Genomic DNA, 57671 nt, shown 5'->3' with positions numbered 1-57671 from the left:
GCCCTTGGCCGAACCGCCGAGGCCGAGGCCGGAGCCCTTCGGCGCCTGCTGCGGAGCGGCAGCCGTCCCGGCGGCGATCGCCGCACGCTTGGCCGGGTTGCCCACCTTCGACTTCTTCTTGCCGCCCTGCTGCTGCTTCTTGCCGCCGTGCATGCCCGGGATCGGACCCATGCCCGGCATCTGCGGCACGCCACCACGGGCGACGGTCTTCATCATCTTCGCGGCCTGCTCGAACCGGTTGACGAGGGCGTTGACCTCGGTGACCGTGGAGCCGGCACCCTTGGCGATGCGGAGTCGGCGCGAGCCATTGAGGAGTTTCGGGAGTTCGCGCTCCTTCGGCGTCATCGACTGGATGATCGCCTCGGTGCGCACGATCTCGCGCTCGTCGAAGTTGTCGAGTGCCTCGCGCATGCCCTTGGCGCCCGGGAGCATGCCGAGCATGCCCTTGATCGAGCCGGCCTTGCGGAGCTGCTGCATCTGCTGCAGGAAGTCGTTCAGCGTGAACGAGTCGGACGCGATCTTCTCGGCGACCGCGCGGGCTTCGTCCTCGTCGAAGGCCGACTGGGCCTGCTCGATGAGCGACATGATGTCGCCGAGGTCGAGGATGCGGCTCGCCATGCGGTCCGGGTGGAACGGCTCGAAGTCGTCGAGGCCCTCACCCGTGGAGGCGAACATGATCGGGCGGCCGGTGACGCTGGCCACCGAGAGTGCCGCACCACCACGGGCGTCGCCGTCGAGCTTCGACAGCACGACTCCGGTGAAGTCGACGCCCTCTTGGAAGGCACGGGCGGTGACGACGGCGTCCTGACCGATCATCGCGTCGATGACGAACAGGACCTCGTCGGGGTCGACGGCCTTGCGGATGTTCGCGGCCTGCTTCATCAGCTCGGCGTCCACACCGAGGCGACCGGCGGTGTCCACGATGACGGTGTCGTACTGCTGGTCGACCGCGGCCTTGATGGCGTTCTTGGCGACCTTGACCGGGTCACCGACGCCGTTGCCGGGCTCCGGAGCGAAGACGTGGACGCCGGCCTGCTCGCCGACGACCTGCAGCTGCTGCACGGCGTTCGGACGCTGGAGGTCCGCCGCGACGAGCATCGGGGTGTGGCCGTCCTTCTTGAGCCACTTGCCGAGCTTGCCGGCGAGGGTGGTCTTACCGGCACCCTGCAGACCCGCGAGCATGATGACCGTCGGCGGCTTCTTCGCGAATTCGAGGCGACGCTGCTGCCCGCCCAGGATGCCGACGAGTTCCCCGTTGACGATCTGGACGACCTGCTGCGCCGGGTTCAGCGCGCGGTTGACCTCGTCGGAGAGGGCGCGCTCGCGCACTGCTGCGGTGAACGCCTTGACGACCTCGAGCGCGACGTCGGCGTCGAGGAGCGCCCGCCGGATCTCGCGGACGGTGCCGTCGACGTCGGACGGAGTCAGCCGACCCTTGCTCCGCAGATTGCGGAAGGTCTCGGTCAGCCGATCGGAGAGTGAACCGAATTGCGCCATGATCCGTCGATTCTACTGGTTCACGAGCAGGTTCCCTGATCCGGTGTCCGACGCTCGGTATCGTCGAGGCATGCGCGCCGTTCCCGAGGACCTCGACCCAGCGGTGGTCGCCGAGATCGACGGGCGGCTCGCGCGTCTGCAGTCCGACCTCGGTGTAACGATCCCGTGGGCGATCGAGAGCGGCAGTCGCGCCTGGGGCTTCCCGTCGCCCGACAGCGACTACGACTGCCGGTTCCTGTACGTGCGACGGCGCGACGACTACTTGTCGCTCTGGCCCAGCCGCGACGTCATCGAGACGCCGCTGGACAAGGTGTTCGACGTCAACGGGTGGGACCTCGCGAAGACGGTCCGCCTCGCCGTGAACGGGAACGCGACGGTCGGCGAGTGGCTTCGGTCACCGATCGTGTACGCAGGTGACGAGGCCTTCCGCGACCGGCTCCTGGCGTTCGTCGCGAGCGTGGCCGACCGGGGGCGCATCGGCCGGCACTACCTGCACGTCGCCGCGCGGCAGTACGAGCGCGAGATCACACTGAAGCGGTTCTTCTACGTGCTCCGGACCGCGGCCTCGCTCCGGTGGCTGCGGGACCACCCGGAGAGCGCCATGCCGCCGATGGACCTGCCGACGCTGCTCGCCGAGTCGACGGTCGAGCGTGCGGTGACGGAGGCGACGACGGAACTCATCGCGGTGAAGGCACGCACGCGCGAGCTCGGCACCGGTACCCCGCCCGAGGTCCTCGTCCGCTTCGTCGACGCGGAACTCGACCTGGCGCGGCCGTTCGACGACCTGCCGCCCGAGAACACCTCGGTCGAGGCGCACGCCCGAGCGGATGCGTACTTCCTCGGCGAACTCGACCGCCTGCGCTGACCACGACCGGACGGCGCGGAGCGGGGCGGTTGGCGCGGTGCGGCGCAGAACGGCTCAGCGGAGCACGACCCCCTCGGTGAGCTCGACCGGGGTGTCCAGCCCGACGTCGAGGACCACCGGCGCGGTCGACGGCAGGCGGTCAGCGGTCGGGAACCAGCGCCGCTCCGGCGACACCAGGATGACGAGACCGTCGACGTCGCCGACCGCGGCGAAGCCCTCGCCTGCTGGGTTGGCGTAGGGCTCGAGTCCGGCGCGGCGCAGTGTCCCGACGGCACCGAGGACGTCGGGCACGGCGATGCCGACCTCGCTGACGGACAGGAGCGGAACAGCGGGCGCGGGTGCGGCCGCGGCGAGGTCCCGCCGCTCGATCAGCTCGAGCAGCTGCTGGTCCGGACCGTCGAAGTACACCGATCGCGAGTTCCAGTTCGGCGGGCCCTCGAACTCGTCACGGCCGTCGGCGTCGACCAGCACCGTCGCGATGCCGGCGATCCACTCGGCAGCCGCGGCGAACGTGCCCGTCGGGATCGTGATCGCGAGGTGCAGCGCACCGGTCATCCCCGGCAGCTCCCGGAACAGGAGCCGCGTCGACCCCACCACGACTTCGACCACTCCGTCGACGCGGTCGACCGGGCAGCCGAGCCGTTCCCAGAACCGGGCGGTGTCGTCGAGCGAGCGGGTGGCGAGCTGTGCCTGGCGGATGTCCATGTCCGCCATCCGAAGCCCTCAACCACGGTTCAGGTCAAGGTCGTCCGCGTTGTTGTACTCCGTCCAGAAACCGTCGTAGGCTCGCTCGCATGCCGGAACTCGAGATCGTGCGGCCTGCCGGGCTGCTCGACTACGCCGACGGACTCGCGCTGCAGCGGGACCTCCACGCCGACGTCGTCGCCGGCCGCTCCCTCGGGGCCCTCGTGCTGTGCGAGCACCCGTCCGTGTACACCGCCGGCCGACGCACCGAGCCGTCCGACCTGCCGACGAACGGAGCCCCGGTGGTCGACGTGGACCGCGGCGGACGCATCACCTGGCACGGCCCCGGGCAGCTCGTCGCCTACCCGATCGTCCGGCTGGCCGTTCCGATCGACGTCGTCGCGTGGGTGCGCGACCTCGAACAGGTCATCGTCGACGCTGCGGCCTCCGTGGGGGTGCACGCCGAGCGGGTCGACGGCCGGAGCGGCGCCTGGGTCCGCGGAGCGGACGGCACTCCGCCCGCCAAGGTCGGCGCCATCGGGCTGCACGTCGCCGAGGGCGTGACGACCCACGGCATCGCGATCAACTGCGACAACGCACTCGACGCCTACGCCGCGATCGTGCCGTGCGGCATCGCCGACGCCGGCGTGACGACGCTGAGTGTCGCCGCCGGCCGGCCCGTCACCGTCGACGACCTCGCCGACACCGTGGTCGACCGCATCCGCGCCGCCGAGCACGGCATGCGGACCGGCCAGCGGATCGGCAGCGCCGCCCAGAGCACCACGACGGCCCCCATCACGACCGCCGACACCACGTCCCCCAGCACCGCGCCCGCACGACAGGAGACCCTCGTATGACCCTCGCCCCCGAAGGCCGCCGGATGCTCCGCGTCGAGGCCCGCAACGCCGAGACCCCGATCGAGACGAAGCCCGGGTGGATCAAGACCCGTGCCACCCAGGGCCCGGAGTTCCGCGAGCTGTCCGCCCTGGTCAAGGACAAGCAGCTGCACACCGTCTGCCAGGAGGCCGGCTGCCCGAACATCTTCGAGTGCTGGGAGGACCGCGAGGCCACGTTCCTGATCGGGGGCTCGCAGTGCACCCGCCGGTGCGACTTCTGCCAGATCGACACCGGCAAGCCCGAGCCGCTCGACCGCGACGAGCCCCGCCGGGTCGCCGACTCGGTCGTGTCGATGGGCCTGAAGTACGCCACGGTGACCGGCGTCGCCCGCGACGACCTGCCCGACGGCGGGTCCTGGCTCTACGCCGAGACCATCCGCCAGATCCACGAGCACTCCCCCGGCACCGGCGTCGAGATCCTGGTGCCGGACTTCAACGGCCGCCCGGACCAGCTCGGCCAGGTGTTCGACGCCCACCCCGAGGTCTTCGCCCACAACGTCGAGACCGTCCCCCGGATCTTCAAGCGCATCCGTCCGGCGTTCACGTTCGAGCGCTCCCTCGACGTCATCACGCAGGGCCGCGACGCCGGGCTCGTCACGAAGTCGAACCTGATCCTCGGCATGGGCGAGGAGCGCATCGAGATCGAGGACGCCCTGCAACGCCTGTTCGACGCCGGCACGGACATCATCACGTTGACGCAGTACCTCCGCCCGTCGCCGCGGCACCTGCCGGTGGCGCGCTGGGTCAAGCCGGAGGAGTTCGTCGCGCTGCGTGAGGTCGCCGAGGAGATGGGCTTCGCCGGGGTCCTCGCCGGCCCGCTCGTCCGGTCGTCGTACCGCGCCGGACGCCTGTGGGCACGCGCCACGGTCGCGCGCGGCGGCTCGGTTCCCGAGCACCTCTCGCACCTGCTCGACGCGGCGCCGGGTCGCCAGGCCGTCTGAGTCTCGCGCGGAGCTGCGCGAGTTTCGCGCTCAGCGACAGTTCTCGCGCTCCGGAGCGCGAGAAGTGTCGCCCAGGCCGAGACTCGGCGCGCGCGGCCCGAGACTCGGGCACGGACAGACGGGAGGCACGGTGCCAGCTGGCACCGTGCCTCCCGTTCGTCCATCCGCCCGTTCAGGGCGACGCGAGCGCTATGCGCGACCGCGGATGCTCCTGAGGAGCCAGCCGATGACGGCCAGGATGATGAGGACGATCCCGACCCACAGCAGGAACTTCAGCGCACCGACGAAGATGCCGCTGAAGAGCAGGACGAGGCCGACGATGATCGCGATGATCAGGAGTGCTGGCATTGAAAGGGCTCCTTCCGGTGTACCTGGACGATCCCTGTACTGCGGAGACAGTACCCGGAATCAGCCGACGAGGTTCTGCACGAACACGTGCGGGGTGAAACCGGTCAGGTCGTTGATGCCCTCGCCCTGCCCGATGAGCTTGATCGGGATGCCCGTCTTCTCCTGCACGCTGAGCACGAACCCGGCCTTCGCGGAGCCGTCGAGCTTGGTGATGACGAGGCCGGTGACCCCGGCGCCCTCGATGAACGCCTGCGCCTGGGCCAGGCCGTTCTGCCCGGTGGTGGCGTCGAGGACGAGCAGTACCTCGCTGATCTCGGTCTGCTTCTCGACGACGCGCTTGATCTTCGTGAGCTCGTCCATCAGGCCTGCCTTGGTGTGCAGGCGGCCGGCGGTGTCGATGACGACGATCTCGGTGTTGTCGCGGATCGCCTTCTCGACGGTCTGGTACGCCACCGAGGCCGGGTCCTGCCCGGGCTGCGAGGGGCGGACGACGTCGACGCCGGCGCGCTCGGCCCAGGTCGCGACCTGCTCGACCGCGGCAGCACGGAAGGTGTCGGCCGCACCGACGAGGACCGTGCGGTCGTAGGTCTTCAGGAACTTCGCGAACTTGCCGATCGTCGTGGTCTTGCCGACGCCGTTCACCCCGACGACGAGCACGACGGCGGGCCGCGCGCTGAGCTTGAGCGTGGTGTCGAGCTTCGACAGCCGTTCCTCGAGCACCTCGCGCAGCATGCGCTGCAGGTCGGCCGGGTCGGTCGTGCCGTAACGGTCGACGCGCGCGTGCAGGTCCTCGATGATCGCCTCGGAGATGTCCGGACCGAAGTCGGCGCCGATCAGCGCGGTCTCGAGGTCCTCCCACGTGGTCTCGTCGATCGTCTTGCGCTGGAAGAGGCCGCGCAGCCGTGAGGACAGTGACCAGGAACTCGCCATGCTCCCAGCTTAGAGCGCGGCGCATGTCCGCTGTGCCCGGTATGCTCGGTCTCACGAAGGGGAGTATTCCCTCTCGGTGACCCCGTCAGTACGGCCCGGAACGATCCGGACCCGGGGCGCCGGTCGTGGTCGGTTGCAGCAGATCGCGGCGGAAGAGACCTTCAGGCCTCGGCGTACCCACGTGTCGTCACACGACATGCACTCGTACGTCGCCTACCTGAAGGAAACCGTGGACGTCCCACTCTTCGTCTGGCTCCTCACCATCGCAGGCATCCTCGCCCTGCTGGTGTTCGACTTCTACTCGCACGTGCGTACCCCGCACGTGCCGCACATCCGCGAATCCGCGTTCTGGTCCGTGTTCTACATCGGACTCGCGATCCTGTTCGGCTTCGGCATCCTGGTCTTCGGCGGCGGACAAGCTGGCGGTGAGTACTTCGCCGGGTGGCTCACCGAGAAGGCGTTGTCGGTCGACAACCTGTTCGTCTTCCTCATCATCATGACGAGCTTCGCCGTGCCGAAGGAGTTCCAGCAGAAGGTCCTGCTGGTCGGCGTCGCGATCGCCCTCGTCGCCCGAGGCATCTTCATCGCCCTCGGCGTCACGATCATCGAGAACTTCTCGTGGGTGTTCTACCTGTTCGGTGCGCTGCTGTTCTGGCTCGCGTGGTCGCAGGCCCGCAGCGGCAACGACCACGGCGGCGACGAGGGCGACTCCCGCCTGATCCGCATCCTGAAGCGCATCATCCCGACCTCGGACCACTACGACGGCGACCGCCTGACCACCAAGGTCGACGGCAAGCGCCTGTTCACCCCGATGCTGCTCGTCATGGTCGCGATCGGTCTGACCGACGTGCTGTTCGCGCTCGACTCGATCCCCGCGATCTTCGGGCTGACCCAGGACGCCTTCATCGTGTTCACCGCGAACGCGTTCTCGCTGCTCGGCCTGCGGCAGCTGTACTTCCTGATCGCCGGACTGCTCGAGCGCCTGATCTACCTCGGCCAGGGCCTCGCGGTCATCCTCGGCTTCATCGGTGTGAAGCTCGTCTTCCACGCCATGCACGTCAACGAGCTGCCGTTCATCAACGGTGGCGAGCACATCGAGTGGGCGCCGGAGATCCCGATCTGGTTCTCGCTGGGCTTCATCCTGCTGACCATCGCGGTCGCGACGACCGCCTCGCTGGTCGTCTCGAAGAAGCGCCAGGAGCGCGGGCTCACCCCGACGGGCGAGCCGAAGGAGTCGGTCGCGGCCGACGCGGAGTAAGCGTCACGCCCTGCACGGGCGGCAACACGGACGGGAGGCACGGTGCCAGCTGGCACCGTGCCTCCCGTCTGTCCGTGGTCGCGACCAGAGCCGCGAAAGCGACAGATCTCGTCGCGGACCCACGATCCTCTCCGCGAAAGCGACAGATTGCCGCGAACTGTTGGCGGAGATCTGTCGCTTTCGCGGCGCGCGACCGCAGCCAGCCAGCCAGCCGGCTACGCGACCGCGTCGGCGGGCTCGCGCTTCTGCACCCGCTGCCCGACGACGGCGGACACGCCGTCCTGCCGCATCGACACCCCGTACAGGGCGTCGGCGATCTCCATCGTGCGCTTCTGGTGCGTGATGACGATGAGCTGCGACGACTCGCGGAGCCGCTCGAACACCGTCAGCAGGCGACCGAGGTTGGCGTCGTCGAGGGCGGCCTCGACCTCGTCCATGATGTAGAACGGCGACGGCCTGGCGGTGAAGATCGCGACGAGCAGCGCCACCGCAGCCAGGGACCGTTCGCCACCGGACAGCAGCGTCAGGCGGTCGATCTTCTTGCCCGCGGGCTTCACCTGCACGTCGATCCCGGTGCCGAGCAGGTCGGTCGGGTCGGTGAGATTGATCGAGCCGGAGCCGCCCGGGAACAGAATCGGGAAGATGACGTCGAAGGCGTCCTTGGTGTCGTTGAACGCGGACTCGAAGATCGTCTGCATCTTCGTGTCGAGCTCGTCGATGATCGTCATCAGGTCGGTGCGGGTCTTCTGCAGGTCCTCGAGCTGCTCGGCGAGGAACGCGTGCCGCTGCTCGAGCGCCTGGAACTCCTCGAGCGCGAGCGGGTTCACCTTGCCGAGCCGGCCGAGGTCGCGTTCGGCGGCCTGCAGGCGGCGCTCCTGCTCGGCGCGGACGTACGGCACGGTCTCGACGTCGTCGGGGTCGACCTCGTCGGTGACGTCGAACTCGGGCAGGGCGGGGCCGCCGGGCAGGGTCGATTCGGCGTCGACGAGCGCCACCGTGTCGTCGCCGGGGCTGGTGTCGAGGTCCGCAGTGCCGTCGTCGCCGGGGGCGATGTCGGTGTCTGTCGCGGCCTCGTTGACCGGCGCCGTGTCGCCGTCCGCCGGCTCGTCGAGGCCCGCCGCGGCAGCCGCCGCGCGCTCGGCGTCGCGGTGCTTCCGCGCCAGCACCCGCGGGTCCACCAGCACGTCGACCGGCACCGGCACGGTCGGCCCGTACTCGGTGACGAGCACGGCCTCGGTCAGCCCGAGGTCGCTCAGCGCCCGGTCGAGCACGCCCGACACGTGCAGCTTCTTCTCGTAGATCTCCATCTCGAGCGAGTGCACGCCGTCGGTGATGGTCTGCAGCCGGTCGCGGAGCTCGCGCTCCTCGTTCCGGATCGCCTGCAGTTCGGTGTTGCGCTTCGACCGTTCGGACTCCTCGGTCGCGAGCTGCACGCGTGCCTCGGCCAGCGACCGGTCGACGGCGCCCAGCACGCCCGGCAGGTCGGCGAGGACGGCTTCGGCGGTCTCGATCTGCCCGCGGCGGATCACCGCACGGCGCGCTGCTTCCTCTGCCGCCGCGCGCTCGGCCTCGAGCTGGCGTTCGAGCTGGTCGGCGCGGTGCCGTTCGGCGCGGACACGCTCGCGCACGGTCTGCACCTGGATGCGCTGCTCGACCTCGGCGGCGCGTGCGGCCTCGAGTGCGTCCTGCAGGCCCGGACGCTCGGAGGCGTCGACGACGGGCCGCTCCTGCTCGGTGAACGCGCGGTGCGCCGCCTCGGCCTCTGCCAGGGCGCCGTCGACGACCTCGACGGCGCCGTCGGTCTCGGCGAGGGCGGCACGCAGGCGCTCCACCTCGGCCGCTGCGTTCTCGGCCTTCGCCCGCGTCGAGGCGCTGGCCCGGTCGTACTCGGCCGTCGCCTTCGCGTGCGCGCGGGATGCCGCGTCGGCCTCGTCCGCACGGCGGCGTGCGTCCTCGACGGCGGTGCGTGCTGCCTGGAGGCCCGTGGCTGCGTCCTCGGCGTCCGCCCTGATGGCGTCGCGTCGCGTCACGGCGTCGTCGCGCTCCGCGACGAGCTCGATCCGCGAGGTCACGCGCTCCCCGCCGCCGGTGACGCGGACGGCGCGCACGAGGTCACCGGACCGGGTGACGACCGTCGCGTGCGGGGCGGCGGCGAGCACGGCCTCCAGGTCGAGCGTGTCCGCGTTCGCGCCTTGGTCGTCGGCAGTCTCCGCGATCAGGGTGTTCCGCAGGATCGCGGCGATCGCCGGCGGGCCCTGCACGAGATCGAGGGCACGGCGGACGCCGGCCGGCAGCGTGTCCGGCAGGTCCGTGGGGACGACCTCGGCGTCCGCGACGACGACGTCGATGCGACCGATGTCCGCGGAGCGGGCGTGGTCGACGGCGTCGAGCGCGACCGCGCGGTCGTCCGCGAGGACGGCGTCGGCGAGCCCGTCGAGCGCGACGGCGACGGCACCCTCGAACCCGGGCGTCACCGTGAGCGCGTCGGCCAGACGCCCGACGATGCCCGCACGTCCGGCGTCGATGAGCGCCTGCGAACCGTCGCGGACGTCGATCGACATGCCGAGCGCCGCGACCCGCGCGTCGAGGGCGTCCCGCTCCCGCTCGAGGGCGTGCAGCCGGTCGCGCTGCTCGTCGCGGGCGGCCTGGGCGGTCTCCAGCTGCGCACGAGCCGCCTGGAGCGTGGCGGCGAGGGCCTCGTCGTCGACGCCCTCGGACGGATCGGCACCGAGTTCGGCGAGGGCCGCGGTCGCACGCGCGGCGCGTTCGCCCGCCTCGGCGAGGGCCCGCTGGCGACGCTCACGGTCCGCCACCGTGGACCCGCGCTTCGACCGGGCCACGTCGACGGCGTTCGCCAGCCGCTGCGCCTCGAGGTCGTGCTGCGAGACGCGGGCGGCCTGCGCGGCGATGCGATCGTCGAGGGCGTCGAGCGCGTCACGGGCGGCCTGCACCGCACGGGCGGTCTCGGCGGAGCCGCCCTGCATCTCGTCGGCGCGGGCGGCGAGCCGATCGGCCTCGGCACGGACACCGGCCACCCGCTCCGGGGTGATCGAGGGGCCCTGCTGCGGGGCGTCGGCCTGCTGCGCCAGGAACATCAGCCGCTGGTTCGCCAGGCTGGACAGCCCGCGCAGGCGCTCCTGCACGCTCTCCAGGCGGTGCACCACGGTCCGGGCGCGATCGACGTCATCGCCGACCATGCTCTGCTCGACGTGCTGCTGGCGGACCCGGGTCTGGTCGAGTCGCTCGGTCAGGACGATGCGCTCGGACTTGCGGCCCGCCTCGACCTCCTGGTGGTCGTGCAGTTCGCGGCGCAGCCGGACGACGTCGTCGGCGAGGATGCGGGCCTTGGCGTCCCGCGCGACGGCGGCGACGGACTGGGCCTTGCGCGCGACCTCGGCCTGGCGGCCGAGCGGCTTCAGCTGGCGCCGGATCTCGCCCGCCAGGTCGGACAGGCGGGTCAGGTTCGTCTGCATCGCGTCGAGCTTGCGGAGGGTCTTCTCCTTGCGGCGACGGTGCTTCAGGATGCCCGCGGCTTCCTCGATGAAGCCGCGGCGGTCCTCCGGAGTGGCGTGCAGGACCTTGTCGAGCTGCCCCTGCCCGACGATGACGTGCATCTCCCGCCCGAGGCCGGTGTCGCTCAGGAGCTCCTGCACGTCGAGCAGCCGGCAGTTCTCGCCGTTGATGGCGTACTCGCTGCCGCCGTTGCGGAACAACGTGCGTGCGATCGTCACCTCGGAGTAGTCGATCGGCAGCAGCCCGTCGGTGTTGTCGATCGTCAGCAGCACCTGGGCACGGCCGAGCGGCCCGCGGGTCGAGGTGCCCGCGAAGATGACGTCCTCCATCTTGCCGCCGCGCAGGGTCTTCGCCCCCTGCTCCCCCATCACCCAGGCGAGGGCGTCGACGACGTTGGACTTGCCCGAGCCGTTCGGGCCGACGATGCACGTGACGCCCGGCTCGAACGCGAACGTCGTCGGCTGCGCGAAGGACTTGAACCCCTTGATGGTCAGGCTCTTCAAGTACATGCGGTCTCCGGGTGTGCTCACGCGTGCTGCGGCGGGGCCGCTGCTGGGCTGTGCTGCTGGGCGTCAGGCTAACGCGTGCGGGCGCGGGGACGCGGTTGGCACACGGGACAGATGTGGCTCGACCGGTTCATGAAGGCCTCGCGCACGATCGTCGTGCCGCAGCGGGGGCAGGGCTTCCCCTGCTGTCCGTACACGTTCAGCCGCTGCGAGAAGTACCCGGACTGCCCGTTGACGTTGACGTACTGGGCGTCGAAGCTCGTCCCGCCGTCCTCGAGCGCACGCCGGAGGACACTGCGCACCTCGTGCAGCAGGCGTGCGAGGTCAGCACGGGTCAGCCGCTCGGCCGGTCGATCGTAGTGCAGCTTCGCAGCCCAGAGGGACTCGTCGGCGTAGATGTTCCCGATGCCGCTCACGACGCCCTGGTCGAGCAGGATCCGCTTGATGCCGCTCGAACGCTTCCGGGCGACGGCGGTGAAGCGGTCGTCGTCGAACGCGGGGTCGAGCGGGTCGCGGGCGATGTGCGACACCTGCTGCGGCACGCTCCGGCGCCACACGGCGTCTGGGTCCGATGCGTCGACGTGCCCGGCGAACCCCGCGGGGGCGCCGTCCACCGTCGGCACCATCGCGTCGATCGCCATCGAGCCGAAGGTGCGCTGGTCGACGAACTCGAGCTCGACCGCGGGTTCGGCGGTGCCGTCGCGGTCGGTGCCGGCGGGTTGCACGCCGATGAGGATGCGGCGGTGCTTCGCCGCCGGTCGACCGCGGCCGAGCAGGATCTGGCCGCTCATGCCGAGGTGGGCGACGAGCGCTTCGGGCCGGTCGCCCTCGTGCTCGGGCTGCAACGGCATCCAGAGGAACTTGCCCCGACGGACCGCTGCGGCGATCGTGCGACCGGTCAGGCGGTCGGCGAAGTCCTCGGCCGGGCCGTCGTGCCGGGTGAGCGCCCGCTCGTCCACGACGTCGACGTGCAGCACCCGAGCGCCGCTGACCGCGGGTTCGAGGCCGGCGCGGACGACCTCGACCTCGGGGAGTTCGGGCACGCGGTCAGGCCGCTCGGCCGGACAGCCGGGTCCAGGCGTCGAGCGCCGCGGACATCTCGGCGGCCTTCTTGCTCGAGCCGGTGCCGACGGCGATGTCCTCGCCCTGCAGGACGACGGTCGCGCTGAAGGTCTTGTCGTGGTCCGGGCCGGTCTCGGTGACGCGGTAGGCCGGGTTGCCGAGCGACAGGCTCGCCGCGAGCTCCTGCAGGCTCGTCTTCGGGTCCATCGCAGCGCCGAAGCGGTCGGGGTCGATCATCAGCGGCTCGACCAGGCGGAGCACCAGGTCGGTCGCCGGGTCGGGGCCCGCGGACAGGTAGGTGGCACCGATGACGGCTTCGACGGTGTCGGCGAGGATCGACGACTTGTCGCGGCCGCCGGTCTGTTCCTCGCCCTTGCCGAGGCGCAGGTACTGGCCGAGCCCGATCATCCGGGCGATCTCGGCCAGCGCGACCGTCGACACCAGGCTGGCGCGACGCTTCGCGAGGTCACCCTCGTCGAGGTCGGGGAAGGACCGGTAGAGCTTCACGGTCACGGCCTGGCCGAGGATCGAGTCGCCGAGGAACTCGAGGCGCTCGTTGTGCTTGATGCCCCCGTGCTCGTAGGCGTAGGAGCGGTGTGTCAGGGCGAGCTGGAGCAGCTCGAGGTCGATGTCGACCCCGAGCTGGCCCTGCAGACGAACGACGTCCGGCCCAACGGGGCGGGACCCCGTGGCGCCGGACGTCGTCGTCATGCGTTCGGTCCGATCAGACGTCAGCGACCTTGCGGCCCTTGTACTCCATGTACAGGGGGGTGCCGGCCGAGTCCTCGACGACCTTCGCGCGGTGCGGGAGGCTGTAGGTGACCTGACCGTTCTCGATCGTCTTGACGAGCTGGATCGGCGTGGCCTTCCACTGCGAACGACGGGCGTGCGTGTTCGCACGGGACTGCTTGCGCTTGGGAACGGCCATGGTGAATCTCTTTCGGTTGGTCGGTGGTCGGTACGGGGGCTGGCGGTGTCGGGGCCTACTCGGCCTCGGCCCGCTCCTCGCCCTCGGTGGTCTTCGTGTCGGTGGTGTCGCCGTGGGCGGCACGCTCGGCTGCTTCGAGCTGGATGCCGGTCAGGGCTGCCCAGCGCGGGTCCAGGGTCTCGTGAACGGGCTGCTCATCGAGGTCGGCCAGTCGCTCGCCCGTCACCGGGTCGAGGCCTGGGCAGTCCGGTCGGCAGACCGGCTGGAACGGCAGCGCCAGCACCACCGCATCTCGAACGACCTGTTCGCAGTCCACGTGGTCATCGCGAACGAAGAAGTCGAAATCCTCCGAGGCATCATACGCGAACAGCTCGGCGAAATCGACCTCGACGGGTTCGCTGATGTCGATGAGGCAGCGCGAGCACTCCCCCGTCGCGTCGGCCGAGGCGTGACCGGACACGAGGACACCCTCGTGCAGGCCCTCGAGCCGCAGGTCGATGCGCAGCGGAGCACCTTCGCGCACCGCGATCACACCGGCTCCCAGCGCGTCCGGCACCACGATGTCGAGCGAGTGCTCGCGCATCTCGCCCGGACGGTGCGCCAGGTCGCGCACGCGCAGGGCGTAGGGGCTGTTCACGTGGGAAGACACGATCGTCAACCCTAGCGTGAACGCAGCCGAGAGTCGAGGCAGGCGGGGGTGTGTCCGCGCGTCGGCCGGCCGTGCCTCCGGCTCGGCGTGCGGCTCGGCGTGCGGCTCGGCGTGCGGCTCGGCGTGCGGCTCAGCGTGCGGCGAGGGCTGCCGCCACGGCCTTCGGCACGTAGGGGGTGACGTCGCCGCCGAGCGTCGACACCTGGCGGATGAGCGAGCTCGACACGTGGGAGCGCGAGGCGTCGGGCAGCAGGAACACGGTCTCGACGTCGGCGAGGTGCCGGTTCATGATCGCCATCGGGGTCTCGTACGCGACGTCCTCGCCCGATCGCACGCCCTTGACGAGCACCTTCGCCCCGACCTGCCGGCAGTAGTCGACGAGGAGCCCGGAGGTCCACTCCCCGACCCGGACCGTTCCCGGCGTGCCGACCTCGGCCAGGGACTCCTCGATGAGCCGGACGCGGTCGACCGCCTCGAACATCGCGGGCTTCTTGTCCGGGTTGTGCACCACGAGCACGTGCACCTCGTCGAACAGCCCGGCAGCTCGACCGATGACGTCGAGGTGCCCGAGCGTGACGGGGTCGAAGGAACCGGGGACCACCGCGATCTGCGCCATGGCAGCGACGATACCGGTCCGTGCCGGGGCGTCCGGCTCGGGGTCAGTTCTTGCCGAGGAACGCCGCGTCGGACTCGTCGAGGCGGCGTGCCAGTGCCTCGCGCAGGGCCGGGGACCCGTCGAGCTCGGGATCGGGTTCGAGGACCCGTTCGGCTTCGCCACGGGCGTCCACGATGAGGTCGGCGTGCTCGACCACGCGCAGCAGGTTGAGCGACGACCGGCCGCCCGACTGCCGCTCGCCGAGCACGTCGCCCTCGCGCCGGAGCTCGAGGTCGACCCGGGCGAGCTCGAAGCCGTCGTCCGAGGCGGACACCGCGTCGACGCGCTCGCGCGAGGTGGTCTCGAGCTCGGCGGTGGTGACGAGCAGGCAGACGCCCGCCCACTGCCCGCGGCCGATGCGGCCGCGCAGCTGGTGCAGCTGGGAGACGCCGAAGCGATCGGCGTCGAGCACGGCCATCATCGCGGCGTTCGGCACGTCGACACCGACCTCGATCACGGTCGTCGCGACGAGGACGTCCAGGTCGCCGGCGGCGAAGGACGTCATCACGCGGTCCTTCTCGTCCGCCGTCATCCGGCCGTGCAGCACCGCGATCCGCCGGCCGTCGAGCACGGGCATCGTGCGCATCCGCTCGGCGGTGGCGAGCACGGTCGCCGGCGCGCGCTTGGGGGCGTCGTCCTCGGACTCGGCGGGCGCGGGTTCGCCGTCGTCCTCGGCGTGGGCGTCGTCGATCGCGGGGCAGACCACGAAGGCCTGACGCCCCTTGTCGAGCTCCTCCGCCATCCGCGACCAGATGCGGGACTCCCACCCGGGGTGCTCCGCCAGCGGGACCGTGAAGGTCTCGACGCCGGCACGGCCGGAGGGCAGCCCGGTGATCGTCGAGACGTCGAGGTCGCCGAACACCGTCATCGCGACGGTGCGTGGGATCGGCGTGGCGGTGAGCACCAGGACGTGCGGCGGGGTGGCGCCCTTGGTCCGGAGCGCTTCACGTTGCTCGACTCCGAAGCGGTGCTGCTCGTCGACGACCACGAGCCCGAGCTCGGCGAAGTCGACGCGGTCGCCGAGCAGGGCGTGGGTGCCGACCACGAGCCGCGAGCTGCCCGACGCCGCGGCGAGCAGGGCCCGTCGGCGTTCGTCGGTGGACTGCGACCCGGTCAGGATCACCGGACGGAGCTCGGCCGCCAGGTCCGGTCCGAGGAACTTCACGATGGACCGCAGGTGCTGCGCGGCCAGCACCTCGGTCGGGGCGATGAGGGCGGACTGCCCACCGGACTCGGCCACCGTGAGCATGGCGCGGATGGCCACGAGGGTCTTGCCGGAACCGACCTCGCCCTGCACCAGCCGGTGCATCGGCCAGGTGCGGGCGATGTCGGTGTCGATCTCGGCACCGACGGCACGCTGGTCGTCGGTCAGGGTGAACGGCAGGGTGGCGTCGAAGCGCGCGAGGATGCCACCGGGAACCGCCACCCGCGGGGTCGCCGCGGTGCGTCGGGCGCGGATCCGGCGCTGCACCAGGGCGGTCTGCAGCACGAACGCCTCGCGGTAGCGCAGGGCGTCCTGCGCGCGCTTGAAGTCCGCGACCTTCTCGGGCCGGTGGAGCAGCTCGAGCGCCCGGCGGAACGGGACGAGGTCGAGCCGGCTGCGCGCCGAGGCCGGCACCGGGTCGGGCAGGTCCGGCAGGGTGTCGAGCACGATGCCCATCGACTTCGCGATCTGCCACGAGGTGAGGGAGGCCGTCGCCGGGTAGATCGGGATCGGCTGCCGCGACCACCGGATCGCTTCGTCCGAACCCGGGTCGGCCGTGGCGCGGGGGTCGTCGGGGTCGAAGAGCTCGTAGTCCGGGTGGGCGAGCTGGCGCGCACCGCGGTAGTCGCTGACCTTGCCGGAGAAGATGCCGCGGGCACCGGGCACCAGGTCCTTGGTGCGCCAGCCCTGGTTGAAGAACGTCAGGGTGAGCAGCCCCTTGCCGTCGCCGATCTTCGCTTCGAGGATCGATCCGCGACGGGCGCGCATCGTGCGCTCGCGGACGTCGACCACCTCGGCCACGATGGTGACCGGCTCACCGATCGCCAGGGAGTCGAGTGCCGTCAGGGCGCCGCGCTCGGCGTAGCGCCGGGGCGCGTGCTCGAGGAACTCACCCACCGTGCGGTGGCCGAACGCCTTCTGGATCGCGGACGCGGTCCGACCACCGAGCACGTTCGCGAGCCGCGCGTCGAGGGGCGCCGGACCGAGGTCGGGCGCGGCCGGCGCAGCGGGGGTTCCGGTGGTGACCACGGACACCACGGTACCGGGCACGACCGACGTGCCACGTGCCTCCCGTCCGGCCTGTGGACGACGCCGCCGGCCGATACGGTGGCTGCATGACCCGCATCATCGCCGGCGCCGCCGGCAACACGACGCTCCGTGTGCCGAAGTCCGGCACCCGGCCGACGAGCGACCGGGTGCGCGAGGCGCTGTTCTCGTCGCTCGAGGCCCGTGGACTCGTCGACGACACCTCCGTCGCGGACCTCTACGCCGGCACCGGTGCCCTCGGGCTCGAAGCGGCGTCGCGCGGTGCGGTCGAGGTCGTGCTGGTCGACCGCGCGTCGGCCGCGGCGCAGGCGTGCCGGGCGAACGCGAAGGCCGTGCAGCAGCGGATCCCCGGGGTGCGGATCGACGTGCAGCCGCAGCCGGTGCTCGGGTACCTGCGCGGGACGGTGCGCACGTTCGACCTGGTGTTCATCGACCCGCCCTACGACGTGACCGAGCACGAGATCGCCGAGGTGCTCGAGACGCTCGTGCCGCGGTTGACGGCCGGTGCCGTGGTGGTCGTCGAGCGGAGCAAGCGCTCCGCCGAACCGACGTGGCCCGCCGGGCTCGAGCCGTTCAGCAAGCGCAGCTACGGCGAGACCGTGGCGTGGGAGGCCGTGGCCGCCGCGGGCTGAGCCGCGCGGGTCTCGGGGCGTGGGCGCGTTTCGCGACGATCCACGAGTCGATCGACGCGTGCCGTGTCGCAAGGTGCGAATGCATCGGATGCGTGCGCATCTTCCGACAGGACGCCAGCTGATCGACGCGTGTTCCGTCGACAGATGCGCGCGCACTGACCGGGAGGCCCGGCTCGGCTCCGCCACGTCACCTCCGCCCGACGTCGGGCCGGGTGGGTCAGCCGGCGGCGCCGTCCCAGTCGGCGTAGGGGTCCCAGCCGGTCGTCGGCACCGGGGAGCCGGCGCGCAGCAGGTCCGCGTCGCCGCGGTCGCGCACGACTCCGATGCGGCGGAAGCCACCCGGCAGCGGGGCCTCGGCGGGGAAGGTCGCGAGCAGGCCGTGGTCCTCGCCACCGTGCAGCGCGAGCTCGTCGAGCGGGGCGTCGGCATCGAGGTCGAGCGTCACCCGGCTCGCACGGGCCAGCCGCCCGGCGTCGATCGCCAGGCCGTCGGACAGGTCGAGCATCGCCGTCGCCCCGGCCGCAGCAGCGAGGGGCCCGTCGCTGATCGGGGGCACGGGGCGGCGCTGGCGGTCGACGTCGGGATCGGCGTCCGCACCGCTCGCCACCGTCGCTGCACGGTCCGGCTCGCCCTGCGCGTCCACGCCGTCACGGAAGAGTCGTGCGAGCCCGCGGGCAGCACGGCCGAGTTCGCCGGAGACCGCCACGACGTCCCCCGCACGAGCCCCTGACCGGAGCACCGGGGCACGACCACCGAGGTCGCCGAACGCCGTCACCGCCACCGTGAAGGTCGCCGAGGTGGAGAGGTCGCCGCCGACCACACCGCATCCGGGCGCGAGGGCGTCGACAGCGAGGCGGAACCCGTCCGCGATGCCCTCGAGCACCGCTACGGGGGTGTCCTGCGGTGCGGCGAGGGCGATGACGAGGCCACTCGGCACCGCGCCCATCGCCGCGACGTCCGACAGGTTCGTCGCGGCGGCCTTCCAGCCGACGTCCTCGGGCGAGGACCACGCCCACCGGAAGTCCGGGCCGTGCACCATCATGTCCGTCGTCACGACGAACCGGCCGTCGGGGGCGGCGACCACGGCGCAGTCGTCCCCGGGCCCCACGAGCGGCGAGCCCGTCGGCAGCCGGTTCGTGATCCGGTCGAGGACGACCAGCTCACCGAGCTCCCCCACGGTCGGTCCGGCCCAGGCGTCGTACGTCGCGTCCACACGAGAACGGTAGCCTGGACCGCGATGGACACCGCGCGCCGCACCCCTCGCACCCTCGCGATCGCGGGGGTCGTGATCGCCCTCGCGGCAGGGCTGACCGGGTGCACCAACTCCGTCGGCATGAGCGCGGCACCCTCCGCGAACGCGGCGGCGTGCGCGGCCGCACAGGTGCGGTTGCCCGCGACCGTCGACTCGACGTACGACCTGCGGAACACCAACGCGCAGTCCACCGCGGCTTGGGGCGACCCGGAGGCCGCGCTCTACCACTGCGGCGTGGCCGTGCCCACCGTGTCCGACCTGCCGTGCTTCACGCTCGGGTCGGTCGACTGGATCCGCGACGACCGCGGCAAGCAGATCGTCTACACGACGTTCGGACGGTCCCCGGCGGTGCAGGTCGTCGTCGACACGTCGAAGACCGGCAGCGCGGTGCTGCAGGACATCGCGACGGCGGTGGCGACGCTGCCGGAGGACGGGCACAAGTGCCTGGACCCGTCCGACGTGCAGGGCTGACACACCCCGACCCCGCCGAGCGTCAGCGGACGGCGGCGCGCCCCAGCTCGATGAGCTCGGTGACCAGCTCGCCGTAGGACACACCCGACGCCGCCCAGCAGCGCGGGTACATCGACAGCGGGGTGAACCCGGGCATCGTGTTGACCTCGTTCACGACGAAGCCGTCGTCGGTCAGGAAGCAGTCGACCCGGGCGAGCCCGGAGCCACCGATGGCCTCGAACGCACGGGCACCGATCGACCGGATCTCGTCGGTCTGGTCGTCGGTGAGCGGCGCCGGGCACAGCAGTGACTCGTCGCCACCGAGGTACTTCGAGGCGAAGTCGTAGAAGCCGTCCTCGGCCACGACGATCTCGCCGGGCAGGCTCGTGCGCGGCGCACCGTCACGGCCCTCGAGCACGGCGACCTCGACCTCGCGGCCGACGACCCGCGGTTCGACGATCACCTTGGAGTCGTGCTCGAACGCCAGGTCCATCGCGGCGCCGAGCTCGTCGGGCCCGTCGACGCGCGAGACGCCCATGCTCGACCCCGCGCGTGCCGGCTTCACGAACAGCGGCCAGCCGTGCGCCGCGATCGTCTCGGCGACGTCGACCGGGTCGGACGCCCACTCGCGGCGGAGCACGGTCGTCCAGGGAGCGACCCGCAGACCGGCGTGCTCGAGGACGGCCTTCGCGACGTGCTTGTCCATCGCCAGGGCGCTGGCGAGCACGCCGTCACCGACGTACGGCAGACCGGCGATCTCGAGCAGGCCCTGGATCGTGCCGTCCTCGCCGAACGGACCGTGCAGGATCGGGAACACCACGTCGACGGCGACGGTCGTGACCGAGCCGTCCGGGTGCGAGACGACGAGTTCGTTCGTCGCCGGCGAGGTCGGGAACGCCACACGCGTGCCGTTGTCGGGCACGGTCGGCAGGGAGCCGTCGCGGATCGCCCACTGCGAGGGGTCGTCGGACTGCAGCGTGAACGCGCCGTCCTTCGTGATGCCGATCGGGACGATCTGGTACTCGGTGCGGTCGACGACGTCCATGATGCCGCCGGCGGTCACGCAGCTGATCTCGTGCTCGCTCGAGCGCCCGCCGAACAGGACGGCGACGGTGGTCGTGGGAACGTCGGTTCCCTCGGGGATCGTGGGCACGGGAGTCCCTTCGTGACTCGGTGCGGGACCGGTCACTCGCCCTGGGGCTCGTCGGTCTCGGTGAGGTGCGGCGCGATGTTGCGCGGATCGAGCCTACCGGCGAGGACCTCGCCGACCTGGCTGACGATGGGCATGTCGACGCCGTTCGCGGCGGCGAGCTCGAGGATCGGTGCGACGGACGCCAGGCCCTCGGCGGTCTGGTTCATCTGCCGCACGACCTCGTCGAACCGGTACCCCTGACCGAGCAGGCGCCCGGCGGTGTTGTTCCGGGACAACGGCGACTGGCAGGTCGCGATGAGGTCGCCGAGGCCCGCGAGGCCCGACAGGGTGGACGGCTGCGCGCCGAGCGACACCGCGAACTCGGTCATCTCGGCGAGGCCGCGGGTGATGATCGACGCCTTGGTGTTCTCGCCGTAGCCGACGCCGTCGACGATGCCGATCGCCACGGCGATGAGGTTCTTCAGCACGCCGCCGAACTCGGTGCCGATGACGTCGGTGTTGATGAACGACCGGAAGTACGGGTTCGTCGCGACGGCGGCGACAGCGGTCGCGGTCTCCACGCTCGACGACGACACCACGGCGGCGGTCGGCTGCCGACGGGCGATCTCGAGCGCCAGGTTCGGTCCGCTCGCGACGGCGATGCGGTCCTGGTCGATGCCGAGTCCCTGGAGCAGGACCTCGCTCATCCGCAGGCCGGTGCTCTTCTCGACGCCCTTCATCAGGCTGACGACGGGGACACCGGCGGGCAGGAGCTCGCAGATCGCGTCGAGGTTCGACCGCAGGGTCTGCGACGGCACCGACACGTACACCTGGGTGGCGCCGTCGAGCACCTGCTCGAGCGACGTCGACGCCGTGAGGGTGCGGGGCAGGTTGATGCCGGGCAGGTAGTCGGAGTTCCGCTTCGTCTCGGTGATCTCGCGGGCGACCTCGGGACGCCGGGCCCACACGACCGTGGAGGCACCGCCCTCGGCGAGCACCTTCGCGAACGTGGTGCCCCAGCTGCCGGCACCGATGACCGCCACGCGGGGCTTGTCGGTCGACTGCATCACCACCCGGATCGCGGCGGTGTCGAAGGCACCCGGCGCTGCTGCGACGGGGTCGGGACGATCGTCGTGCGGGCGGAGGTCACTCAAACCGGCCGGTCTCCTTCTGGTTGTTCGCCGCCGGGTCCCAGCGGGTCTTCGGGGCCTGCTCGCCACGGAGCTGCTCGAGCAGCTCCGTGATGCGCTGCATGAGCAGCTCGGTGGCCTCGGTCAGCATCTGCTGGTCGATCGGCCGGCCACGGTAGGCGGACAGGTCGACGGGGTCGCCGACGATGACGTCCACGCGCGACCGCGGGAACAGGCGGAGCTTGTTCGAGTAGCGCGCCATGATGCCCTGCGTGCCCCAGTGGGCCATCGGGATCAGCGGCACGTCGTTCTCGAGCGCGATGCGGACGGCCCCGGTCTTGCCGCGCATCGGCCACAGGTCGGGGTCGCGGGTGAGCGTGCCCTCGGGGTAGACGATGATCGCCCCACCCTGCTCGATGAGCGACCGCCCGCCGCCGAGTGGGTCGCTCAACCGGGTGCGGCCGGAGCGCTCGACCGGGATCTGCCCCATGCCGGACATGAGCTTGCCGAAGACGGGCACCTTGAACAGCGAGGCCTTGGCCAGGAACCGCGGGGCCCGCCGACTGATGTAGACGGCGGTGCCGACGACCAGCGGGTCGATGTTCGTGAAGTGGTTCGGCGCGAGCACGAAGGCACCGTCCGCCGGCAGGCGGTTCGGGCCGTACCAGTGGTAGTTCGACGAGAACCGGAACGTCGGGATGACGACCGACGCCACGATGCGGAACGCGGGGTTGAGCTCCCCACGCTTCCAACGCCGTCCACGCACCGGCAGGCCGGTCGCGACCTGCACGGCGGACGCACCACGGGCCTCCCGGCCATCGCCCTGGCGCGACGGGCCGTCACCAGGACGCGACGGACCGTCACCCGGCTGCGGAACCGACACCGCGACTAACCCGCGAAGTCGAAGTCGGCGCCCAGCTTCCGCAGCTTCGGGATGAAGTGCTCGTAGCCGCGGCTGATGATGCCGACGTTGGTGATGTGGGACTCGCCGTCGGCGGTCAGGGCCGCGATGAGGTGGCTGAAGCCACCGCGGAGGTCGGGGACCCGGACGTTCGCCGCGTGCAGCGTCGTCGGACCGGTGATGACCGCGGCCTGCTCGAACGGGCGACGGGCGACACGGCGGTCGTGCCCGGGCAGCCCCTCCTTGTGGACGACGATGTCGGCGCCCATCTCGTTCAGTGCGTCGGTGAAGCCGAAGCGGTTCTCGTACACGGTCTCGTGCACGATGCTCTGCCCCTCGGCCTGGGTCAGCGCCACGACGAGCGGCTGCTGCCAGTCGGTCATGAAGCCGGGGTGCACGTCGGTCTCGATGACGACGGGCTTGAGGGTGTCGCGCTCACGGTAGAAGCGGATGCCGTCCTCTTGCACGTCGAAACCGCCGCCGACCTTGCGGAAGACGTTGAGGAACGTCATGAGCTCCTGCTGGTTCGCGCCCTCGACGAAGATGTCGCCGTCGGTGGCGAGCGCGGCGGAGGCCCAGCTGGCGGCCTCGTTGCGGTCGTTGATCGCACGGTGCGTGTAGCCGCGCAGCGACTCGACGCCCTCGATGAAGATCACGCGGTTCGGCTCGACGGACACGATCGCGCCCATCTTCTGCAGGATCGCGATGAGGTCCATGATCTCGGGCTCGATCGCCGCGTTCCGCAGCTCCGTGACGCCGGTCGCCAGGACGGACGACAACAGGACCTGCTCGGTCGCGCCGACGCTCGGGTACGGCAGCTCGATGGACGCGCCCTTCAGCCCGTCCGGGGCCGTCAGGTGGATGCCGTTGACCTGCTTGTCGACGACCGCACCCATGGCGCGGAGCGCGTCGAGGTGGAAGTCGATCGGGCGGTCGCCGATGCGGCAGCCGCCGAGGTCGGGGATGAACGCCTCGCCGAGCTTGTGCAGCAGCGGGCCGCAGAACAGGATCGGGATGCGGCTCGAGCCAGCGTGGGCGTCGATCTCGGCGAAGTGCGCCGACTCGACGTTGGCCGGGTCGAGGATGAGCTCGCCTCGTGCAGGATCGGTGATGCGCACGCCGTGCACCTCGAGCAGCCCACGGACGACCTTGACGTCGGAGATGTCCGGGACGTCCTTGAGGATCGACGGGGTGTCACCGAGCAGCGACGCCACCATGGCCTTGGTCGCGAGGTTCTTCGCCCCGCGGACCTCGATGCGCCCCACGAGCGGCTTGCCCCCGCGGATGACGATCTCGTCCGACTTGAGGCCCACGCGCGCCCCTGCGGCCGCTGCGTCCTGTACGAGAGAGTTCACTACTTCACCGGCAATGTCTTCGGCCGCCAACTGGAGCGGCGGGATTCGAACTCCGTGATCGAGGTCTCGTCACGGAGGGTGAGCCCGATGTCGTCGAGCCCTTCCATCAACCGCCAACGAGTGTAAGCGTCGATCTCGAAGGGGACGTCCACATCCCCGAGCGACACGCGCTGCGCCACCAGGTCCACGGTCGCCGACACCCCCGGGTTCCGCTCGATCTCGGCCCAGAGCCGCTCGACTTCCGATTCGGTCACGATCGCGGTGACGAGGCCCTGCTTGCCCGCGTTGCCCTTGAAGATGTCGGCGAACCGGGGCGAGATGACGACCGCGAAGCCGAAGTCACGCAGTGCCCAGACCGCGTGCTCACGGGACGAGCCGGTGCCGAAGTCCGGGCCGGCCACCAGGACCTTCGCGCCCTGGTACTCGGGCTGGTTCAGCACGAAGTCGGGGTCCTGGCGCCAGCCGGAGAACAGGGCGTCCTCGAAGCCGGTCTTCGTGACGCGCTTGAGGTAGACCGCGGGGATGATCTGGTCGGTGTCGACGTTCGACCGCTTGAGCGGGGCGGCGATGCCGGTGACGGTGGTGATCTTGTCCATCAGACTGCCCCTTCCAGGACGGTGTTCGCTTCGGAGTTCTCCAGGTCCCACGGGCTGGACAGCGTGCCGCGGATCGCGGTGGCGGCGGCGACGAGCGGCGACACCAGGTGGGTGCGCCCGCCCTTGCCCTGGCGCCCCTCGAAGTTGCGGTTCGACGTGCTCGCGCAGCGCTCCCCCGGTGCGAGCTGGTCGGGGTTCATGCCGAGGCACATCGAGCACCCGGCGAACCGCCACTCGGCGCCGAACTCCTTGATCACGACGTCGAGCCCCTCGGCCTCGGCCTCGAGCCGCACCCGGGCGGACCCCGGCACGACCATGACCCGGACGCCGTCGGCCTTCTTGCGGCCCTGGATGATCGACGCGAAGGCCCGCAGGTCCTCGATGCGCGAGTTCGTGCACGAGCCCATGAAGACCGCGTCGACGGCGATGTCCTTCATCGGGGTGCCGGCGGCGATGTCCATGTAGTCGAGGGCCCGCTGCGCAGCGGCCTGGTCGTTCGGGTCTTCGAAGTCGAGAGGCGAAGGCACGTTCTCCGACAGCGAGACGCCCTGGCCGGGGTTGGTGCCCCAGGTGACGAAGGGCTCGAGGTCGTCGGCGTCGATGAAGACCTCGGCGTCGAACACTGCGTCGTCGTCGGTCGCCAGGGTGTCCCAGTACGCGACGGCGTCGTCCCAGTCGGAACCGGTCGGGGCGTGGTCGCGGCCCTGCACGTAGTCGTAGGTGATCTGGTCGGGGGCGACCATGCCGGCGCGGGCTCCGGCCTCGATCGACATGTTGCAGATCGTCATCCGGCCCTCCATCGAGAGCGCACGGATCGCGGAACCGCGGTACTCGAGCACGTAGCCCTGTCCGCCGCCGGTGCCGATCTTGGCGATGACCGCCAGGATGATGTCCTTCGCGGTCACGCCCGGACGCAACGTGCCCTCGACCGTGATCGCCATCGTCTTGAAGGGCTTCAGCGGCAGGGTCTGCGTCGCCAGCACGTGCTCGACCTCGGAGGTGCCGATGCCGAACGCCATGGCCCCGAACGCCCCGTGGGTGCTGGTGTGCGAGTCGCCGCAGACGACGGTGATGCCGGGCATCGTCAGGCCGAGCTGCGGGCCGACGACGTGCACGATCCCCTGCTCCTTGTCGCCGAGCGAGTGCAGGCGGACCCCGAACTCCTCGCAGTTGCGGCGCAGGGTCTCGATCTGGATCCGGCTCGTCGGGTCCGCGATGGGGCGGTCGATGGCGAGCGTCGGGGTGTTGTGGTCCTCGGTCGCGATCGTCAGGTCGAGCCGGCGCACCGGGCGCCCGGCCTGGCGCAGACCGTCGAACGCCTGCGGGCTCGTGACCTCGTGCACGAGGTGGAGGTCGATGTAGAGGAGGTCCGGGTTGCCGTCCTCACCCTTGACCACGACGTGGTCGTCCCACACCTTCTCGGCGAGCGTCCTACCCATGAGCTCGACTCCCTCGTTCTCGTCGTTGCGCCGCGACCGCGGCACGATCAGGCGACTCTACCATTGGTATACCAACGCGTCGTCGCGTTCTCCACGCGGTGCGGCGGTCGACCGGGAGGCCCGTGGCGACTCGACGACACCCGTCGCGGTGGGAAGATGGTCGGGACATGACGACACCTGCGCACTCGACCCGGACGATCAACCTCGAGGGCGCGGCACGCGCAGCGATCGCGGGCGGTGCACCACTGGCGCTGCTCATCACCCTCGGGATGCCGGGCTACGCCGCGTTCGCGATGTTCGCCGGCTTCACCGCGATCTTCGGGGCGACCGAGCCCTACCGGCAGCGCGCCGTCACCACCGGCGTCGCGGGTGCGCTGCAGACCCTGTGCATGTTCGCGGGCATCGGTGTCGCCCTGCTCGGCTCCCCGCTCTGGCTGCAGGCGACCGGGCTCGTCGTCGTGCTCGTCGTCGCGGTCTGCACCCTGTCGACCCTGCGGACGATCCCCGCGCAGCCGATCTTCCCCGTCTTCGCGTTCGTGGTCTCCGCCCTCGTGCCGCTCAGGCCCGCGGACGTCCCGCTCGTCGCGACGATCATCGTCTGCTCGGTCGTCTGGGCGTGGCTCGTCGCGATGTCCGGGTTCGTCATCCGGCACGTGTGGCACCCGCGCGCGCCGCACCGGTTCCGGCCGCTGGCGCCGCTCAAGGAGCGCGGCTTCGGCATCCTCCGCACGGCCGCGCTGTGGGAGACCGTGGCGCTCAACGTCGTGGGGTCGCTCGTCGCCGGCGCGGTGGCGTCGACCATCCCCTGGCTCGGGCACCCGTACTGGGCCGTCATCGCGGTGGTGTCGACCCTGCCCGCCCTCCGCCAGCGGCACACCGTGATCCGGGCGTTCCAGCGCTTCATCGGCACGATCGGCGGCACCGTGATCGCCGTCGGGATCCTGCTGCTCGAGCCGTCGGCGTGGTGGATCGTCGTCATCGCCGTCGTGGGGCAGTTCTTCGCGGAGATCTTCGTCGCCCGGAACTACGCCGTCTGCCTGCTGTTCCTGACGCCGCTCGCCCTCGCCGTGTCGTGGCTGAGCCTGCCCGAGGCCCCGGAGCTCCTCGCGCTCGACCGGGTCGCGCAGACCACCCTCGGTGCGCTCGTCAGCGTCGGGCTGTTGTTCGTGGGGCGCGCGATCGAGCGGCGGCGCGGCCGAGCCCTGGGTGCCACGAGCGCGATCCGTACCGTCTGAGTACCTGGAGACCCGTGCCGTACCTGGTCGTTCCGGGCGCACCTGGTCGTTTCTTCTGACCAGGTGTGCCCGATCCCACCGACCATCGCGCGCGTTCGGGGAAAGAACGGGCGCGTCAGTCGCGGGGCTGGATGTTCCAGGCGTCGATGACCGGGCGGCCGTGCTCGTACCCGAGGACGCTGACCGATGCGGTACCGAGCTTCAGTACGGCACCGTCCTGCGGCGCGAGCCGGATCCACGCGGCGCCGAGGGCACGCAGCACGTGGCCGTGCGCGACGAACACGGCGTCCTGGCCCTCGGCGAGCACCGGACGAGCGCGGTTCAGGATGCGCTCGACGCGGACCCGGACCTCGGCGGCGTTCTCTCCGGGGGTGTCACCGGCAGGTACTCCATCGGTCCAGAGGTCCCACGGCCCGTGGCGCAGCACCTTGATCTGCGGGGTGGTGAGCCCTTCGTACGCGCCGTAGTCCCACTCGTACAGGTCCTCGTCGAGCTCGGGGTCGACGCCGATCAGGTGCGCGGTGTCGCGGGCACGCTGGAGCGGACTCGACAGGGCCAACGCGAACGAGCGGTCGGCCAGGTACCGGCCGGCGCGCTTCGCCTGCTCGACACCGTTGTCCGTCAGCGGGATGTCGGTGCGGCCGGTGTGCTGCCCGCTCTTCGACCACTCCGTCTCTCCGTGACGGACGAGGACGAGTTCGCCGGGGCGTTCCGAGGTCATGAGTTCCTTCCGATCCAGAGGCCGAGCGCAGCTGCGCCGACCGAGACGACGAGCATCCCGAGGCCGTGCAGGACGGCGAGCCGGGGCTTGCCGGATCGGAGGAGCTGGACGGTCTCGACGCTCGCCGTCGAGAACGTCGTGTACCCACCCATCATGCCCGTCCCGAGCACCGCGACCGCCGGGAGCGGGATCGTCCCGGCCTGCCCGAGGCCGGTGAGCAGCCCGAGGACGAGCGATCCGGACACGTTGATCAGCACGGTCCCGAGCGGGAACCCGGCAGTCCGCGAGCGGGACGTGCGCGCCTTGACGAGTCCGTCGAGCAGGAACCGGAGCGCGGCTCCGAGTCCCCCGCCGACGGCGACGAGCAGCAGTTCGAGCGGGTTCACGACGCGCCTCCGTCCGGGCCGGTCGGACGCGGTCGGAGCCGCCCGGCGATCAACACCCCGAGCGCGACGGCGCCGAGGCCGAGGACCACGGACAGCAGTGCGTACCCGCTGCCCGCACCCCACCGGCCGACGTCGAGCAACTGCGCGGTGTCGTCGGCGAGCGTGCTGTACGTCGTGAAGCCGCCGAGCACGCCGGTGCCGACGAGCAGCCGCAGCGTGCGGCGGCCTCCGACGTCGGGACCACGCATCGCGAGTGCCTCGAGCAGGAGCCCGAGGCAGAAGGCCCCGACGACGTTGATCGCGAGGATCACCCAGCTGATGCCGTCGTGGCCGGGGAACGCCTCAGCGAGCAGTGCGCGGATCGCGGTCCCGATCGCGCCGCCGAGTGCGACGAGGGCGAGGAAGCGCCAGCGGAGGTGCGGCGGTCGCGCATCGGTCATCGGTACTCCTATCGCCGAGCACGCCGGATCGTCTCCGCGCGTGCGGTGTTCTCGGGATAGGGACCGTTGGCGCTTCGTGCGCGGTTGGGTCCGGCAGGCCCCACTGCCGGGTCTGACGACCCGTCCAGCGTACTGCTCAGTCGGCGACGGCGGCGATCGCCTCGACCTCGACGAGCTGGTCGTCGTAGCCGAGGACGGTCACGCCGAGCAGTGTGCTCGGAACGTCGTGGTCCCCCACGGCGGCGCGGACGACGTTCCAGGCGGCGACGAGGTCCTGCTGCTCGGTCGTCGCGACGAGCACCCGCGTCTGGACGAGGTCGTCGACCCCCGCGCCGGCGGCTGCGAGCGCCGTCCGCAGGTTCGCGACGCACTGTGCGGCCTGCCCGGCCACGTCACCGACGGCGACCGTCGCGCCGTGCTCGTCGAGCGGACACGCCCCCGCGAGGAACACGAGCCGTGTCCCGGCCGCCACGGTGGACGCGTAGGCGTACTCCGCGACGTCGCTGAGCGCTGTGGACCGGATGAGCTGGACGGCACTGGACACGGAAGCAGCCTGGCACACGACGATGAAACCCCCGGCGAGTCGGAGCTCGTCGGGGGTTTCGTGGTGCTGGTGACCCCAGCGGGATTCGAACCCGCGTTACCGCCGTGAGAGGGCAGCGTACTAGGCCGCTATACGATGGGGCCGCGGCTGTTGTCGGACTCGGAGCATGTCACCTGTGGTGACCCCAGCGGGATTCGAACCCGCGTTACCGCCGTGAGAGGGCAGCGTACTAGGCCGCTATACGATGGGGCCGTTCCGACAACTCGACAAGTATTGCACAAGCCGCGCATCGCGCCAAAACGAGGCGTGTCGCCCGGGTGTGCCGCCATGCCGCGCCCGGCATACGGCGCTCGCTGCGCGTGCAGATTCCGACAGAACACCGGTTGAACGACGCGCGTTCTGTCGCAACATGCACACGCATCCGTTGCGTGCGCATCGAGCGACGAAACACCGGTTGAACGACGCGCGTTCTGTCGCAACATGCACGCGCATCGGTCGCGCGGCCGTGGACGCGACCGCCCATCGGACGGGAGGCGCGGGGCGGGCCCGCCACGGGCCTCCCGTCCGACCGCGCGCACGTCCGGAGCCGCGCTTCGTGAGCAGGAATGGTCGCGTCGGTCGGTCCCACCCGACCATTTCTGCTCACGAAGCGACCACGGCGCGGTCCCGCGCGGTCAGATCGTGAGCGACTCCCCCGGCCGCAGGATCTCGAGCACGCCGTGCGGGGTGAGCGCCTCGCGCAGCCGACCGGTGTGCATGCCGTAGCCGATGTCGGAGAGTGTGGCCTCGTGGATCGGGTAGGCACGGGCCGGGGCGAGCGCGGCGACGTAGTCCATCATCTCGGCGACCTTGAGCCACGGGGCACCGACGGGTGCGGCGAGGACCTCGACGGGCACGCCCGGGTCGGTGTACGAGTCGCCGGGGTGGAAGAGCGTGCGGTTCACGAGCACGCCGGTGTTGTCGACGATCGGCACCGAGGAGTGGATGAGCTGGTGCCGCGTGCCGTGGAAGTCGAGCTCGAACGGGCCGACGGTGCGGTGGTCGCCGTCGGTGACTACCTCGACCGCGATGCCGGAGTCGGCGAGCGCCGCGCGGACGCCCTCGGGGCCGAACACCACGGCGTCGGGGTTGGCGGCGAGGATCCGTTGCAGCTGCTCGGGCGTGACGTGGTCGGGGTGTTCGTGGGTGACGACGACCGCGACGACCCCGGTCGCGTCGACGGGGCGGGTGAAGTCGCCCGGGTCGAGCACCAGGCGGGCATCGCCGTCCGACAGGATCTGGCAGGCGTGTTCGAGCTTCGTGACCTCCATGCGGGCGACGCTACCCGCGGCGGGCCGGGCGGGCTCGGGCGGGGGCCGACTCGGAACGACGTCTCCGTTGTCGTACGACATCGCGATCGTCGTTCCGAGTCGATCCCGCCCACACACCACCACACACGCCTCACCCCGGCGGCGGCCCCGTCGTCCCCCGCACCACCAGGTGCGCCGGCGCCGCGACGATCGCTCCGGCAGCGCCGCCGTCGACCTCGGCGAGCACTGCCCGCGCCGCTGCGCGCCCCTGCGCCTCCGGGTCCTGTGCCACGGTCGTCAGGCCCACGGTGGCGCCGTACTCGTGGCCGTCGATCCCGATCACGGAGACGTCCCCCGGCACCGACAGCCCGGCCTGCCCGGCGGCGAGGAGCACCCCGAGCGCCATCTCGTCCGAGGCGCACAACACGGCAGTCGGACGATCGGGCCCGGCGCCAGCACCGGCGCCGGCACCAGCGCGCCCGCCGAACAGCGCGTTCCCCGCCGCCAGCCCACCGGCGAACGAGAACCGTCCGTCGAGCAGCCACCGGTCCGGCACCGCGTGTCCGGCGGCCCGCATCGCGTCGACGAACCCGTCCCGCCGCAGGTGCGGCACCGCCACGTTCATGCCGGCCTCGTCCTGCCCGCCGACGTAGGCGACCCGTCGGTGTCCGAGTCCGCACAGGTGGTCGACCGCGATCCGGGTGACGGCTCGGTCGTCGACCCCGATGTTCCGCAGGCCCGGTGCGGGTCCGCCGATGACGATCATCGGGTGCCGGGTGAGTTCGAGCTCGGCACGTTCGGTCGCGTCGAGCACCAGGGACAGCAGGACGAGGGCGTCGACACGGTGCCGCAGCATCGAGCGTCGGAACGCCCGGTCGCGGTCGCCGCCCGGCCCGCCCAGGTTGTAGAGCACGAGGTCGTACCCGGCCCGCCGGAGTTCCGCGTCGACGCCGCCGAGTGCCTTGACGTAGAACCACCGGTCGATCACCGGGACGACGACGCCGACGGCGCGCTGCCGCCCGGTGGCGAGGCCGGCCGCCGCCGAGCTCGGGACGTACCCGAGCTCGTCGGCGACCCGTCGGACCTCGTCGATCGTGGTCTCCGCCACGTTCTCCATGCCGCGCAGCGCTCGCGACACCGTGGACTTCGACAGTCCCGTGACGGTCGCGATCTCCTGGATCCCCATCGATGCGACCCGGGAGGCCCGTCAGCCGTCCGTACCGTGTGTCACGCCCGCCGGACGGTCGGCTGCAGTGCCGGGGACGGCTTGCGCGACGGCCGCTGCGGTCCGGTGCGCTCGGTGCGGTGCACGACGACCCGCTGGTGCGAGCTCGTCCCACCCGCTGTGCTGGTGCACCCGCCCGTCCGCCGAGGGCCGTGGCTGACGACGGGTGTCGTCGCCGCGAGCGGTGCGGACGGGGGCGACGGCAGGAGCGGCACCGATGCCGTCGGTGGCCCCGTCGACGACCGCGTGGCGGCGGAGTACCCGCACCCGCCACCGGTCGAGCGCCACGACCCCGAGCACGCACACCAGCAGGGTGAGTGCCCAGCCGAGTGCCGGTCGACCGGTGACCTCGCAGAACACCGTGGCGCCGAGGAACAGGATGCCGAACATGCCGACGAAGCCGATCGCCTCTTCGATCCGGGCCGTGGGCCGGGTGGGTCCGCGCTGTGCCATGGTCGTCAACCCTTCACGCCACCGGCGGTGAGGCCGGCCACGATGCGTCGCTGGAAGATGAGGACCAGGATGACGAGCGGGATCGTGACGATCGTGCCCGCGGCCATGACCGCCGTGTACGGCTCCTGGTGCGGCTGCGACCCGGCGAACGAGGCGATCGCCACGGTCACCGGCTGCGTCGCGTCGCTCGAGAGCTGCGAGGAGATCAGGTACTCGTTCCAGCTGGAGATGAACGCCAGGATCGCCGTCGTGAACACCGCGGGGGCGGCGAGCGGCAGGATGATCCGCCGGAACGCCTGCACGCGGGTGCAGCCGTCGATGCGCGCTGCTTCCTCGAGGTCCCACGGCATCTCGCGGAAGAACGACGCGAGCGTGTAGACCGTCAGCGGCAGCACGAACGAGATGCTCGGCAGGATGAGCGCCTGGTAGGTCCCCATCCACCCGATGTCCGTGAAGAGCTGGAACAGCGGGGAGATGAGCGCGACCCCCGGGAACATCGACGCCGCCAGGATCGCGCCGGCGATGAGCGACTTGCCGCCGAACTCGAGGCGGGCGAGGGCGTACGCCGCCGTGGTGCCGACGAGCAGGGCGATGATCGTCACGACGCCGCCGATGAGCAGGCTGTTGGCGAGCGCCCGCCCGAGGTGGTTGCCGAGCGACGTGGAGAACGCCGTGGCGTAGTTGTCGAGCGTGACGTGCGTCGGCCACGGGGTGGCGTCGAACGTGAACCCGACGTCGCGGAAGCTCGTCACCACCATCCAGTAGAACGGCAGGAGGCACCACACGGCGATGACGATCGCCTGCACGGCCGTGCGGACGCGGGGGCCGGTGTCGCGGCGGACCCGGACTTCGGCGCGTGCGCTAGCACGTTCGCCGGGGACTGGCACTGACCGGGGTCGGTCTGCTGCGAGGGTCACTTGAGTTCACCCTTCTGCTGGGCGGCCTGCGGCTGCACGACGTTGGCGCCGAGGAACCGGACGAAGACGAACGCCACGATGAAGATCACCAGGAAGGTGATGGTCGACAGGGCCGACGCGGAGTTGAAGCCCTGCCGGATCTGTTCGACGACCAGGATCGACAGGGTCGTGGTGGCGTTGCCGGAACCACCGCCACCGCCGGTGAGGATCTGTGGCAGGTCGTACATGCGCAGCGCGTCGAGCACGCGGAACAGGATCGCGACCATCAGCGCGGGCTTGATGAGCGGCAGCGTGATGAGCACGAAGCGCTGGAACGTCGAGGCGCCGTCCATCTTGCCCGCCTCGTAGACCTCCTCCGGGATCAGCTGCAGCCCGGCCAGGATGAGCAGCGCCATGAACGGCGTGGTCTTCCAGGTGTCGGCGATGATGACCGCCCACCGGGACGCCCACTCGCCGCTCGTCCAGAGGATCTGCTGCCCGAGGACGTGGTTCAGGACGCCGTTCGCGTCGAAGATGAAGTACCAGAGCTTCGCGGTGACGGCCGTCGGGATCGCCCACGGCACCAGGATCGCGGCACGGACGAGCGCGCGGCCCTTGAAGTTGCGGTTCATGATGATCGCCATCCACACGCCGATGGCCGTCTCGAACGCCACGGTGACGACCGTGAAGAAGAACGTGTTGCCCATCGACACCCAGAACTGGGAGCCGAGGCTGCCGGGCGGGCACGTGACGTTGCCGCACTGCTGGCCGAGCCAGTGCGCGTAGTTCGTGATGCCGGCGAACCCGCCCTGCACGAACAGGCCGGTGGCCTTGTCGAGGCCCTGGTCGAGCTGGAACGACTGGATGATCGCGCTGATGACCGGGTAGCCGATGACGATCGCGAGGAGCAAGATCGTCGGGCCGATGAGGTACACGGCCCACCGGCCGTGCTCGGCGTTGAGTCCGCCCTTGCGCCGTTGGCGCTTCGGTTCCATGCCCGTCGGGTTGGGGATGGCTGCGGGGATCTCGGTTGCTGCTGACACGTGTCGGCCTCCTTGCCGGGGGTGTCGGAACGCAAGTAGGGGCGGACTGGAGGCACGTGCCGGGATGGCACCGTGCCTCCAGTCCGATGCGGCGTGAGCCGCGTGTCGCTAGCTGCTGGTCGCCGCCTTGAGGGCGTCCTGCATGTCCTTCATGGCTTCGTCGACCGACTTCGATCCCTTGAGCGCCGCGTAGGTGTTGTCCTGGATCGCCTTCGTCACCGCCGGGTAGAACGGCGTGACCGGCCGCGGCTCCGCCGACTCGATCGACTTGAGCAGGGTCGGCAGGTACGGCAGCTTCGCCGTCAGCTCGGAGTCGGTGTAGAGGTCACCGACGACCGGGGCGAGCGAACCCTGCGTTGCGAAGAACTTCTGCGTGTCGTTCGAGATGAGGAACTCGAGGAAGTCGTGCGCCGTCGCCTTGTGCTTCGAGTACACGCTGATCGCGGCGTTGTGGCCGCCGAGCGTCGAGGCGCCGGTGCCGTCTGCACCCGGGATGGGCGCGATGCCGAACGTGTCCTTGACCTTGCTCGACCCGTCGGTCTTCGCCAGGTTGTAGACGTACGGCCAGTTGCGCAGGAACAGCAGCTTGCCGGCTTCGAACGCCGTGCGGCCCTGCTCCTCCTGGTACGTGATCGCCTCGGCCGGGATGTTCCCGTCCTTGAACGCGTCGACCAGGTTCTGCAGGCCGGCCTTGGCGTCCGAGGTGTCGACGTCCGGGTCCCCGCTCTTGCTGAGCACCGAACCACCGGAGCCGTTGATCGCCTCGGAGGCGTTCACCGTCAGGCCCTCGTACTTCGCGAACTGCCCGGCGTAGCAGCCGATGCCCTTGTCCTTCGCGATCTGGCAGTCGGCCATCATCTCCTTCCACGTGGTCGGAGGCGTCTTGACGAGGTCCTTGCGGTAGTAGAGCAGTGCGCCGTCCGAGGTCTGCGGGGCGGCGTAGAGGGTGTCGTTGTAGGTCGCGGTCTTCACCGTGGCCGGCAGCAGCTTCGAGGTGTCGATCTTCATGTCACCGGTCAGCGGCGTCAGCCAGCTCTTCGCGGCGAACTCGGCGGTCCAGACGACGTCCACGTCGACGACGTCGTAGTTCGCGTCCTTGGCCTGGAAGTGCTGTACGAGGTCGTCGTGCTGCTGGTCGGCCTGGTCGGACTGCTCCTTGAAGGTGACCTTCTCGTCGGGGTGGGCCTTGTTCCACTTCGCGATCAGCGGGCGGACGACGTTCGAGTTGTCCTTGCCCTGCACGTACGTGATGGGCCCGCGGCTGTCCTGGCCGCTCTTGGCGTCGTCCGAGCCGGCGCCGGAGCTCCCGCTCGAGCAGCCGGTGAGCACGAGGCCGATGACGGCGACCCCGGCAACGGATGCGAACCGCACCCTGGAGCGTGTTGTCTTCACAGCGTTGTCTCCTCATTGAGATCACCAGGGGGCATCGATCGGGTTCGACGACACTGCCCTGGAGCAGGCGCCGCTGCCTGCTGGTGGAGGAAGCTACGCCCGCCGCAGGGGTTCCGCAACCGGTTGCATCGGTTCCGTGACCTGAGCGTGACCTTGGAAGTCCCGGAGACTTCCTGGGTGAGCGCTCACCCTCGTTCGAGGGACCCCTGCGCGCCACTGCGGAACTCCGCATGAACCCCGCCACTGGGGTCCCGCGCCGTTGTCCGCACCCACGGCCCCACGTAGCGTCCACGACATGGCCACCCTCCACCCCGCCGACACCGTGCCCGCACCGCGCCGTGTCATCGGCGTCGACCTCGACGCCCCGCTCCCCCGTCTCGTCGCCGACGAGACCGGCGAGTCCGCCATGGTGATCGGCTACCGCGGCGGCCACCCCACCGGCACCCTCGACGTGCTGCTCACAGACGACCCCGCCGACGCGGCCCGCGCCCTCGAGGCGCTGCAGGAGACCGTTCTGGCCGACGTCCCCGCGGTGTCCGACGACGACCTGCCGACCATCTCGGTCGTCGTGTCCACGATCGTCGACCGCGTCGAGGACCTCGGCAAGCTGCTCGACGTCCTCGAGCACCTCGACTACCCGCGGCACGAGGTCATCCTCGTCGACAACCGCGTCCGCGTCCCCGCAGGCGACGCGCTGCCCGCGATGCTCGCCGGGCGGAACGTCCGCCTCGTCGAGGAACGCCGCCCCGGTCTGTCCGCCGGACGGAACGCCGGTGTCGCCGCCGCAACCGGCGACGTCATCGCCTTCACCGACGACGACGTCCGCGTCGACCCGCAGTGGCTCCGCGCCATCGGGTCCCGGTTCGTCAGCGAGCCCGGCCTGGACGCCGTCACCGGCGTCATCCTGCCGAGCGAGCTCACCACTCCCGCCCAGATCTGGTACGAGGCGTACTACGGCGGGTTCAGCGCCGAGCGCACCTTCTCGCCCGTGACGATCGTCCCGGACGACGTGCAGGGCACCATGCGGCACGCCCGCGTCTCGGCGGTCACCCCGTCCGGCGAGGTCCTCAAGCACTTCGCCGTCTACGGCATCGGCGCGTACGGCGCCGGCGCGAACATGGCCTACCGTCGCACCCTGATCGAGGCCGTCGGAGGCTTCGACCACACCCTCGGCGCCGGCTCCCCCGCCCGTGGTGGCGAGGACCTGGCGATGTTCATCGAGACGCTGTGGCGCGGTGGGAAGATCGGCTTCGAGCCCCGCGCGGTCGTGCACCACCGGCACCGCCAGACCATCGAGGACCTGCACAAGCAGCTGCACGGCAACGGCGTCGGCTTCACCGCGCTGATGTTCGCGCTCGCCGCGAAGGACAAGCGGCACGTCGCCGTCCTCGCACGCCTGATGCCGCTCGCTGCGAAGGTCAAGTCGAAGCAGATGCTCTCCCGCCTGGCCGGACGCCGGGACGCCGCGACCGAGGTCACCAACGACGCCTCGACCACGCGCATCCCGAAGACCCTGGCGTACCACGAGCTGCGCGGGTTCCCCGCCGGCCCGGCCGCCTGGTTCCGCAGCCGACGCCGCTGGCGCGACGTCGAGGCCGGCCGCTTCCGGCCGTAGTCGCGCAGCGTGACGGACGGGAGGCCCGTGGCAGTGTCGCCACGGGCCTCCCGTCCGTTCGTTGTCGGGTCCGACCGACGCGGTACGACACTCGCGATGTCGCACGACATCGAGGATGTCGCCCCCACGCGCCTGCAACCGTTGCGCACGCAACAAGCGACAAGACACGTGTCGTACGACGACCGTCTTGTCGCAAACCGGGTGCAGCGACCCCGCCCACCGGTGCCGGCGTGCCGGCGCCCGGCGCCTCAGCGCGCGGTCAGCCGCCCGGCCAGGTACCGCCACGGCCCACCCAGCGCGGCCGTCAGCTCGGCGCGCTTGAGCCCGCGCGTCGCCTCGGTGAACTCGGCGTCGACGGGCCAGCCGCCGCTCGCGTCGACGGGGCGCTCGTCGGCACCCTGCCCGAGCGCACCGAGCCTGCGGAGCGCGCCGGCCGCACGCCGCAGCACCGCGAACGCCGTCGAGGGCCGCAGCACGAGCTTCGTCACCCAGGCGCCGAGCCCGGTGCCGTAGCCGATCGCCTGCGAGCGCAACGCGGCACGGTCCTTGCGGTGCTCGTGCCAGACGACGGCCGAGGGCTCCACGGCGAGCGCCCCACCGGCGAGGAGGACGCGGGTGAACAGGTCGGGGTCCTCACCGGCTCGGGCGCGGGTGCCGGGGCCGAGGGCGACGTCGAAGCCGCCGAGCTGGCGGACGGCGTCGCGGCGCACGGACATGTTCGCGCCGGTGCCGAACGCGCCGACGGTGAAGGGGAACAGGGGCTCGTCGACGGGCGGGGCGGACGTGCGGTACACCCGGCGCTCGAGGTTCCGCGCCCAGGTCACCCGCTCGTCGAAGAAGCGCTGCGTGGGGGTGCGGAGCTCGCCGCTGGGGACGAGTCCGGTGACGCACCAGACGTCGGCGTCGCGCTCGTAGGCGGCGGCGATGGCGGCCATCCAATGGCGGTCGACGACGACGTCGTCGTCGATGAACGCGACGATGCCGCCGGTGGCGCGGGCGAGTCCGGCGTTGCGGGCGCGGGAGACGCCGGCACGTGCCTCGAGGACGTAGTGCACGCGCGGGTCGTCGACGGCGGCCACGACGTCGCGGGTGCCGCTGGTGACGGGGGCGTTGTCGACGACGAACAGCTCGAAGTCGTCGTACGCGGAGTCGAGGACGGAGCGCACGGCGCGGGCGAGCGCCACGGGGCGCTCGCGGGTGCCGATGACGACGGAGACGCGCGCGCCGTCCGCGGGGGCGTCGACCGGGAGGCCCGGGGCCGGCAACCGGCGCAGGGCCGGTCCCAGCTCGGCCGGGTCCACCGCCCCGCGGTCGTCGACGCGCACGTCGACGAACCCCGCGACGTCGCGGCCGTCGCGCACCATGAGGCGGGCGCGGCGGAAGCCGTCGGCGCCGGCGAGGTGCACGGTGTCGGCGGCGAGCGCTGCGGACCGGTCGACGGCGCCGACCCAGGCAGCTCCGACCCAGGTGGGGGCGTCGGGCGAGGGCATCGCGGGGTCGAGCGTGAGGGCTCGTTCCGCGGTGGTGGTGTGGTCGGTCATGTTCGTCCCGTCGGGCCGGTCTGGTCGGGTGGACGTGGCAATGCTCCGCGCGCGTCGACAGGGGGTCAACCGCGATGCTCGGAGGATGCGGGGAGGCTGCGGTTTGCCGCCACTAGACTCGCGGGAGACGCCGGTCGACCCGCCGGTGCGACCCCGGTCCCCGCCGGACACGAGGAGGACGCATGCCGCTGGCCCGAACGATGGACCGGCTCGGCCTGACCAGGCGTCCACGCCCGACGTTGCACCTGGTTCCGGACCCCGAAGCGTCCGACCTCGTCGTGGTGCACCTCGATGCCGACGACGCCGCGTGCAGCACGTGCGGGCACGCCCAGGCGGCACACGAGCACTACCGTCCGGGCACGGACTGCGCGCTCTGCGACTGCCCGAAGTTCCGCCGCGCCCGCTGACGAGATCCCCCTGACGCGATCCCCCTCGCGACCCCCCTCGATCGGGGGGCGCCTGCGGGAAACCGCCGTTCCCCCGCAGGTGGTCCCGACCTCCCTTGTCGGTGCTGCCGGGCCCGCTTAGCGTCGCGGACATGGCCATCACTCCCACGCCACTCGCGTGCATCGTCCTCGCCCACGAGGACCCGACGCACGTCCGTCGGCTCGTGGCGGCGCTCGACCCGTTCCCGGTGTTCCTGCACTGCGACGCGAGCACCGACGACGACGTCTTCGAGGCGATGACCGCCGGCCTGCCCGAACGGGTGCACGTGCTGCCGCGGATGCGCACCGGGTGGGCGAAGTGGGAGAACGTCGCGGCCGAGGTCGCCGGCTACCGTGCTGCCCTGGCGCAGACGGACGCCACGCACGTGGCGCTGCTGACCGGCAGCGACTACCCGCTGGCCGACGCCGACGAGATCTCGGCGCTCCTGACCGCGAACCCCGGGCGGTCGTTCGTCGAGGCGAAGCCGCTCCCGCACCCCGCGTGGGGTCGCGACGGCGGTCGGTCGCGCGTGCGGTTCCGGCACTGGGCGTGGCGAAAGCACATGCTGCGCCTGCCGGTCCCCCGTCGGGTCCCGCGGGACGTCGTATTCGGCGGCGGCTCGCAGCTCAAGGTCCTGGCCCGCCACCACGCGCAGGGGGTCGTCGACGTGTTCGACGGGCGCCCCGACCTGGTGGCGTTCTGGGAGCGGGTGTGGATCGGCGACGAGACCTTCGTGCCGTCGGTCCTGCTGACCCCGGCGTTCACCCCGGACTTCGCGGACGCCCACGCGGTGCAGCCGCTCTGGTGGATCGGGTGGGACGGCACGAAGCAGAAGAGCCCGCCGTGGCTCGGGATCGAGGACGCCGGCCGGGTGCTGGAGCGTCGTACCGCGGCTGACCAGTCGACCCCGTACGTGTTCGCCCGGAAGTTCTCGACGTCCCGGAGCACCGACCTGCTCGACGTGGTCGACGCGACCTTCGGGCTCCGCACGTCAGCCGACGACCAGCCGGTGGTGGTGGCACAGTGACCGTCCCCCAGACCCGACGCGAGGCGCGTGCGGCCGAGGCGGCTGCGCTGGCGGCACAGCCCGACGACGACGAGCTCGAGGCGTCCGTGCAGCCCGCGGCCCCCGGCGCGCTGTCCACCGACACGGACTCGATCGCCGTCGCACGCGGCTCGTCCGTCCTGTTCGGCCGGGGCCTGCTCTACGTGGTCGTCTGGTCGATGCAGCTCGTCGTGAGCTCGTTGATCTCCCCCGTGCTCGCGCACCTGATGCCACCGGCCGAGTTCGGCGTGCTGGCCTCGGCGATCGCGCTGTACCAGGCCCTGGTGGTCGTGGCCGTCTGCGGCATCGACCAGGCGTCGGTGCTGCAGCGCGCCGAGGACGGCGACGACCGGCGTGCCCGGGGCCTGATGTTCGTCGGCATGGTCACCGCGGTCACCGTCACCGTGTTCGCCCTGGTGTCGATCCCGCTCTGGGGCGACGCCGCGGGCTTCGTCGACCAGCACCCCCTGCTGCTGGTCGCCGTGCTCTGGACCGGGCCCGCCGCGATCGTGCAGCTGTCCCTCGCGCTGCTCGTCGCCCAGGACCGCATCCGCGTGTTCGCCGTGACGAGCCTGCTGTCGTCCGTCGGCGGGTCGATCATCGGTCTCGGGCTCCTCGCCGCCGTGCACGCTGACGCGACCACGTACGCGTGGGGTGGGGTCGTGGCGCAGGGTGCCGCGATGGTCATCGGCATCATCGCCACGAAGCCGCGCGTCCGCGGTCTGTTCGACCACCGCACCACGGTCCGGGCGTTCAAGCTCGGTGTCCCGATCGCGCTCGGCAGCCTGTCGTACTTCGTCCTGAACGCCGGTGACCGGCTCGTCGTGCAGCGTCTGCTCGGTGCCGACGAGGTCGCCCGCTACCAGATCGCCTACGTCGTCGGCTCCGCGGTCATCCTGCTGTTGACCTTCACGAACCAGGCCTGGGCGCCGCACTTCGCCGCCCTCCGCGACGCCGTGGCCCGCCGCCGGCTCGCCATGCACGCCCGGGACGAGCTCTACATGCTCCTCGCCCCCGTGCTCGTCGCCGTCACCCTCGTGTCGCCGGTGGCGCTGCCGATCCTGGCCCCGGCGTCGTACCGGGTCGAGTCCCTCACCGTCGTCGTCTTCGTGGTCGCCCTGACCGCGTTCCCGGTGGTCGCGAGCGGTGCGACCGGCCGGCTCCTGCTGGTCGAGCGCCGCGGCGTGACGGTCGGCGTCATCGGCGCCGTCGCCGGTGTCGTGAACATCGCGGCGAACCTGGTGCTGGTGCCCCTGACGGGCATCGTCGGCGCGGGCATCGCCACGGTCATCGCCTACGCCATCCTCGCCGCGCTGCAGCAGGCCTCCCTGCCGGACCGCCGTGAGTGGCGCGGCCCTCGACGCCGGGTGCTGCTCGCCATCGCGATCGCGATCGTCGTCGCTGCGGCCTCGCTCCTCCCGCCGCAGGACCTGGCGTGGAACATCGTGCGCATCGTCGGCGTCGCCGCGTGCCTGCCCTGGTTCTTCCGCCGCCTGAAACTCGCTCGCGGAGGATCCGCATGACCCGTTCCACCCCCCGTCCGCTGCGTGTCGTCGTCGCCACCAACGGACTCGCCATCACCGGCGGTGTCGAACGCTGCGTCGTCGAGGACGTCGGCGAGCTCGTCGCAGCCGGCCACGACGTCGAGGTGTGGCACCGCGCCGGTCCGGACGGCGACCCGGACGAGGGCCGCGCGGTGTTCGACCGGCTCGGTGTCCGACTGCGCCACGCCCGCGACTACCGCTTCGGCATCCGGACCGCCCCGACGGACGTGTTCCGCTTCGTCCGTGAGGGCCTGCGCCTCCGCCGGTCACGCCCGGACGTGCTGTGGCTGAACCGTCCGGAGTTCCTGCCGTGGGGCCGCGTCGTGTCCTTCGTGTCCGGCGTCCCCCTGGCCGTGCACCTGCACCACGCCCCGAACTACCGTCGGCTCGGCCCGTTCGCCGGCGGCCGGACCCGGTACCTCGCGGTCTCGGCGGCGATGGCCCGTGCGTGGACCGCCGTCGGTGCCCCGCCGGACCGCGTCGACGTGGTCCCGAACGGCGTCGACACCGCGGCGTTCCCCGCCGCCACGCCGGCGAGCACACGCCGAGCACGCGCTGCGCTCGGCCTCGACCAGGACCGCCCCGTGGTGCTCTACTACGGACGGCTCACGCGGTCGAAGGGCGTCCTGGCCCTCCTGGAGGCGTGGGGTCGCGTCCACGCGTCGGCCCGCGTCCTCGTCGGGCCCGGCACACCGCCCGCCCCGGCTCCGGTGCTCGTCCTGGCGGGTGCGCTGTACCCACAGGACGCCCCCGCCGTGCACCGCGCGATCGCCGCGTTGCCCGAGGGATCCGTGGTCGTGGTGCCCGAGCGCGACGACGTCGTCCCCCTGCTGCACGCCGCCGACGTCGTGGTGGCACCCTCCATCGAGCCCGAGGGGTTCGGCCGCGTGGTCGTCGAGGCGATGTCCACCGGACGCCCCGTCGTCGCGGCGGCGTCGGGCGGCACCGCCGAGATCCTCAGCGGCGAGTGGACGCGCTTCACCGTCGACCCCACCGAGACCGCCGCGCTGGCCGACAAGGTCCTCGAGGCGCTGCACGCGGCCGGGACCGAACCGGGACTCGCGGACCGGTGCCGCGCCTGGGTGCGGGACCGGTACGGCCGGGAGCGGCACGTCGCGGCGCTGCTCCGGGCGCTCGAGGCGCACGCAAAGCGCTGACGGACGACGACCGAGCGGTGCCGACGACGACGTCGGCACCGCTCAGTCGTTCGGGTCCGTCGTCGCGGTGTCGTCCGGCAGCGACGCGCTCGGCGCGGCACCGTCCGCCGGCACGTCGATCGTCATCCAGTCGATGAGGAGCGACCCGGCGGCGTCCGCCGGTGGGTTCCCGTCGTTCGACCCGGCCTGCACCACGAGGTGCATCCGAGCGGTCGGGATGTTCTCCGTGGTCGTGCCGACGACCTCGTCGTCGACCAGGAACGACATCCGGTCGGCGGTCCACTCGATCGTGTAGGTGTGCCAGTCCTTCAGCGACGCCTCAGTCTGCTGGTGGATGCACTTCTCGGCGGGGTCGGCCAGGCAGTGCACGTTCAGCCAGGCGGGCGCACCGAGCGCCCCCTCGGGGAAGTCGATCTCACCGTCCGACCACAGGTTCTCGTCGCTCCACAGCAGCACGGCGACGCCGTAGCCGTCGACCTCGTCGCTGCGCATCCGGATGCTGTACCGGCCGGCGGTCTGCCCGCCCCACTCGCCGTCGACGAGCGGCACGACACCGCCCGCCAGCGGCACCCCGGCGCGCGTGGTGCGCAGACGCACGTCGAGCACGCCGTCGTGCGCCGACAGGGTGGACGCCTGGTAGCGTCCCGTCCCCGCGGTGTCGGCGAACCCGTGGTACGCGACGAACCGGTCCGAGTACCGGGACTCGAAGGTCCGGTTCGTGGCGGCGTCGGCGAAGTCCTCGCCGAACACCCGGGTCCACCCCTCGGGCTCGGAGCTCGGCATCGAGACGCCGCTCGGGTCGTCGAGGGTCACGTCGTCACCGTTCGCCGTGGTGGTCGCGGTCGTGGTGCCGGCGACGATGCCGGCAGCCACGAGCAGGGCGCCGGCCGCGAGCGCGGTCCGGCGGGTGCCGGGGCGCCGCGGCGGTCGGTGCCGGGACAGGCCGCGACCGTGTGCCGGTGGGGCGCCGTGGGCGGATGCCGCGTCGTCGGCGACGTGTTCCGACCACGTGGGGCGGGCCTCCTGGCCGTCACCCTGCTCGTTGGTCACCCGGTCGTCCACGCGCGGATCTCGGAGAGTCCGACGTTGCCCGTGCTGTTCGAGACGCCCGTCACCGTGAACCGCACCCAGGTGACGTCACGCGGGGTGAAGTCGACCGTCAGGGCGTCGCCGCCGTTCGGCAGGGTGCCGACCGCGACCTGGCTGCCGTCCGAGAACGTCAGGGTGCCGCTGGTGACCTGGTCCGAGCTGTTCGGGCGGTCGTTCAGGACGATCCGACCGAGGTGCTGCGAGGTGGCCCAGTCCAGCTGGATCCACACCCCGGTCCGGCCCCACGGGGCGACCCACTCGGCCGTCGGGTTGTCGGGGTAGCCCGACACGACGCCGTCGACGGCCTTCGCGACGGTCTGCCCGGTGGACTGGTCGTCCCACGCGGCGGTCGGGGTGGCCGACCCGGTGACGTCCGACAGCGTCGGCGTCGGGTTCGGCGTCGGCGTCGGGGTGGGCGTGGGGGTCGGCGTCGGCGTGGGCGTCGGCGTGGTGTCCGCCGGCCGGAACGCCCGGATCTCGGCGAGGCCGACGTTCCGGGTCGTGCTGCTCACGGAACCGACCGTGAACCGCACCCAGGTGACCTGGCGGGCGCTGAACGCGACACGCTGCACGGCTCCCCCGTTGTCGAGCGACGGGACGGCGACGCTGGTGCCGTCGGAGAACGTCAGCGTGCCGCCGGTCACCTGGTCGTCGCTGTTCGGCCGGTCGGCCAGGTCGATCTCGTGCAGGGTGGCTCCCGCGGACCAGTTCAGCTGGATCCACGTGCCCGCCCGGCCACCGGGCGCCGCCCACTCGGCCGTCGGAGCGTCCGGGTAGCCGCTCACGACGCCGTCGACGGCCTTCACGGCGGTCTGACCGTCGGCCGGGTTCTCGGCGCTCGCGGTGACGGTCGCGCCGGCGGTGACGTCGGTGCCCTGCGAGGTCGGCGGGTCCGTCGGGGGCTGGGCCGACGAGCCGACGGCGTACTGCCGGCTCAGCCAGGAGCCCTCCGGGCGCGACGCGCAGGCGGAGGTGGAACCACAGGTCTCACCGTCGTACGCGGCGTAGGCGAAGAAGGCGGCGGCCTTCGCGGCCGTCTGCGCGGAGCTCAGGTTCGACGGGCGGTCCGCGATCGGGTACCCGAGGTAGCCCGTGAACGTGTGCGTCGCCGTGTAGGCGGACTGCGCCTGGTCGGCGAGGTACGCGACGGTGTGGTGGTCGCTGTGGTCGCCGTCGCCGTACGTGCCGCCGTGGTCGAGCGTGTGGACCTCGGTCGGCGCGTACCCGGTGACGAGCCCGGAGAACGTCGCGCGCAGGTCGGTCAGCGAGAAGGACGTCGGTTGGGCTGCCCCGGCGACGGTGTGGATCGTGCTGATCTGGCCCTCGTAGAGCTTCTCCAGGCTCTCGCTGCCCGTGGCCGCGAAGCCGGAGCCGTCGATGTTGCCGTCCGGCAGCTCGAGGAACACCAGGCTGAGCCGCGGGGCCGTCGCCAGGGTCGCCGTGCGGAGCGTGTGGCCGGCGACCGAGAGCTGCCCGGCGGTCCAGTTCGACGAGACGCCGGCGATCGACGCGTACGACGCCATCAACCCGTTCTCGCGGGACTGCCAGTACCAGGCGGGCTTGCCGGCGTCACCGGCGGTGACGATGACCGAGCGGACGCACTTGCCGGCGTCGATGTCGGCGCGGAGCTCGGTTCCGGAGAACAGCAGGTCGTCGTCGGCGTGCGCCACCATCGTGAGGACCCGGCCGGCGCTGCAGTCGGCGTTCGCGGCGGCCGTGCCACCCGTCGGTGTGCTGCTGGGCGTCGGCGTCGGTGTGGGCGTCGGCGTACTGGTCGGCGTGCTCGGCGGCGGTGTCTTCCGACCTCGTGCGTCGGCGGACATCGCACCGCCGGGTCCGGCGATGACGGCGACGACGACCGCCAGGACCCCCAGGACCGCCGCGGCGGACGCGGCGCGCGTGCGCCACGTCCGCCGGGAGGCCCGGGCCGTGCGTTCCTCAGTTCGTCGCATGCGCCAGCCCAGCCGGGGTCAGTTCGTAGACGGCGGTGGTGCCGGAGCCGAAGACGCGCTTCCAGTAGGGCGAGTCGGCCATCGCGGCCGCGAGCTCCTGGTAGTCGGCGTCGGTCTGGTACCCGTACCGCTCGTCGTAGGCGCCGAAGGGCTCGGCGACCAGTGCGTAGTACTTCGTCGCCGGCCAGTCCAGGACGAGCTGGCGGGTCATCGTGGACACGTCGGCCTCGGCGTCGTAGCCCTCCGGCTCCGGGTACGCCCCGAGGACCTCGCGGGACAGCGCCCCGACGTCGAAGTAGCGTGCGCCGGTGTTGCTCGGGACGGCGTTCGCCGAACCGGTCAGCAGCATCATGGAGCCCTTCGGCGCGGTCGCGTCGTAGAACTGCGTCGCCGCCGACTGGCTGCGCGTCGGGACGCGGTTCCAGTCGAGGGCGGTCTGACCGAACGCGCCGATGCCGACCATCGCGGCGACCGCGGCCGCAGCGACGACGACCTTGACCGCCGTGGGCTGCACCGCACGGGTGACGAGTCGACCGACGGGAGCCAGCCGGCCGCTGGGCATCGGGAGCCCCGCCGCCAGGATCGCGATCCACGGTGTCGCGAACAGCACGACGCGGAAGATGCCCTCCTGGCCGTAGTTCGTCGCGACGAGCAGCGAGATCGGGCTCGCCGCCGTGGCCAGCAGTCCCCAGTGCACGCGGTCGCGGCGCATCAGCACGGTGATCACGGCGACGAGGCCGAGTACCACGAGGGCGGCCGCGGGGATATCGAACGCGAGCCGTGTGACGAGCGGCTTCGGCAGGACCGTCATGTCGTGCGACGGCGGCTGCACGTTGTCGAGCACCTTGCCGACGGCCCCCAGGGACAGGAACTTGCCGAGGATGTCGTCGTTCAGCAGGGCGAAGCCGACGGCGGGGACGAGCACCACGACGGGCAGCCACCAGGGGCGGAGCAGTCGGAACACGATGAGTGTCACGAGGGCGGCGACCGTCAGGTACGGCGAGATCTGGTGGGTGACGACCAGCACGATGCCGATCAGCGTGATGGCGATGATCCGTGACAGGCCGACGCGGCGGGCCCGCAGGATCGTCGAGCGGACGCCGTCGGCGGCGGTCACCGCGGTGCGTCGCAGCGGGCCGACGGCCAGCACGAGGATCACCAGGGACATCAGGATGCCCACCGACTGCGGCGAGAAGTACGTCGTGTTGAGCGAGCCGGTCATCGCGGTCAGGAACGCGGCGATCCAGGGGCGACGGTTGCCCGGCAGCCAGTTGGCGGCCAGGACCCCGACGGCGATCGTCGTGCTGAAGGCCAGCAGGACGGGGACCCACGCGGCGATGGTCATCGCGTTGTCGATCCCGCCGACGTCCGCGACCCAGGCGCCGCCGGCGAACAGGCCGGACCAGGTCTGGAAGATGTCGGCGGCCGGGTTCGTCGAACCCCAGCGGCGGATGTACTCGAGCACGCCGATGTGGCGAGCGGCCGCCATCACGGTGGGCATGCCGTAGGTGATGGCCTGTGCGAGCTGGATCGACCCGCCGAGCACGACGACCGGGATCGCGAGTCCGCGACCGCGCACCAGGGCGACGACGGCAGCAGCGACGACGAGCGCCAGTCCGATGACCAGGGCCGGGCCGAGCGACCCGAACAGCCCGTCCGGCACCGGGTCGCCGATGTGCGTGAGCGCGGCGACGACGATGACGAGCAGGCCGACGACCGAGCCGGCGGTGACGGTGTGGGTGGTGGTCCAACGACGGGCGGTGGCCCCCTCGGCGGCCGGCTCGAGGCGGGCGCGCTGCAGTTCGGCGACGTCACGCGGCACGGCGATCGCGAGGGCGACGGCGGTGAGCACGACGACCCCGACGAACGGCACCGTGGGGTTCCAGAGCTGGAACGTCGCCATCGTGTAGCCGATGCCGATCGTGCCGACGAGCGACGCCGTGACCGCGAAGACGCTGAAGCGTGCCAGCGGCATCGGGCGGACGAGCAGCAGGGGTGCGACGCCGAGCAGCGCGAACAGGTACACGCCGATCGCGCTCCCCCGCAGCACCGGGAGTCCGGCGATCGCGGCGACCCCGGCGACGAGGAGCGTCAGGACGACGATCGCCGCTGCGGTGAGTCGTGCGAGCGGGCTCATCGCGTCCACCGCGAGCGGGCGGGCGGGACCGGCCGTGGCCAGACCGTGCCGGAGCTCGTGGCGACCACGGGCGTTCCGGTCGATCGTGCCACCGCCACGCAGGCGTTCGACGAGCGCCAGGAACGGCGCCGTCAGGACCGAGCGCTGCTCGACTCCGCGCAGCCGCCGCTGGGTGGCGGCGAACTCGGCGTCGACCGCGTCGGGCACGCGGTCCGCGTCACCGGGCTGGTCGCCGGCGATGTCCGTCGCACGGTCGCCCTGCTCGAGGCCGAGTCGTGCGAAGGCGCTGAGCGCCTCGGGCGCTGCGTCCACCGATGCGGTGAGCGACTCGCGGTCGATGGCGTTCTTGGTCATCCAGGCTCCGAGTCCGTGGCCGTGCGCGGCTGCAGCGGCGCGGAGCGACGCGACGTCGTCCGCCGATCGCTGCCACGCGATGGCGGCCGGTTCGACGGCGATCGCGGATCCGGCGAACAGCAGTCGTGTGAAGAGGTCGAGGTCGTCGCCGGCACCGATGCGGGTGCCCGGTCCGAAGGCGGTGTCGAAGCCGCCGATCCGGAGCGCGGTCGCGCGGTGCACGGCGAGGTTGTCACCGGTGCCGTAGGCAGCGGCGGCGAAGGGGTGGTGCGGGGGCGCGTCGTCGGTGTCGTCGAGGCGGAACACCCGACGGCGGACGGTGCGGCCGGCTGCGGTGCGGTCGTCGTGCCAGCGCTGCGCGGGGGTGCGCAGTTCGGCGCTCGGGACGAGCCCGGTGACGCAGGCGACGTCGGGGTCCGCGGCGAAGGCGGTGGCCAACGCGGCGACCCAGTCACCGTCCACGACGGCGCCCTCGGCGACGAACGCGACGACCTCGCCGCTCGCGGCGAGGAGTCCGGCGTTGCGGGCGGCGGCGAGGCCACCGGTCGGCGCGGCGATCGTGGTGACGCGCCGACCGCCGATCTCGACCGTCGCGGTGCCGCTGTCGTCGGCGCCGTGCGAGACGACGACGACGTCGAAGTCGGGGTACTCGTTGGCGAGCACCGACCGCATGGTGGTGCCAGCGGCCCCGTCCGTGCAGAGCACCACGGTGACGGACGGCAGCACCAGACCTGCTGCCGGCCGACGCTCGGGCACCGGCATCGGCCGGATCGCGCGCTGGAGGGTGCGGACGTCGATGGTCCCACCGATGCGGCGACGCTCGGTGATGTCCGCCTCGACGAAGCCGAGCGGCTCGCCGTGGTCGCGGACGAGCAGTCGAGCGCGCCGGTAGCCCGCGGCGCCCTCGAGTGCGACCACGTCACGGTGGCTGGACGCGTGCACGTCGGCGCGGTCGACCTCGCCGACCCACAGGGCGCCGTCCCACGTCGGGGACAGCGGCCCGGTCACGATCGGCGAGATGACCATCGCCAGGGTCGCGCGGGTCACCGCGTCCCCACCGGCTGGGGGACGGGGGCGGCCGCCGGGGTGCGGACGACGACGCCACCGAGGACACGCCCGACGGCGTAGCCCGTGACGGTCGACGCGACGGAGAGCACGATCGCGAAGGCACGCAGGGCACCGCCACGACCGATGTGGCGCAGTTCGCGCAACACCGCTCCGGGGATGACCTTCGTCAGGTACGTCGACTCGCTGGCGAGCGAGTCACCCGTGCCGACGCGACGGCTCAGGACGGCCTTCGAGATGCCCTCGTAGTAGCTGCGACGGCGCAGGTAGCGCATCGTCACGCGGTCCGGGGAGACCCGGTGCGAGACGTTCGAGCGCGGTTCGTGGCGGATGCGCGCACCCGGACGGGCCTGGGCGATGCGGATGCAGAGTTCGGTCTCCTCGCAGCCGAGCGGCTGGTTGCCGACGCGGCCGATGCCGGAGCGGAACCCGCCGGCGAGCATGATCGCGTCACGGCGGAACGCCATGCTCGAGCCGATGACGTTGCGCACGTCGCCGGGGGTCTCGGGCAGGCCGCGGTAGGAGCAGCCGACGATCCAGAGGAGTTCGTCGGCGTACGGGCCGGCACCGGTGGCGGTGGGCCAGGACGGTGTGGCCCGGCCGCCGACGCCGACGACGTCCGGGTCCTCGAGGGCGGTGAGCATGTGGCCGAGCCAGTCCGGGTCGGCCGTCGCGTCGTCGTCCAGGAACGCGACGACGTCGGCGTCGGTGAGGGCGACGCCCGTGTTGCGGGCACCGGACAGGCCGCGGTCCTCGGTGTTCGGGACGACGCGGAGCTCGGGCCAGCGCGCCGTGGCGCGGGCGAGGAGCTCGGGTTCGTGGTCGATCACGACGACGACCTCGGGGGCCTCGGGCTGGCGCTTGGCGGACTCGACGCTGTCCTGCAGGTCGCCCCAGCGCTGCTGGGTGTAGGCGCAGATGACGACCGCGACGGTCGTCACGCGACTTCCTCCTCGAGGCTGGCGACGGCCGCGACGGGGGCGCCGTGCGGGGCGTGCGCGCCGAGCGGGGCGTGCCCGGCCGCGTGGACCGGAGCGTGCGGAGCGGAAGCGTGCGGTGCGGCGGCGTGCGGTACGGCGGCCAGCTGCTCGGCCGGCGGCACGACGCTCATCGCGGCACGACGGACCTCGGAGCGGCCGATCGCTGCGCGACGACGCTCGTGCATGATCGACTTCAGCACCCGGATGCCGTCGGTCACGGCGTTCAGGTTGCTCGAGCCGTGCACGCGGAGCTTCTCGTGGCTGGGGACCTCGGTGATCGCGAGCTCGGCGGCCGACCAGCGGCAGGTGAGCACGGTCTCGATCTCGAACCCGTCGCCCCAGAGCATCGAGCCGTCGGACGGCTTCGGCAGCTCGGAGGACAGCAGGCCGATCTCCGGCAGGACGTCGGCCCAGAAGGCGTTGTAGCCGTAGCAGAGGTCGCTGTAGCGGGTGCCGAGGATAATGTTGCAGAGCATGTTCAGGCCACGGTTGCCCAGGTTGCGGACGATCGTGATGTCGTCACTGCCGCCGCCGAGCGAGTAGCGGGTGCCCTTCGCGACGTCGGCGCCCTCGACGAGCGCCTGCACGAAGCGCGGGATCTCGTCCGGGTCGGCGGAGCAGTCGGCGTCGAACATGACGACGACGTCGCCGGTGACGGCCTCGAACCCGCAGGCGAGGGCGTTGCCCTTGCCCTTGCGGGTCTGGTGCACGACGCGGATGTCGGGCATCACGCGCTGCGCGGTGGCGATGGTGTCGTCGACGGAGTTGCCGTCGACCAGGATCACCTCGTACACCGGCGGGAGCTTCGGCAGGATGATCTCGAGGTTTCGGGCCTCGTTCCGCGCCGGGATGACGACGGAGACCCTCGGGTCTGCAGGGCGAACGGTACGTGCGGGCATGGGCGCGGTCCTGTCGGGTCAGGGTTGCTGTCGGGTTGTGGCTCGTGTGACGAGCGGCGCGTCCTCGGATGACGCATCGACGACGGTGACCGTCGTCGGTCGAGCAGCGGGACGCGGGTACGACGCCGCCGGCTTCGCAGGTGAGTGGGTACTCTCCCCCGCGTGTCCAACCATCGTCGCGGGCTGGCAGGCGGTCAATGCGCGGTGCGGTCCATTGCGGACACTCGGCCGCGGATACGGAAACCCGCAACACCGCGTGCCGGCCACGTGCCGTGGACGCACCGACAGGCGGACGGGAGGCGCGGTGCCAGCTGGCCCCGCGCCTCCCGTCCGTCACCGGGCTCAGTTCCGGGCCGCGCCCTCCGTCGCGAACGCCGCACGCAGCGCCGTCGCGAGGTCGGCCACGTGCGGTTCCCGCAGCAGCGAGCTGTGCTCGGCCGCGATCCGCACGGTCTCGGTCCGCCCGCGCAGCAGCGCGGACCAGCCGGTCGCGTCCGGGTTCGCATCGGCGAGCACGTACGTCGCCCGTCCGTGGAACGGCGTCGGGTGGTGCCGCCGGGTGACGAGCTCGGCCTGGTCGAAGAAGGCGTCGAAGTCCTTCTGCCCGCCGTGCCGCAGCACACCAGCGCTGTAGGCCCGCGCGCGCTTCGCGACGTGCTCGCCCCACGACATGCCGGACGGCATGACCCGCCGGACGGCCCCGGCGAGGCGCTGGCCGACGACACGGACGGCGGGGTTGCGGTGTTCGCGGGGCTCGAGCCGTCCGAAGTGCTTCCGGACCCCCTCGGCCCCGGTCCGCGGCAGGTAGGTGTCCAGCAGCGCGACGTGCTCGACCTGCTCGCCGCTCTCGGTGAGCAGCCGGGCGATCTCGAGCGCGATCAGCCCGCCGAGCGAGTGGCCGACCAGCAGGTACGGTCCGCGCGGCTGCGCGATGCGCATCAGGGCGACGTACCGGCGGGCGCTGGCCTGGATGCTCCAGTCCGGCATGCCCCGACGCTCGAGGCCGTGCTGCTGGAACGCGTACACGTCGTGCTCGGGCAGGTAGCGGGACAACGGCAGGAACGTCAGGGCGAGCGCTCCACCGCCGGCGAAGCAGAACACCGGCGGACGGCCGGACTCGCGCGCGCCGGACACCTTGACGACGTCGGGGTGGCTCGGCAGCGCCGTCGTGCCGCTCCGCACCCGTCGGGCGAACGCCCGGAGCGTGGGGTGCTGCAGGACGTCTGACGAGCGCAGGTCGATGCCGAGACGGCTCTGCACGAGCGCGAGCATCTCCTCCGCCGACAACGAGTCGCCGCCGAGGGCCGAGAAGTCCTCGTCGAGGTGGACGCCGCGCAGGCCCAGCACCTCGGCCCAGATCTGCCCGACCACGAGCTCCCACTGGTCGTACTCGCCCTCGACCATCTCGGTCTCGATGCTCGGCGCCCCCGGCAGCTCGGCCCGGTCGACCTTGCCGCGCTCGTTCCGCGGCAGCTCGGTCATCGGCACGATCGACGCCGGCACCATGTACTCCGGCAGGCGGTCCCGCAGGGCCAGGCGCAGGGCTGCGGGCGCGGGCGTGCGCTGGCCCGGACGGCCGACGACGTACGCGACGAGGCGGGTGACGGCGGGCGGGTCGACCTGCGCGGTGACGACGGCGTCGTGCACCTCGGGGATCGCGCGGAGCGCCGCCTCGACCTCGCTCGGTTCCACGAGGTACCCGCGGACCTTGACGGCGTCGTCGGAGCGTCCGAGCAGCACGAGCCGGCCGTCCGGCTCGATCCGGGCCAGGTCGCCCTGGCGCCAGGTCGGCGTGCCGTCGTCGGTGCGTCCGGCGCGCTCGGCGGTCTTCTCCGGGGCACCCCAGTACCCGGCGGTCAGGCCCTGGGAGACGATGACGAGTTCGCCGGTCTCCCCCGGGTCGGCGGGACTGCCGTCCTCGCGCAGCACGAGCACCTGCTTGCCGGGCAGCGGCCACCCAGCGGGCACGACGCCCTCGGGCACCGGGGCACCGGGCTCCACGGGGCAGTAGGCCACGCAGCCGGTCTCGCTCGACCCGAAGGCGTTCAGCAGCAGGGTCGTCGGGTCGAGGTGCGGTCGGGCGGCGGCGATGTCGGCGCCGGTCACGGCCTCGCCGGTGGTCATCAGGAAGCGGAGGCCGCCGAGCGCGGGGCCCGCCCCGGACGCCTGCGCCCCGGGTGCCGTCTGCGAGCCGACGATCGAGCGCAGCAGGTGCGGGGTGCAGACGAGGACGTTCACGCCGTCGGCGGAGAACCGTGCGAGCAGGCGTTCGACCCCGAGCTCGCGGGGTTCGAGGAGCACGACGCTGCCGCCGCTCAGCAGGGTGTCGAACGAGAACAGCAGACCGGCGGCGAACGACAGCGGCAGGACCACGCCGAGGCGGTCACCGGGTCCGGTGCCGAGGGCGACGGCGTCCTGCTCGGCGTTCGCGAGCTGCTGCCGGTGCGTCAGGACGACGCCCTTCGGCATGCCCGTCGAGCCGGAGGTGAACACGATCGCGAACGCGTCGTGGCCGCCCGGGCGGGTGCTGGGCGCGTCGGCCGCTGTGTCCGTCTGCGTTTCGCTGCCCGCTGTCTCGCCGCGTCGTTCGATCAGCTCGTCGAGTGCGTGCACCCGGCCGTCCCGGTCGGCGACGACGGTCGCCGCCAGGTCGGCGCGCGCGGTGTCCGCCACGATCTCGTCGACCCCGGCGAGCTGCGCGACGTGCCCGAGACGGACGGCTGGCAGGTGCTCGTCGAGCACCACCACGGTGCGCCCCGCGCGGACGAGCGCCAGGATCGCGACGACGGCCTCAGTGGTCTGGCCGGCCATGATGCCGACCGGCTTCGATGCCCCACCGGCCACGGCGCCGACGCCGGCACCACTGTGGTCGTCGGGTCGGAGCTCGGCCCCGAGCACCGACGCGAGGTCGCGCGCCGCCCGGTCCGCCTCACTGAACGTGTAGGGACGGCCGTCCCCGGCAAGAGCAGCGGCGTCGCCGTGGAGCGCGACCACACGGTCCCAGCGGTCCAGCACGGAGTGGTCGTCGGCCAGCGGGATCGCGGCGCGGTGGGTCCAGTGCTCGGTCGTCGTCAGCGGGTCGGCGGAGGTCACGATGACACCTCGGATGCTCGTCGGCGGGCCGCCGCGGGTCCCGCGCCGGTCCTGCGACGGTACGTCCGACGCGGTACGGCCCACGAGCCGTGTCACGCGGGGTGCGGGGTCACGCAACCCGACCGGGAGGCCCGGTGCACCTCCGCCAGCGTGCTCGGCCCCCGTACGGGGACGGTCCAGAGCCGGGGGCGGCCCGGGTGGGCGCGGAGCATCGTGCGGTTCCGCGCAACCTCGGAATGCGCAGTCCGGAGCCTGTGGATCGCCGATGGAGGCGATGGCGGCGCACGAGTCCGGAGACGAGAACAGCCCCCGGGGATCCCGGGGGCTGCTCTTCGAGTGCTGGGGTACCTGGACTCGAACCAAGAACGACGGTACCAGAAACCGCTGTGTTGCCAATTACACCATACCCCAAAAGGCCTGCTGGCCTTCTGTCCCCGTTGTCCGGGGCACGATCAACTACTGTACAGCATCCCGGAGGTCCACGAGACCACCCACGAGGTCTCGGTGCACTGCCGCGGCCGTGGTGGCACCGTGCCCGGCGGCGACGATGAGCTGCTCCGGCCCGGGAGGGGTCACGTCCCCCACGGCGTACAGCCCGGGAACCGTGGTCCGGCCGACCCGGTCGACGACGAGGAGTCCGTGGGCATCGCGCTCCGGGGCCGTCGGCGCACCGGGCGTGTCGGTGCGCAGCCAGTCGAGGTCGGCGTGCCACGTCGGCCGGACGAACCCGCCGGTCCGCGGCTCCACGTGGCCGTCGATCAACCGGACCCCGGTCATGCCGGTCCGGTCGCCCTCGAGGTCCTCGATCACTCGATCGTCGACCACGACACCGGCACGTGCCAGCCGGGCTCGCCCCGCGTCGTCGAGCGGGGCGACACCGTTCGTGTACACGATGAGGTCGTCGGCCCACGCCGCGATGAGCAGTGCCCGGTCCACGACGTCGTCGGTCTCGCAGATGAACGCGAGGGGCTCCCCCGCCTTCTCGTACGCATCGCACTCGACGCAGCTGTGCACCGCGGTGCCGTAGAACGCACGGAGCATCGGCAGTGCCGGGAACTCCTCGCGCAGTCCCGTGGCGACGACGACGGTCCGCGCCCGCGCGTCCACCTCGGCACCGCGCCAGGTCCCGTGCAGCCGCCAGCCGTCGGCGTCGGGGGCCACCAGGTCGACCACGGCCTGCACGATCGTCGCCTCGGGGTACCTCTCGACCTCAGCGCGACCGAGCTTCCGGAGCTCGAGCGGGGAGATCCCGTCACGCGTCAGGAAGCCGTGCGACCGCAGGGTCGCGGCGTTGCGTGGCCGGTTCGCGTCGACGAGGAGCACCGTGCGCTTCGCCCGCACCAGGTTGAGCGCAGCGCTCAGGCCGGCCGGCCCGGCGCCGATGACCGCGACGTCGTGGACGACCGGGGTACTCGGCGCGTCCGTGGGTCCTGCAGCGCTTCCCGCGGTGCTCATCGTTCGCCGTTCAGCGGGCCGCGAGGGCGCGGAGCCGCGTCAGGGTGGACTCCTTGCCGAGGATCTCGATCGACTCGAAGAGCGGCGGGCTGATCCGGCGTCCGGACACCCCCACGCGCAGCGGACCGAAGGCGACCCGGGGCTTCAGCCCGAGGTCGTCGATGAGCGCCGTGCGGAGGGCACCCTCGATCGCCTCGGTGCGCCAGTCGTCGAGCTGCTCGAGCGCCGCGATGCCGGCCGTGAGCACGGCGCCGGTGTCGCCCTTGAGCGATGCCAGTGCGTCGTCCTCGACCACCAGGTCGGCGTCGGCGGTGAACAGGAACCCGAGCATCGCCGGGGCCTCACCGAGCAGCTGCATGCGCTCCTGGACGAGCGGCGCCGCCTTCGTCAGGACTTCGGTCTGCTCCGCGGTCGGCGGGTCGGCCACGAGGTCGGTCAGGTACGGCAGGAGCCGGGAGCGGAAGTCCGACGGCTCGAGCAACCGGATGTGGTCGCCGTTGATCGCCTCGGCCTTCTTGTGGTCGAAGCGCGCCGGGTTCGGGTTGACGTCGGTGACGTCGAACGCCGCCACCATCTCGTCGATCGAGAAGACGTCGCGGTCGGCACCGATCGACCACCCCAGCAGGGCCAGGTAGTTGACGAGCCCCTCGGGGATCATGCCGGCGTCGCGGTGGTGGAACAGGTTCGCCTCGGGGTCGCGCTTCGAGAGCTTCTTGTTGCCCTCGCCCATGACGTACGGCAGGTGACCGAACACCGGGATCGCCGGTGCGAGCCCGATCTCGTACAGCGCCTCGTACAGGGCGATCTGCCGCGGGGTCGACGACAGCAGGTCCTCGCCACGCAGGACGTGCGTGATGCCCATCAGGGCGTCGTCCACCGGGTTCGTGAACGTGTACAGCGGCTTGCCGTTCGGCCGGACGACCACGAAGTCCGGGAACGTCCCCTGCTTGAAGGTGATCTCGCCACGGACGAGGTCGTCGAAGCTCAGGTCACGGTCCGGGACCCGGAGTCGCAGCGCCGGCTCACGGCCCTGGTCGCGGAACGCCTGACGCTCGTCGTCGGACAGGTCCCGCTCGTGGTTGTCGTAGCCCTGCTTCGGATCGCGCCCGGCGGCCTTGTTGCGGGCCTCCATCTCGTCGGGCGTGACGAAGGACTCGTAGATGTGCCCGGACGCCTTGAGCTTCGCGATGACGTCGTCGTAGATCGCGGTCCGCTCCGACTGCCGGTACGGTCCGTGCTCACCGCCGGCGTCGACGCCCTCGTCCCAGTCCAGCCGGAGCCAGCGCAGGCCGTCGAGGATCTGTGCGTAGGACTCTTCGCTGTCCCGCGCGGCGTCGGTGTCCTCGATGCGGAACACGAGCTTGCCGCCGGTGTGGCGTGCGTACGCCCAGTTGAAGAGCGCCGTGCGGATGAGCCCCACGTGCGGGGTCCCCGTCGGGCTCGGGCAGAAACGGACGCGGATCTCGGACCCGGAAGCAGTGGTGAATGGCGCAGTCATGACCCGCCAATGCTACCGTCACGCCCTGCTCGAGCGACCCGTGAACGCAGAAAACCCCTGACCAGTGCTGGTCAGGGGTTCCCTGGTGTTGCAACGTTAAGTCCGGCGGCGTCCTACTCTCCCACAAGGTCCCCCTTGCAGTACCATCGGCGCTGAGAGGCTTAGCTTCCGGGTTCGGAATGTGACCGGGCGTTTCCCTCTCGCTATGACCACCGGAACACTATCGACCATCAATCTGGTCTCAAACATGTTCCGGCTGCTGCCCACGAATGGGCAGAGCGGTGTATTCAGTTTGATTCCCGATCGTCTGTCGGGAACCACAAAGTG

The 57671-nt window shown here is 71.7% G+C and carries 49 protein-coding genes, 3 tRNA genes and 1 rRNA gene (1 of these 53 running past the window's edge); 12 read left to right on the top strand and 41 right to left on the bottom strand.

What is annotated here, in order from left to right:
- A protein-coding gene (gene ffh / locus EDF23_RS00270; RefSeq protein ID WP_131919889.1) for a signal recognition particle protein crosses the window boundary here: on the bottom strand, positions 1 to 1497 show its 5' portion. The gene continues 57 nt to the left of window position 1, outside the view; only the first 1497 of its 1554 coding nucleotides appear in the window; it begins with the start codon at positions 1495 to 1497; its stop codon lies beyond the left edge, outside the window.
- 70 nt (positions 1498 to 1567) lie between these two features.
- Here ffh and EDF23_RS00265 point away from each other — a divergent pair, with 70 nt between their 5' ends.
- On the top strand, positions 1568 to 2362 hold the full coding sequence (locus EDF23_RS00265; RefSeq protein ID WP_131919887.1) for a nucleotidyltransferase domain-containing protein: 795 nt from the start codon (positions 1568 to 1570) through the stop codon (positions 2360 to 2362).
- 54 nt (positions 2363 to 2416) lie between these two features.
- Here the strand turns inward: EDF23_RS00265 and EDF23_RS00260 are convergent, their stop codons facing one another.
- Positions 2417 to 3067 (bottom strand): hypothetical protein, encoded by a 651-nt coding sequence (locus EDF23_RS00260; RefSeq protein ID WP_131919885.1) that lies wholly within the window; start codon positions 3065 to 3067, stop codon positions 2417 to 2419.
- A gap of 89 nt (positions 3068 to 3156) precedes the next feature.
- Here EDF23_RS00260 and lipB point away from each other — a divergent pair, with 89 nt between their 5' ends.
- Together lipB and lipA are read left to right on the top strand one after the other, a co-directional pair.
- Positions 3157 to 3903 (top strand): lipoyl(octanoyl) transferase LipB, encoded by a 747-nt coding sequence (lipB, locus tag EDF23_RS00255; protein ID WP_131919883.1) that lies wholly within the window; start codon positions 3157 to 3159, stop codon positions 3901 to 3903.
- A complete protein-coding gene (lipA, locus tag EDF23_RS00250) occupies positions 3900 to 4883 on the top strand; it encodes a lipoyl synthase (protein WP_131919881.1) in 984 nt (327 codons plus the stop codon). Before lipB ends, lipA begins: the two co-directional genes overlap by 4 nt.
- A 189-nt stretch (positions 4884 to 5072) precedes the next feature.
- Here lipA and EDF23_RS19055 read toward each other — a convergent pair whose 3' ends face one another.
- Together EDF23_RS19055 and ftsY are read right to left on the bottom strand one after the other, a co-directional pair.
- Positions 5073 to 5231 carry a DUF4175 domain-containing protein gene (locus tag EDF23_RS19055; protein ID WP_139199230.1) on the bottom strand — a complete coding sequence of 53 codons (159 nt, stop codon included), beginning with the start codon at positions 5229 to 5231 and terminating at the stop codon, positions 5073 to 5075.
- 60 nt (positions 5232 to 5291) lie between these two features.
- Positions 5292 to 6161, bottom strand: a complete 870-nt coding sequence (gene ftsY / locus EDF23_RS00245; protein ID WP_111086057.1) for a signal recognition particle-docking protein FtsY — start codon at positions 6159 to 6161, stop codon at positions 5292 to 5294.
- 229 nt (positions 6162 to 6390) lie between these two features.
- Here ftsY and EDF23_RS00240 point away from each other — a divergent pair, with 229 nt between their 5' ends.
- Positions 6391 to 7419, top strand: coding sequence for a TerC family protein (locus EDF23_RS00240; protein ID WP_111086101.1), 1029 nt, complete (start codon positions 6391 to 6393; stop codon positions 7417 to 7419).
- Between the two features lie 215 nt (positions 7420 to 7634).
- Here the strand turns inward: EDF23_RS00240 and EDF23_RS00235 are convergent, their stop codons facing one another.
- From EDF23_RS00235 to EDF23_RS00205, 7 genes are all read right to left on the bottom strand, one after another.
- Entirely contained in the window at positions 7635 to 11462 is a 3828-nt protein-coding gene (locus tag EDF23_RS00235; RefSeq protein ID WP_347812703.1) for an AAA family ATPase, read from the bottom strand.
- Between the two features lie 47 nt (positions 11463 to 11509).
- Complete coding sequence (mutM, locus tag EDF23_RS00230; RefSeq protein WP_131919879.1) at positions 11510 to 12481, bottom strand: bifunctional DNA-formamidopyrimidine glycosylase/DNA-(apurinic or apyrimidinic site) lyase; 972 nt, start codon at positions 12479 to 12481, stop codon at positions 11510 to 11512.
- Positions 12482 to 12485: 4 nt separating this feature from the next.
- Complete coding sequence (gene rnc, locus EDF23_RS00225; protein ID WP_228506018.1) at positions 12486 to 13211, bottom strand: ribonuclease III; 726 nt, start codon at positions 13209 to 13211, stop codon at positions 12486 to 12488.
- A gap of 13 nt (positions 13212 to 13224) precedes the next feature.
- Positions 13225 to 13428, bottom strand: a complete 204-nt coding sequence (gene rpmF / locus EDF23_RS00220; protein WP_017888273.1) for a 50S ribosomal protein L32 — start codon at positions 13426 to 13428, stop codon at positions 13225 to 13227.
- Between the two features lie 55 nt (positions 13429 to 13483).
- Positions 13484 to 14041, bottom strand: coding sequence for a DUF177 domain-containing protein (locus tag EDF23_RS00215; RefSeq protein ID WP_308222030.1), 558 nt, complete (start codon positions 14039 to 14041; stop codon positions 13484 to 13486).
- A 166-nt stretch (positions 14042 to 14207) separates the two neighbouring features.
- The gene (coaD, locus tag EDF23_RS00210) at positions 14208 to 14693 is read right to left on the bottom strand and encodes a pantetheine-phosphate adenylyltransferase (protein WP_111086053.1); all 486 of its coding nucleotides are present in this window, start codon (positions 14691 to 14693) and stop codon (positions 14208 to 14210) included.
- 43 nt (positions 14694 to 14736) lie between these two features.
- Positions 14737 to 16887: an ATP-dependent DNA helicase RecG gene (locus EDF23_RS00205; protein ID WP_243648798.1), complete on the bottom strand. Its 2151-nt coding sequence runs from the start codon at positions 16885 to 16887 to the stop codon at positions 14737 to 14739.
- 164 nt (positions 16888 to 17051) lie between these two features.
- Here EDF23_RS00205 and EDF23_RS00200 point away from each other — a divergent pair, with 164 nt between their 5' ends.
- Positions 17052 to 17615 (top strand): RsmD family RNA methyltransferase, encoded by a 564-nt coding sequence (locus EDF23_RS00200; RefSeq protein ID WP_123294845.1) that lies wholly within the window; start codon positions 17052 to 17054, stop codon positions 17613 to 17615.
- A gap of 217 nt (positions 17616 to 17832) precedes the next feature.
- Here the strand turns inward: EDF23_RS00200 and thiL are convergent, their stop codons facing one another.
- Complete coding sequence (thiL, locus tag EDF23_RS00195) at positions 17833 to 18828, bottom strand: thiamine-phosphate kinase (protein WP_131919877.1); 996 nt, start codon at positions 18826 to 18828, stop codon at positions 17833 to 17835.
- A gap of 24 nt (positions 18829 to 18852) precedes the next feature.
- On the opposite strand from thiL, the gene EDF23_RS00190 reads away from it, so the two are divergent.
- On the top strand, positions 18853 to 19338 hold the full coding sequence (locus tag EDF23_RS00190; RefSeq protein ID WP_131919875.1) for a DUF3515 family protein: 486 nt from the start codon (positions 18853 to 18855) through the stop codon (positions 19336 to 19338).
- Positions 19339 to 19360: 22 nt separating this feature from the next.
- On the opposite strand, the gene EDF23_RS00185 is transcribed toward EDF23_RS00190, so the two are convergent.
- The 6 genes from EDF23_RS00185 to leuC all read right to left on the bottom strand — a co-directional run bounded on the left by EDF23_RS00185 (position 19361) and on the right by leuC (position 25870).
- A complete protein-coding gene (locus EDF23_RS00185; RefSeq protein ID WP_279388181.1) occupies positions 19361 to 20470 on the bottom strand; it encodes a D-alanine--D-alanine ligase family protein in 1110 nt (369 codons plus the stop codon).
- A 32-nt stretch (positions 20471 to 20502) separates the two neighbouring features.
- Positions 20503 to 21516: an NAD(P)H-dependent glycerol-3-phosphate dehydrogenase gene (locus tag EDF23_RS00180; protein ID WP_131920621.1), complete on the bottom strand. Its 1014-nt coding sequence runs from the start codon at positions 21514 to 21516 to the stop codon at positions 20503 to 20505.
- 79 nt (positions 21517 to 21595) lie between these two features.
- Positions 21596 to 22369 carry a lysophospholipid acyltransferase family protein gene (locus EDF23_RS00175; RefSeq protein ID WP_131919873.1) on the bottom strand — a complete coding sequence of 258 codons (774 nt, stop codon included), beginning with the start codon at positions 22367 to 22369 and terminating at the stop codon, positions 21596 to 21598.
- Positions 22370 to 22467: 98 nt separating this feature from the next.
- Positions 22468 to 23835: a UDP-N-acetylglucosamine 1-carboxyvinyltransferase gene (murA, locus tag EDF23_RS00170; RefSeq protein ID WP_111086050.1), complete on the bottom strand. Its 1368-nt coding sequence runs from the start codon at positions 23833 to 23835 to the stop codon at positions 22468 to 22470.
- Positions 23835 to 24431: a 3-isopropylmalate dehydratase small subunit gene (leuD, locus tag EDF23_RS00165; protein WP_111086049.1), complete on the bottom strand. Its 597-nt coding sequence runs from the start codon at positions 24429 to 24431 to the stop codon at positions 23835 to 23837. Before leuD ends, murA begins: the two co-directional genes overlap by 1 nt.
- Complete coding sequence (gene leuC, locus EDF23_RS00160; RefSeq protein ID WP_131919871.1) at positions 24431 to 25870, bottom strand: 3-isopropylmalate dehydratase large subunit; 1440 nt, start codon at positions 25868 to 25870, stop codon at positions 24431 to 24433. The genes leuD and leuC overlap by 1 nt, the downstream gene beginning before the upstream one ends.
- Positions 25871 to 26037: 167 nt before the next feature.
- Here leuC and EDF23_RS00155 point away from each other — a divergent pair, with 167 nt between their 5' ends.
- Positions 26038 to 27105, top strand: coding sequence for an FUSC family protein (locus tag EDF23_RS00155; RefSeq protein WP_131919869.1), 1068 nt, complete (start codon positions 26038 to 26040; stop codon positions 27103 to 27105).
- A 115-nt stretch (positions 27106 to 27220) separates the two neighbouring features.
- Here EDF23_RS00155 and EDF23_RS00150 read toward each other — a convergent pair whose 3' ends face one another.
- The 12 genes from EDF23_RS00150 to EDF23_RS00095 all read right to left on the bottom strand — a co-directional run bounded on the left by EDF23_RS00150 (position 27221) and on the right by EDF23_RS00095 (position 35494).
- A complete protein-coding gene (locus EDF23_RS00150) occupies positions 27221 to 27826 on the bottom strand; it encodes a histidine phosphatase family protein (protein WP_123937670.1) in 606 nt (201 codons plus the stop codon).
- Positions 27823 to 28212 (bottom strand): fluoride efflux transporter CrcB, encoded by a 390-nt coding sequence (gene crcB, locus EDF23_RS00145; protein ID WP_131919867.1) that lies wholly within the window; start codon positions 28210 to 28212, stop codon positions 27823 to 27825. The genes EDF23_RS00150 and crcB overlap by 4 nt, the downstream gene beginning before the upstream one ends.
- A complete protein-coding gene (locus tag EDF23_RS00140) occupies positions 28209 to 28652 on the bottom strand; it encodes a CrcB family protein (protein ID WP_131919865.1) in 444 nt (147 codons plus the stop codon). Before EDF23_RS00140 ends, crcB begins: the two co-directional genes overlap by 4 nt.
- A 136-nt stretch (positions 28653 to 28788) precedes the next feature.
- Positions 28789 to 29196, bottom strand: a complete 408-nt coding sequence (locus tag EDF23_RS00135; RefSeq protein WP_131919863.1) for a RidA family protein — start codon at positions 29194 to 29196, stop codon at positions 28789 to 28791.
- Between the two features lie 67 nt (positions 29197 to 29263).
- Positions 29264 to 29339, bottom strand: a tRNA-Glu gene (locus EDF23_RS00130).
- A 33-nt stretch (positions 29340 to 29372) separates the two neighbouring features.
- A tRNA-Glu gene (locus EDF23_RS00125) sits at positions 29373 to 29448 on the bottom strand.
- 422 nt (positions 29449 to 29870) lie between these two features.
- On the bottom strand, positions 29871 to 30506 hold the full coding sequence (locus EDF23_RS00120) for an MBL fold metallo-hydrolase (RefSeq protein WP_131919861.1): 636 nt from the start codon (positions 30504 to 30506) through the stop codon (positions 29871 to 29873).
- Positions 30507 to 30636: 130 nt separating this feature from the next.
- Positions 30637 to 31671, bottom strand: a complete 1035-nt coding sequence (locus EDF23_RS00115) for a LacI family DNA-binding transcriptional regulator (RefSeq protein WP_131919859.1) — start codon at positions 31669 to 31671, stop codon at positions 30637 to 30639.
- A 21-nt stretch (positions 31672 to 31692) separates the two neighbouring features.
- Positions 31693 to 32163, bottom strand: coding sequence for a hypothetical protein (locus tag EDF23_RS19450; protein ID WP_185021104.1), 471 nt, complete (start codon positions 32161 to 32163; stop codon positions 31693 to 31695).
- A 5-nt stretch (positions 32164 to 32168) separates the two neighbouring features.
- A complete protein-coding gene (locus EDF23_RS00105; protein ID WP_194673456.1) occupies positions 32169 to 33080 on the bottom strand; it encodes a carbohydrate ABC transporter permease in 912 nt (303 codons plus the stop codon).
- A complete protein-coding gene (locus EDF23_RS00100) occupies positions 33077 to 34054 on the bottom strand; it encodes a sugar ABC transporter permease (protein ID WP_131920619.1) in 978 nt (325 codons plus the stop codon). The genes EDF23_RS00105 and EDF23_RS00100 overlap by 4 nt, the downstream gene beginning before the upstream one ends.
- A 156-nt stretch (positions 34055 to 34210) precedes the next feature.
- On the bottom strand, positions 34211 to 35494 hold the full coding sequence (locus EDF23_RS00095; protein ID WP_123294821.1) for an ABC transporter substrate-binding protein: 1284 nt from the start codon (positions 35492 to 35494) through the stop codon (positions 34211 to 34213).
- A gap of 295 nt (positions 35495 to 35789) precedes the next feature.
- Between EDF23_RS00095 and EDF23_RS00090 the strand changes: the two genes are divergently transcribed.
- Positions 35790 to 37109, top strand: coding sequence for a glycosyltransferase (locus EDF23_RS00090; protein WP_131846380.1), 1320 nt, complete (start codon positions 35790 to 35792; stop codon positions 37107 to 37109).
- Between the two features lie 248 nt (positions 37110 to 37357).
- Here EDF23_RS00090 and EDF23_RS00085 read toward each other — a convergent pair whose 3' ends face one another.
- Positions 37358 to 38650: a glycosyltransferase family 2 protein gene (locus tag EDF23_RS00085; protein WP_131919857.1), complete on the bottom strand. Its 1293-nt coding sequence runs from the start codon at positions 38648 to 38650 to the stop codon at positions 37358 to 37360.
- A gap of 182 nt (positions 38651 to 38832) precedes the next feature.
- On the opposite strand from EDF23_RS00085, the gene EDF23_RS00080 reads away from it, so the two are divergent.
- The 4 genes from EDF23_RS00080 (at position 38833) to EDF23_RS00065 (ending at position 42822) form a co-directional block, all read left to right on the top strand.
- A complete protein-coding gene (locus EDF23_RS00080) occupies positions 38833 to 39057 on the top strand; it encodes a hypothetical protein (protein WP_123937660.1) in 225 nt (74 codons plus the stop codon).
- Positions 39058 to 39188: 131 nt separating this feature from the next.
- Complete coding sequence (locus EDF23_RS00075; RefSeq protein ID WP_111086034.1) at positions 39189 to 40103, top strand: beta-1,6-N-acetylglucosaminyltransferase; 915 nt, start codon at positions 39189 to 39191, stop codon at positions 40101 to 40103.
- Positions 40100 to 41644, top strand: coding sequence for an oligosaccharide flippase family protein (locus EDF23_RS00070; RefSeq protein WP_123294825.1), 1545 nt, complete (start codon positions 40100 to 40102; stop codon positions 41642 to 41644). The genes EDF23_RS00075 and EDF23_RS00070 overlap by 4 nt, the downstream gene beginning before the upstream one ends.
- A complete protein-coding gene (locus EDF23_RS00065) occupies positions 41641 to 42822 on the top strand; it encodes a glycosyltransferase family 4 protein (protein ID WP_131919855.1) in 1182 nt (393 codons plus the stop codon). The genes EDF23_RS00070 and EDF23_RS00065 overlap by 4 nt, the downstream gene beginning before the upstream one ends.
- A gap of 42 nt (positions 42823 to 42864) precedes the next feature.
- Here EDF23_RS00065 and EDF23_RS00060 read toward each other — a convergent pair whose 3' ends face one another.
- From EDF23_RS00060 to rrf, 10 genes are all read right to left on the bottom strand, one after another.
- Positions 42865 to 43872: a glycoside hydrolase family 16 protein gene (locus EDF23_RS00060; RefSeq protein WP_131919853.1), complete on the bottom strand. Its 1008-nt coding sequence runs from the start codon at positions 43870 to 43872 to the stop codon at positions 42865 to 42867.
- Positions 43869 to 45863: a PIG-L family deacetylase gene (locus EDF23_RS00055; RefSeq protein ID WP_131919851.1), complete on the bottom strand. Its 1995-nt coding sequence runs from the start codon at positions 45861 to 45863 to the stop codon at positions 43869 to 43871. Before EDF23_RS00055 ends, EDF23_RS00060 begins: the two co-directional genes overlap by 4 nt.
- A complete protein-coding gene (locus tag EDF23_RS00050; protein WP_131919849.1) occupies positions 45850 to 49401 on the bottom strand; it encodes a glycosyltransferase in 3552 nt (1183 codons plus the stop codon). The genes EDF23_RS00055 and EDF23_RS00050 overlap by 14 nt, the downstream gene beginning before the upstream one ends.
- Positions 49398 to 50360: a glycosyltransferase family 2 protein gene (locus EDF23_RS00045; protein WP_131919846.1), complete on the bottom strand. Its 963-nt coding sequence runs from the start codon at positions 50358 to 50360 to the stop codon at positions 49398 to 49400. The genes EDF23_RS00050 and EDF23_RS00045 overlap by 4 nt, the downstream gene beginning before the upstream one ends.
- The gene (locus tag EDF23_RS00040; RefSeq protein ID WP_123937655.1) at positions 50357 to 51298 is read right to left on the bottom strand and encodes a glycosyltransferase family 2 protein; all 942 of its coding nucleotides are present in this window, start codon (positions 51296 to 51298) and stop codon (positions 50357 to 50359) included. Before EDF23_RS00040 ends, EDF23_RS00045 begins: the two co-directional genes overlap by 4 nt.
- 342 nt (positions 51299 to 51640) lie before the next feature.
- The gene (locus EDF23_RS19050) at positions 51641 to 54391 is read right to left on the bottom strand and encodes an alpha/beta fold hydrolase (protein ID WP_165900962.1); all 2751 of its coding nucleotides are present in this window, start codon (positions 54389 to 54391) and stop codon (positions 51641 to 51643) included.
- Between the two features lie 339 nt (positions 54392 to 54730).
- Positions 54731 to 54802: transfer RNA gene (locus EDF23_RS00020), tRNA-Gln, on the bottom strand.
- A gap of 45 nt (positions 54803 to 54847) precedes the next feature.
- On the bottom strand, positions 54848 to 55846 hold the full coding sequence (locus EDF23_RS00015; RefSeq protein ID WP_131919842.1) for an NAD(P)/FAD-dependent oxidoreductase: 999 nt from the start codon (positions 55844 to 55846) through the stop codon (positions 54848 to 54850).
- Positions 55847 to 55856: 10 nt separating this feature from the next.
- Complete coding sequence (gltX, locus tag EDF23_RS00010; RefSeq protein WP_131919840.1) at positions 55857 to 57344, bottom strand: glutamate--tRNA ligase; 1488 nt, start codon at positions 57342 to 57344, stop codon at positions 55857 to 55859.
- A 100-nt stretch (positions 57345 to 57444) separates the two neighbouring features.
- Positions 57445 to 57561 (bottom strand): 5S ribosomal RNA (rrf, locus tag EDF23_RS00005).
- Between the last annotated feature and the right edge of the window lie 110 nt (positions 57562 to 57671).

This window comes from Curtobacterium sp. PhB128 (genome assembly GCF_004340725.1).
In the GTDB taxonomy this organism is placed as follows: Bacteria; Actinomycetota; Actinomycetes; order Actinomycetales; family Microbacteriaceae; genus Curtobacterium.
Note: the sequence above shows the minus strand (reverse complement) of the source record. Positions and strands in the feature narration are given on the sequence as shown.

Excerpts from the sequence above, each read along its gene's own strand:
- EDF23_RS00265 (WP_131919887.1), top strand. The coding sequence starts at position 1,568 with ATGCGCGCCGTTCCCGAGGACCTCGACCCAGCGGTGGTCGCCGAGATC.
- EDF23_RS00260 (WP_131919885.1), bottom strand. The coding sequence starts at position 3,067 with ATGGACATCCGCCAGGCACAGCTCGCCACCCGCTCGCTCGACGACACC.
- lipB (WP_131919883.1), top strand. The coding sequence starts at position 3,157 with ATGCCGGAACTCGAGATCGTGCGGCCTGCCGGGCTGCTCGACTACGCC.
- lipA (WP_131919881.1), top strand. The coding sequence starts at position 3,900 with ATGACCCTCGCCCCCGAAGGCCGCCGGATGCTCCGCGTCGAGGCCCGC.
- EDF23_RS19055 (WP_139199230.1), bottom strand. The coding sequence starts at position 5,231 with ATGCCAGCACTCCTGATCATCGCGATCATCGTCGGCCTCGTCCTGCTC.
- ftsY (WP_111086057.1), bottom strand. The coding sequence starts at position 6,161 with ATGGCGAGTTCCTGGTCACTGTCCTCACGGCTGCGCGGCCTCTTCCAG.
- rnc (WP_228506018.1), bottom strand. The coding sequence starts at position 13,211 with ATGACGACGACGTCCGGCGCCACGGGGTCCCGCCCCGTTGGGCCGGAC.
- rpmF (WP_017888273.1), bottom strand. The coding sequence starts at position 13,428 with ATGGCCGTTCCCAAGCGCAAGCAGTCCCGTGCGAACACGCACGCCCGT.
- coaD (WP_111086053.1), bottom strand. The coding sequence starts at position 14,693 with ATGGCGCAGATCGCGGTGGTCCCCGGTTCCTTCGACCCCGTCACGCTC.
- EDF23_RS00200 (WP_123294845.1), top strand. The coding sequence starts at position 17,052 with ATGACCCGCATCATCGCCGGCGCCGCCGGCAACACGACGCTCCGTGTG.
- EDF23_RS00190 (WP_131919875.1), top strand. The coding sequence starts at position 18,853 with ATGGACACCGCGCGCCGCACCCCTCGCACCCTCGCGATCGCGGGGGTC.
- EDF23_RS00180 (WP_131920621.1), bottom strand. The coding sequence starts at position 21,516 with ATGCAGTCGACCGACAAGCCCCGCGTGGCGGTCATCGGTGCCGGCAGC.
- leuD (WP_111086049.1), bottom strand. The coding sequence starts at position 24,431 with ATGGACAAGATCACCACCGTCACCGGCATCGCCGCCCCGCTCAAGCGG.
- leuC (WP_131919871.1), bottom strand. The coding sequence starts at position 25,870 with ATGGGTAGGACGCTCGCCGAGAAGGTGTGGGACGACCACGTCGTGGTC.
- EDF23_RS00155 (WP_131919869.1), top strand. The coding sequence starts at position 26,038 with ATGACGACACCTGCGCACTCGACCCGGACGATCAACCTCGAGGGCGCG.
- EDF23_RS00150 (WP_123937670.1), bottom strand. The coding sequence starts at position 27,826 with ATGACCTCGGAACGCCCCGGCGAACTCGTCCTCGTCCGTCACGGAGAG.
- EDF23_RS00140 (WP_131919865.1), bottom strand. The coding sequence starts at position 28,652 with ATGACCGATGCGCGACCGCCGCACCTCCGCTGGCGCTTCCTCGCCCTC.
- EDF23_RS00120 (WP_131919861.1), bottom strand. The coding sequence starts at position 30,506 with ATGGAGGTCACGAAGCTCGAACACGCCTGCCAGATCCTGTCGGACGGC.
- EDF23_RS00115 (WP_131919859.1), bottom strand. The coding sequence starts at position 31,671 with ATGGGGATCCAGGAGATCGCGACCGTCACGGGACTGTCGAAGTCCACG.
- EDF23_RS19450 (WP_185021104.1), bottom strand. The coding sequence starts at position 32,163 with ATGGCACAGCGCGGACCCACCCGGCCCACGGCCCGGATCGAAGAGGCG.
- EDF23_RS00100 (WP_131920619.1), bottom strand. The coding sequence starts at position 34,054 with ATGGAACCGAAGCGCCAACGGCGCAAGGGCGGACTCAACGCCGAGCAC.
- EDF23_RS00090 (WP_131846380.1), top strand. The coding sequence starts at position 35,790 with ATGGCCACCCTCCACCCCGCCGACACCGTGCCCGCACCGCGCCGTGTC.
- EDF23_RS00085 (WP_131919857.1), bottom strand. The coding sequence starts at position 38,650 with ATGACCGACCACACCACCACCGCGGAACGAGCCCTCACGCTCGACCCC.
- EDF23_RS00080 (WP_123937660.1), top strand. The coding sequence starts at position 38,833 with ATGCCGCTGGCCCGAACGATGGACCGGCTCGGCCTGACCAGGCGTCCA.
- EDF23_RS00075 (WP_111086034.1), top strand. The coding sequence starts at position 39,189 with ATGGCCATCACTCCCACGCCACTCGCGTGCATCGTCCTCGCCCACGAG.
- EDF23_RS00065 (WP_131919855.1), top strand. The coding sequence starts at position 41,641 with ATGACCCGTTCCACCCCCCGTCCGCTGCGTGTCGTCGTCGCCACCAAC.
- EDF23_RS00055 (WP_131919851.1), bottom strand. The coding sequence starts at position 45,863 with ATGCGACGAACTGAGGAACGCACGGCCCGGGCCTCCCGGCGGACGTGG.
- EDF23_RS00040 (WP_123937655.1), bottom strand. The coding sequence starts at position 51,298 with ATGCCCGCACGTACCGTTCGCCCTGCAGACCCGAGGGTCTCCGTCGTC.
- EDF23_RS00015 (WP_131919842.1), bottom strand. The coding sequence starts at position 55,846 with ATGAGCACCGCGGGAAGCGCTGCAGGACCCACGGACGCGCCGAGTACC.
- gltX (WP_131919840.1), bottom strand. The coding sequence starts at position 57,344 with ATGACTGCGCCATTCACCACTGCTTCCGGGTCCGAGATCCGCGTCCGT.